The organism is Paraburkholderia sp. WC7.3g (assembly GCF_050436345.1).
In the GTDB taxonomy this organism is placed as follows: Bacteria; Pseudomonadota; Gammaproteobacteria; order Burkholderiales; family Burkholderiaceae; genus Paraburkholderia; species Paraburkholderia podalyriae.
Window position 1 is genome coordinate 342,518 of sequence record NZ_JBNDMA010000001.1, and the last position, 57,671, is coordinate 400,188.

At 65.0% G+C, this 57,671-nt stretch carries 43 protein-coding genes and 3 pseudogenes (2 of these 46 running past the window's edge); 27 read left to right on the top strand and 19 right to left on the bottom strand.

Annotation, left to right across the window (positions count from 1 at the left end; genetic code table 11):
* On the bottom strand, positions 1–151 hold the start of the coding sequence (locus OKW43_RS01655) for a S53 family peptidase (RefSeq protein WP_187638277.1). It extends 1,409 nt beyond the left edge of the window; 151 of the gene's 1,560 nt are visible here — the first part of the coding sequence; it begins with the start codon at positions 149–151; its stop codon lies beyond the left edge, outside the window.
* A 307-nt stretch (positions 152–458) separates the two neighbouring features.
* Here OKW43_RS01655 and OKW43_RS01660 point away from each other — a divergent pair, with 307 nt between their 5' ends.
* Positions 459–971, top strand: coding sequence for a DUF1993 domain-containing protein (locus OKW43_RS01660; RefSeq protein ID WP_187638276.1), 513 nt, complete (start codon positions 459–461; stop codon positions 969–971).
* Positions 972–1,008: 37 nt separating this feature from the next.
* Here the strand turns inward: OKW43_RS01660 and OKW43_RS01665 are convergent, their stop codons facing one another.
* Positions 1,009–1,335, bottom strand: a complete 327-nt coding sequence (locus OKW43_RS01665; protein WP_187638275.1) for a YnfA family protein — start codon at positions 1,333–1,335, stop codon at positions 1,009–1,011.
* Between the two features lie 198 nt (positions 1,336–1,533).
* Complete coding sequence (locus tag OKW43_RS01670; RefSeq protein ID WP_187638274.1) at positions 1,534–2,172, bottom strand: LysE family translocator; 639 nt, start codon at positions 2,170–2,172, stop codon at positions 1,534–1,536.
* Between the two features lie 156 nt (positions 2,173–2,328).
* Between OKW43_RS01670 and OKW43_RS01675 the strand changes: the two genes are divergently transcribed.
* Both OKW43_RS01675 and OKW43_RS01680 read left to right on the top strand, forming a co-directional pair.
* Entirely contained in the window at positions 2,329–2,799 is a 471-nt protein-coding gene (locus tag OKW43_RS01675; RefSeq protein WP_187638273.1) for an Lrp/AsnC family transcriptional regulator, read from the top strand.
* A gap of 85 nt (positions 2,800–2,884) precedes the next feature.
* Positions 2,885–3,118: a hypothetical protein gene (locus OKW43_RS01680; RefSeq protein WP_187638272.1), complete on the top strand. Its 234-nt coding sequence runs from the start codon at positions 2,885–2,887 to the stop codon at positions 3,116–3,118.
* 65 nt (positions 3,119–3,183) lie between these two features.
* Here the strand turns inward: OKW43_RS01680 and OKW43_RS01685 are convergent, their stop codons facing one another.
* A complete protein-coding gene (locus OKW43_RS01685) occupies positions 3,184–3,660 on the bottom strand; it encodes an OsmC family protein (RefSeq protein ID WP_187638271.1) in 477 nt (158 codons plus the stop codon).
* Positions 3,661–3,708: 48 nt separating this feature from the next.
* A complete protein-coding gene (locus tag OKW43_RS01690; RefSeq protein WP_429444782.1) occupies positions 3,709–4,086 on the bottom strand; it encodes a hypothetical protein in 378 nt (125 codons plus the stop codon).
* 151 nt (positions 4,087–4,237) lie between these two features.
* Here OKW43_RS01690 and OKW43_RS01695 point away from each other — a divergent pair, with 151 nt between their 5' ends.
* Positions 4,238–6,241, top strand: a complete 2,004-nt coding sequence (locus OKW43_RS01695; RefSeq protein WP_187638269.1) for a bifunctional DedA family/phosphatase PAP2 family protein — start codon at positions 4,238–4,240, stop codon at positions 6,239–6,241.
* A 208-nt stretch (positions 6,242–6,449) separates the two neighbouring features.
* Here the strand turns inward: OKW43_RS01695 and OKW43_RS01700 are convergent, their stop codons facing one another.
* Entirely contained in the window at positions 6,450–7,025 is a 576-nt protein-coding gene (locus OKW43_RS01700) for a hypothetical protein (protein WP_246530337.1), read from the bottom strand.
* Between the two features lie 10 nt (positions 7,026–7,035).
* Between OKW43_RS01700 and OKW43_RS01705 the strand changes: the two genes are divergently transcribed.
* The 3 genes from OKW43_RS01705 to OKW43_RS01715 all read left to right on the top strand — a co-directional run bounded on the left by OKW43_RS01705 (position 7,036) and on the right by OKW43_RS01715 (position 12,472).
* Positions 7,036–8,265, top strand: coding sequence for a phospholipase A (locus tag OKW43_RS01705; RefSeq protein WP_429444785.1), 1,230 nt, complete (start codon positions 7,036–7,038; stop codon positions 8,263–8,265).
* 360 nt (positions 8,266–8,625) lie between these two features.
* Positions 8,626–9,798 carry a hypothetical protein gene (locus OKW43_RS01710; protein ID WP_429444787.1) on the top strand — a complete coding sequence of 391 codons (1,173 nt, stop codon included), beginning with the start codon at positions 8,626–8,628 and terminating at the stop codon, positions 9,796–9,798.
* Between the two features lie 16 nt (positions 9,799–9,814).
* The gene (locus OKW43_RS01715; RefSeq protein WP_429444789.1) at positions 9,815–12,472 is read left to right on the top strand and encodes an ATP-binding response regulator; all 2,658 of its coding nucleotides are present in this window, start codon (positions 9,815–9,817) and stop codon (positions 12,470–12,472) included.
* Between the two features lie 41 nt (positions 12,473–12,513).
* On the opposite strand, the gene OKW43_RS01720 is transcribed toward OKW43_RS01715, so the two are convergent.
* The 5 genes from OKW43_RS01720 to OKW43_RS01740 all read right to left on the bottom strand — a co-directional run bounded on the left by OKW43_RS01720 (position 12,514) and on the right by OKW43_RS01740 (position 18,182).
* A complete protein-coding gene (locus tag OKW43_RS01720; RefSeq protein WP_429444791.1) occupies positions 12,514–13,614 on the bottom strand; it encodes a porin in 1,101 nt (366 codons plus the stop codon).
* 75 nt (positions 13,615–13,689) lie between these two features.
* Entirely contained in the window at positions 13,690–14,949 is a 1,260-nt protein-coding gene (locus OKW43_RS01725; protein WP_429444793.1) for an MFS transporter, read from the bottom strand.
* 96 nt (positions 14,950–15,045) lie between these two features.
* Positions 15,046–16,008: a PDR/VanB family oxidoreductase gene (locus tag OKW43_RS01730; protein ID WP_429444795.1), complete on the bottom strand. Its 963-nt coding sequence runs from the start codon at positions 16,006–16,008 to the stop codon at positions 15,046–15,048.
* A gap of 14 nt (positions 16,009–16,022) precedes the next feature.
* Positions 16,023–16,805 (bottom strand): SDR family NAD(P)-dependent oxidoreductase, encoded by a 783-nt coding sequence (locus OKW43_RS01735; protein ID WP_429444797.1) that lies wholly within the window; start codon positions 16,803–16,805, stop codon positions 16,023–16,025.
* Positions 16,806–16,910: 105 nt separating this feature from the next.
* Positions 16,911–18,182, bottom strand: coding sequence for a Rieske 2Fe-2S domain-containing protein (locus tag OKW43_RS01740; RefSeq protein WP_429444799.1), 1,272 nt, complete (start codon positions 18,180–18,182; stop codon positions 16,911–16,913).
* Between the two features lie 141 nt (positions 18,183–18,323).
* Between OKW43_RS01740 and OKW43_RS01745 the strand changes: the two genes are divergently transcribed.
* Positions 18,324–19,112 (top strand): IclR family transcriptional regulator, encoded by a 789-nt coding sequence (locus OKW43_RS01745; RefSeq protein WP_429444801.1) that lies wholly within the window; start codon positions 18,324–18,326, stop codon positions 19,110–19,112.
* 95 nt (positions 19,113–19,207) lie between these two features.
* On the opposite strand, the gene OKW43_RS01750 is transcribed toward OKW43_RS01745, so the two are convergent.
* Positions 19,208–21,433, bottom strand: a complete 2,226-nt coding sequence (locus tag OKW43_RS01750; RefSeq protein WP_429447297.1) for an ATP-binding protein — start codon at positions 21,431–21,433, stop codon at positions 19,208–19,210.
* 58 nt (positions 21,434–21,491) lie between these two features.
* Complete coding sequence (locus OKW43_RS01755) at positions 21,492–22,226, bottom strand: hypothetical protein (protein WP_429444803.1); 735 nt, start codon at positions 22,224–22,226, stop codon at positions 21,492–21,494.
* Positions 22,227–22,920: 694 nt separating this feature from the next.
* On the opposite strand from OKW43_RS01755, the gene OKW43_RS01760 reads away from it, so the two are divergent.
* A complete protein-coding gene (locus OKW43_RS01760) occupies positions 22,921–23,172 on the top strand; it encodes an ESPR domain-containing protein (RefSeq protein ID WP_429444805.1) in 252 nt (83 codons plus the stop codon).
* Here the strand turns inward: OKW43_RS01760 and OKW43_RS01765 are convergent.
* Positions 23,151–24,416: an IS256 family transposase gene (locus tag OKW43_RS01765; RefSeq protein ID WP_429444807.1), complete on the bottom strand. Its 1,266-nt coding sequence runs from the start codon at positions 24,414–24,416 to the stop codon at positions 23,151–23,153. The genes OKW43_RS01760 and OKW43_RS01765 overlap by 22 nt on opposite strands.
* Before the next feature lie 139 nt (positions 24,417–24,555).
* On the opposite strand from OKW43_RS01765, the pseudogene OKW43_RS01770 reads away from it, so the two are divergent.
* Both OKW43_RS01770 and OKW43_RS01775 read left to right on the top strand, forming a co-directional pair.
* Positions 24,556–24,972 (top strand): annotated as a pseudogene (locus tag OKW43_RS01770) (hypothetical protein); the annotation flags it as partial.
* Complete coding sequence (locus OKW43_RS01775) at positions 24,973–28,182, top strand: YadA-like family protein (protein ID WP_429447299.1); 3,210 nt, start codon at positions 24,973–24,975, stop codon at positions 28,180–28,182. It abuts the pseudogene before it with no gap.
* Positions 28,183–28,640: 458 nt separating this feature from the next.
* Here the strand turns inward: OKW43_RS01775 and OKW43_RS01780 are convergent, their stop codons facing one another.
* Positions 28,641–29,360 (bottom strand): response regulator transcription factor, encoded by a 720-nt coding sequence (locus tag OKW43_RS01780; protein WP_187636132.1) that lies wholly within the window; start codon positions 29,358–29,360, stop codon positions 28,641–28,643.
* Between the two features lie 304 nt (positions 29,361–29,664).
* Here OKW43_RS01780 and OKW43_RS01785 point away from each other — a divergent pair, with 304 nt between their 5' ends.
* Together OKW43_RS01785 and OKW43_RS01790 are read left to right on the top strand one after the other, a co-directional pair.
* Positions 29,665–29,967 (top strand): ArsR/SmtB family transcription factor, encoded by a 303-nt coding sequence (locus OKW43_RS01785; protein ID WP_187636133.1) that lies wholly within the window; start codon positions 29,665–29,667, stop codon positions 29,965–29,967.
* Positions 29,968–30,051: 84 nt separating this feature from the next.
* Positions 30,052–31,110, top strand: a complete 1,059-nt coding sequence (locus tag OKW43_RS01790) for an alkene reductase (protein WP_187636134.1) — start codon at positions 30,052–30,054, stop codon at positions 31,108–31,110.
* Positions 31,111–31,206: 96 nt separating this feature from the next.
* On the opposite strand, the gene OKW43_RS01795 is transcribed toward OKW43_RS01790, so the two are convergent.
* Complete coding sequence (locus tag OKW43_RS01795; RefSeq protein WP_429444810.1) at positions 31,207–31,734, bottom strand: GNAT family N-acetyltransferase; 528 nt, start codon at positions 31,732–31,734, stop codon at positions 31,207–31,209.
* 150 nt (positions 31,735–31,884) lie between these two features.
* Here OKW43_RS01795 and OKW43_RS01800 point away from each other — a divergent pair, with 150 nt between their 5' ends.
* The 3 genes and pseudogenes from OKW43_RS01800 to OKW43_RS01810 all read left to right on the top strand — a co-directional run bounded on the left by OKW43_RS01800 (position 31,885) and on the right by OKW43_RS01810 (position 34,783).
* Positions 31,885–32,532, top strand: a complete 648-nt coding sequence (locus tag OKW43_RS01800; RefSeq protein ID WP_187636136.1) for a VTT domain-containing protein — start codon at positions 31,885–31,887, stop codon at positions 32,530–32,532.
* A 70-nt stretch (positions 32,533–32,602) separates the two neighbouring features.
* A pseudogene (locus tag OKW43_RS01805) lies at positions 32,603–33,143 on the top strand (MFS transporter); the annotation flags it as partial.
* Between the two features lie 236 nt (positions 33,144–33,379).
* Positions 33,380–34,783 carry an MFS transporter gene (locus tag OKW43_RS01810; protein WP_429444813.1) on the top strand — a complete coding sequence of 468 codons (1,404 nt, stop codon included), beginning with the start codon at positions 33,380–33,382 and terminating at the stop codon, positions 34,781–34,783.
* A 71-nt stretch (positions 34,784–34,854) separates the two neighbouring features.
* Here OKW43_RS01810 and OKW43_RS01815 read toward each other — a convergent pair whose 3' ends face one another.
* Entirely contained in the window at positions 34,855–35,934 is a 1,080-nt protein-coding gene (locus tag OKW43_RS01815) for a hypothetical protein (RefSeq protein WP_429444815.1), read from the bottom strand.
* A 119-nt stretch (positions 35,935–36,053) separates the two neighbouring features.
* Between OKW43_RS01815 and OKW43_RS01820 the strand changes: the two genes are divergently transcribed.
* The 3 genes from OKW43_RS01820 (at position 36,054) to OKW43_RS01830 (ending at position 38,917) form a co-directional block, all read left to right on the top strand.
* Entirely contained in the window at positions 36,054–36,959 is a 906-nt protein-coding gene (locus OKW43_RS01820) for a LysR substrate-binding domain-containing protein (protein WP_429444817.1), read from the top strand.
* A gap of 99 nt (positions 36,960–37,058) precedes the next feature.
* Positions 37,059–37,733: an HAD family hydrolase gene (locus OKW43_RS01825; protein ID WP_429444819.1), complete on the top strand. Its 675-nt coding sequence runs from the start codon at positions 37,059–37,061 to the stop codon at positions 37,731–37,733.
* Positions 37,734–37,768: 35 nt separating this feature from the next.
* Entirely contained in the window at positions 37,769–38,917 is a 1,149-nt protein-coding gene (locus OKW43_RS01830; RefSeq protein WP_429444822.1) for a DSD1 family PLP-dependent enzyme, read from the top strand.
* 9 nt (positions 38,918–38,926) lie between these two features.
* Here the strand turns inward: OKW43_RS01830 and OKW43_RS01835 are convergent.
* Together OKW43_RS01835 and OKW43_RS01840 are read right to left on the bottom strand one after the other, a co-directional pair.
* Positions 38,927–39,034 (bottom strand): annotated as a pseudogene (locus OKW43_RS01835) (homoprotocatechuate degradation operon regulator HpaR); the annotation flags it as partial.
* A gap of 67 nt (positions 39,035–39,101) precedes the next feature.
* Positions 39,102–41,453, bottom strand: a complete 2,352-nt coding sequence (locus OKW43_RS01840) for an EAL domain-containing protein (RefSeq protein ID WP_429444824.1) — start codon at positions 41,451–41,453, stop codon at positions 39,102–39,104.
* Between the two features lie 354 nt (positions 41,454–41,807).
* Between OKW43_RS01840 and bcsD the strand changes: the two genes are divergently transcribed.
* The 8 genes from bcsD to OKW43_RS01880 all read left to right on the top strand — a co-directional run.
* Positions 41,808–42,263 carry a cellulose biosynthesis protein BcsD gene (gene bcsD / locus OKW43_RS01845; protein WP_187636143.1) on the top strand — a complete coding sequence of 152 codons (456 nt, stop codon included), beginning with the start codon at positions 41,808–41,810 and terminating at the stop codon, positions 42,261–42,263.
* Between the two features lie 188 nt (positions 42,264–42,451).
* Positions 42,452–43,282: a cellulose biosynthesis protein BcsP gene (gene bcsP, locus OKW43_RS01850; protein WP_429444826.1), complete on the top strand. Its 831-nt coding sequence runs from the start codon at positions 42,452–42,454 to the stop codon at positions 43,280–43,282.
* Positions 43,282–44,070, top strand: a complete 789-nt coding sequence (gene bcsQ / locus OKW43_RS01855) for a cellulose biosynthesis protein BcsQ (RefSeq protein ID WP_429444828.1) — start codon at positions 43,282–43,284, stop codon at positions 44,068–44,070. The genes bcsP and bcsQ overlap by 1 nt, the downstream gene beginning before the upstream one ends.
* Positions 44,067–46,274 carry a UDP-forming cellulose synthase catalytic subunit gene (gene bcsA / locus OKW43_RS01860; RefSeq protein WP_429444830.1) on the top strand — a complete coding sequence of 736 codons (2,208 nt, stop codon included), beginning with the start codon at positions 44,067–44,069 and terminating at the stop codon, positions 46,272–46,274. Before bcsQ ends, bcsA begins: the two co-directional genes overlap by 4 nt.
* Before the next feature lie 3 nt (positions 46,275–46,277).
* A complete protein-coding gene (bcsB, locus tag OKW43_RS01865; RefSeq protein WP_187636147.1) occupies positions 46,278–48,821 on the top strand; it encodes a cellulose biosynthesis cyclic di-GMP-binding regulatory protein BcsB in 2,544 nt (847 codons plus the stop codon).
* 19 nt (positions 48,822–48,840) lie between these two features.
* On the top strand, positions 48,841–50,028 hold the full coding sequence (bcsZ, locus tag OKW43_RS01870) for a cellulose synthase complex periplasmic endoglucanase BcsZ (RefSeq protein WP_429447301.1): 1,188 nt from the start codon (positions 48,841–48,843) through the stop codon (positions 50,026–50,028).
* Positions 50,019–54,671, top strand: coding sequence for a cellulose synthase subunit BcsC-related outer membrane protein (locus OKW43_RS01875; protein WP_429444832.1), 4,653 nt, complete (start codon positions 50,019–50,021; stop codon positions 54,669–54,671). The genes bcsZ and OKW43_RS01875 overlap by 10 nt, the downstream gene beginning before the upstream one ends.
* A 346-nt stretch (positions 54,672–55,017) precedes the next feature.
* Positions 55,018–57,671: the 5' portion of a response regulator gene (locus OKW43_RS01880; protein ID WP_429444834.1), read on the top strand. 19 nt of this gene lie beyond the right edge of the window; 2,654 of the gene's 2,673 nt are visible here — the first part of the coding sequence; the start codon lies at positions 55,018–55,020; its stop codon lies beyond the right edge, outside the window.

The following is a 57,671-nucleotide window of genomic DNA, read 5'->3' on the forward strand; positions in this document are numbered from 1 at the left end:
TGCGTTTCATCAATGCGTCGAACTGCGCCTGCTGCTGGCGGCGCAGTATCACGAAGACCTCGATCCGCTCGGCGGGATCGCATTGCCCGATGACCTTCGTGCCCTGCTCGACCTTCCGCTCGCTGCCCGGCAATGCATGCTTGGTGACCATGGTGTCAATTCTCCTGTTTGCGTGGCGGCGCACACGATCTCACACGACCGCGTGGCCCGGCGACGGGCAAGCACGCCACGCGCCTGCATGGGCGCATCGTTTCGCGATACGCCAGCAGGGGTTGATCAAGAACTTCTTCCAAGCGTCCGACCAAGGCATTCGAACACAGTTCCGGCGCGCGCGGCAGTCGTCCGAATGGCTAACGCGCGGCTGTGGATGCGGCACGCTATGATGCTGAAGCGGCATTCCCGCCGTTTCATTGCCGCGCGCGCCGTCTGCGCGCACGATCGAGAAATCAGAGGAACCCATGTCAATTTCGATGTATCAAGCATCACTGCCTGTGCTGATTCGCGGCCTCACGAATCTGCAGGCGATCCTGGGCAAAGCCGAGGCGCACGCCGCCGCGAAGCAGATCGAGCCGGCGGTGTTCACGAATGCCCGGCTCGCGCCGGACATGCTGCCGCTCGTACGCCAGGTGTATATCGCGAGCGATACCGCGAAGGGTTGCGCGGCGCGCCTCGCCGGCGTGGAGCCGCCGAAGTTCGAGGACGTCGAGCAGACTTTCGACGAACTGCGTGCCCGTATCCAGAAGACGATCGATTACCTGAAGGAATTCAACGCGGCGCAGATAGACGGCTCGGAAAGCCGCACGGTCACGCTGAAAATGCGGCCGGGCCCGATCGAGTTCACGGGATCGTCATATCTGTTCGGTTTCGTGCTGCCGAACTTCTTTTTCCACGTGACGACCGCGTACGACATCCTGCGTCATAACGGTGTCGAGCTCGGCAAGCTCGACTATCTGGGCGGATTGCCGCAGTAAAGGAAGCGGGCGGGTCGTCGATCGCGCGGCGCCGCGCTCACGCGTGCAGGCGCGGCTGGAATGCGATCACCGCCATGCCGGCCAGCGTCAGCGCGGCGCCAGCCGCGTCCCACAGCGTGGGTCGCACCTCGTCCACGACCCACAGCCACGCAATCGCGACCGCTACGTACACGCCGCCGTAGGCCGCATACACGCGGCCCGCGGCGGTGCCATGCAGCGTCAGCAGCCAGGCGAACAGCGCAAGGCTTGCCGCACCTGGCAGCAACAGCCATGCGGAGCCGTCCTCCTTTAGCCAGCGCCATGGCAGGTAGCAGCCGAGAATCTCGGCAACAGCGGTCACGACATACAGCAGGAAGGTTTTCATCGACGGACGTGAGAAGGTGGGTTTTCATCGACGGACGTGAGAAGGTGGTTGTGTCGCAGCGGGTGGGCGCGCCCGCCTGTTCTGCAGCGCACCGGTCTCGCGGCCCGCTGCGCTATCGGCTTTATTAACACAATCACCTGGCACTGAAAAAGTAAGCGGTCGGCGACGCCCGTCGCCCGCTGACCGCAACGCCGAGCCTCAATCCAGCGAAAGCCGCAGCGCAAAGCCGATCAACGCAGCCGAAAACGTCCACCGCTGCACCGTCTGCGCCAAAGGATGGGCGCGCAGCCAGTTGGCGATGCGCGCTGCCCCGATCGCATACAACGCGTCGAAGCATACGCCGATCGCGAGCAGCACGACGCCGAGTTCGATCATCTGCCACACCACAGGCCCCGCTTCCGGCCGCACGAATTGCGGCAACAGCACCGAGCAGAACAATAGCGCCTTCGGGTTCAGCAGATTGGTCAGCAGACCTTTGACGAACGCGCTCCGCAACGGCCGCGACGCGTCGGCCGCTTGCGTGTCGCGTGAACCGGCGGGCAACGCGAACCCGGGCGAGAGGAAGATCTGAATGCCGACCCACGCGAGATAGATCGCGCCGGCATAGCGCACCGCGTCGTACAGCCACGGCGCGTTGCGCAGCAGCGCCGCCATGCCGCAGGCCGACAGCGTCACGTGGGTCGCGCGCGACACGCCGAGCCCCGCGGCCGCCGCGAAGCCGCTGCGCACGCCGCGCGCGATGCTGGTTTGCAGGATCAGCGCCATGTCCGGCCCAGGCACCGCATAAACGACGATCAATGCCGCCACATAGACGGCCAGCAGGTGAGCGGAAATCATCGGAGCCTCCTTGTTCTTCGAGGCTCCATGTTGCTATCGGATGTGGAGGGTTTGCTGGCGATTTTCTGTTCCGCACATCTCCGCAATGGTGGAATGCGCTAATATTTCGTCATCCTATGGCGTCTTCCACCCGCCCTCAACAACCACCTCCGGACCATGCCCGCCGACGACCTCGACAAAACCGATCGCGCGATTCTCGCCGCGCTGCAAAACGACGGCCGCATGTCGAATGCGCGTCTCGCCGAGATGGTCGGCCTCAGCGAGACACCGTGCGCGCGGCGTCTGAAGCGCCTGGAGAAGGATGGTTATATCGACCGCTACCGCGCGGTGCTGTCGCGCGCCGCGCTGGGTCTGGGCGTGGTCGCATTCGTGCATGTGCGCTTCGCGGTGCACGACCGCGTGGTGGCGACGCGCTTCGAGCGCGAGGTGCAGGCGATCCCGCGTATCCTGTCGTGCCACAACGTATCGGGCAGCGCCGACTACATCCTGCAGATCGTCGCGCGCGACCTCGACGACTACGGCACGTTCATGCGCGACGAACTGCGCGGCCTGCCGGGCGTGACGTCGGTCGAATCGGCCTTATCGTTGCGCGAAGTGAAAGCGTATGGCGGTCTGCCGCTCTCCTGAGCGCGAACGTGGCATAGTCACCCGTTAGTCCCTTTTTGAGGCGGCGCGAGCCGTTCCGACGCAATCCGACGACCCCGGAGTTCTCATGGATCACGACAAGGCGCGAGCCGAAGAAACGGCCGCAATGGATCGCGTGTTGACCGCGACCACGCGCGTGCAGACGGCGTTCGCGTCGTTGCAATCGCAATTCCCGCCGGCCGGCAGCGGCAAACCCTCGCAATTTGCGCTGCAGACATTCGACGCCGCGCTGCAGGAACTCGAAGACGCGCAGGCCGCGTTCGACGAACTGCTCGGCGATCTGCTCGACGGCAATCGTTGAGCGCTAGCGGGCGTTAGGCCGGCGTGTAGCCGGCTTCCCGCACGCTTCGCGCCGCCGCAGGCGCATCAACGCGCGTCCGTCTCCACCACCGGCTCGCAGAGAATCGGAAAGTTGATCGAATTCGCGACGTAGCACTTCTGATGCGCGACGTGATGCAGATGCGCGGCCCGTTCGACGTCACCGCCCGCGCGGATCGTCACGCGCGGGCGCAGCACGATCTGCGAGAAGCGACCTTCCTGCGCGGTGTCGAGCATCGTGCCTTCCGCGTCGTCGCGATAGTCGAGCACGACGATGCCCGCGTCAGAGCACAGATGCAGATACCACAGCTTATGACACGCGCTCGCCGACGCGACCAGCAGCTCCTCGGGATTCCAGCGCGTCGCGTCGCCGAGAAACGCCGGGTCCGACGAGCCCGGAATGTCGGGCTTGCCGCCAGAAGCAATCACGTGATCGCGGCCGTAGTCGCGGTAGCCGGACGTGCCGCTGCCACGGTTGCCGGTCCATTGCACCGATACGTGGTATTTGTGTTCGCCGTGCGCCATTCGCTTCCCCCGGTGGTCGGATCGGACCTGCATTCTATATGCGCTGCGCTAGCGCGGCGGCGCCGCGCGGCCGCTCACGTTCGGCGCGCGCGGGTCCGGATTCATGTACAGCGCCGTGCCGTTCGCGCGCATGTTGTTGGGTGCGGCACCCGAGCCGGTCGCGCCACCGGAGCCGAGGCCATACGAGCCGCCCGCCGACATGCCGGGCCCCGGCACGGCACTCGGGCTGACGCCAGTACCGATGCCCATCGCGACAGCCGCATTGCCGGTGCCCGCGCTAGTGCCGGCATTGGTGCCCGCACGGGTTCCGTTTTGACTACCGCCAGAATTGCCCAGTTGCTGGGCCTCTACCGCCCGCACGGCTCCAACCGCCAACAGAGCCGCAAGCAACACCAACCGCACGATCCCACCTGTTGCTGTCTTCATAGCTACCTCCGAGTGCATCGATCCGCCGAGCCACGACATCCATTCTGAGCCGATCGCCCGAGCGATGCAGCGGCGCCGCTCCCGCCCGCGCCCACGGCAATTCTGTGCGCGTTATGATCGGTCGTTACGCTCGAACGGCCGACCGCGCACGATGGAGCACGCCTACATCCACCTTTTGCATCTGCTCGCCGGCCACTCGACGTGGATGCTCGCGGTCGTGTTCCTCGCCGCTTTTCTCGAAGCGATCGCGGTGATCGGCACCTTCATTCCCGGCAGCACCGCGATGTTCCTCGCCGGCGCGCTGACGGGCACCGGCACACTGAGTCTTGCGTGGGTCTTCGCGTGGGCGATCGTCGGCGCGGTCGCCGGCGACGGCATCAGCTTCTGGCTCGGCGATCGCTACAAGGAACGCATCGTCATTCTGTGGCCGTTGCGCACGCATCCCGGCGTGCTCGACGCGGGTCAACGCTTCTTTCTGAAGCATGGCGCGAAGAGCGTCGCGCTCGCCCGCTTCATCGGCCCGTTGCGGGCGATCGTGCCGGTCGTCGCGGGCATGATGGGCATGCGGCCGCTGCGCTTCTTCGCGATCAACGTGCTGTCCGCGTTGCTGTGGGCGCCCGCGCACATCCTGCCCGGCGTCGTATTCGGCGCGTCGGTGCTGCTCGCGGGCGCGGTGTCGTTCCGGCTCGTCGTGATCATCGCGATGCTGGTGTGCATCGTTTGGCTCAGCTTTCGCGGCGCAGGGTTTCTGATGTCGCACGCGAACGCGTGGTCGAGCGCGGCGGGCCGTCGTCTCGGCAGTTGGGCATGCCGCCATCCGGGTCCGCTCGGGCGGGTCGCGCGGCGCATGCTCGACCCCGACACGCCCGATGCGACCCACCTCCTCGTGACGTCGCTAATCGTGCTGATGGCCGGCGCGCTTTTTTTCGGGGTCCTCGAGGATGTCGTCAGCGGCGATCCGCTGACCACCGTCGACCTGTCCGTCTATCATTTCCTGCAATCGGTGCGCACGCCGTGGGGCGACTCGGTGCTCGCGGCGCTCGGGACGCTCGGCAGCGGCATCACGCTGATCGCGCTGATCGTCACGGTTGCCCTATGGATGGTATGGGAGCGGCGCTGGCGCACGATCACCTACTGGCTCGCGGCGGTCGCGTTTTCGCAGCTGCTGATTCTCGGGCTGCAACTCGCGATGCGCCGCGCTCCGCCCAATGAGCTGGTGACGAGCCACTTCGTGTTTCCGAGCAATCACGTCGCCGCGACGGTGATCGTCTATGGCTTTCTCGCGTTCCTGCTCGCGCGCCGGGTCGGCAAGCTCGAAGGCGTGCTGGTTGCGGGGGCGAGCATCATCGTCGTGATCGTGGTCGCGCTGGCGGGGGTCTACTTCGGCCGCTACTGGGTGTCCGACGCGATCGGCGGGGCGGCGCTCGCGTATGTGTGGGTCGCGCTGATCGCGCTGACGGCGATCTGGCGGCATCCGCAGCCGCCGCCGCAGCGCCGTTTGATGCCGCTCGTGGTGCTCGCGGTCGTGGCGCTCAGCGTTGGCCTGCAGCTCGGCGTCGCGATGCCGACGCCGCCGGACAGCGCGCCGCAACCGCCGCCCGTGCAGCTCACGCAGGCTCAGTGGCAGCACTCCGAGTGGAAGCGTCTGCCGTGCTTTCGCTCCGATATGGGCGGTGATCGCAAGGAGCCGCTGACGCTGCAATGGGTATCGGAGCCTGCTTCGATACGCGAGCAGTTGCGCGCGCAGGGCTGGGTCGAGGGCACCGACGTGTCTGCGCACAGCCTGCTGTCACTCGCCTCGCCCGACGTCGCGGCCGTGTCGCTGCCGGTGCTGCCGAAGCTGAACAACGGCGTGCCATCGTCGCTGGTCTTCATGCGGCCCGGCGAATCGCGCGAGGAGCGCTACGTGCTTCGCTTGTGGCCGAGCGGCTACACGGTCGACGACGGCACGTCCGCGGCGCCGCTGTGGGTCGGCGCGCTTGCTCACGAGCGGCTGACGCGGCCGTCCTGGCCGCTGAACATTCTGCACATCGAGCGCGACGCGAGCCCGTCCGAAGCGCGCACCAGGTCGGGCGCCGGGCTCGGCGCGACGGTCCTCGCGGAGGTCGATTGTCGAGGCGTGCCGGTGTCGCTGCTCGTCTCGCCGACGGAGTGAGCGGCATGTCCAGGCATCCGGGGAAGCCCAAGGCACCCCCAACTCAACGATTCGATAAAGGAGACAACCGTGGGCCGCTTTGCGACCGAACGACTCGATGACGCGTCTATGGGCAATTGGCGTCACGCGCGAAGCGCCTGTTGCGCCATATGCCGCGGGTGAGCGAACTCGAAAATGCGTCCGCGCCGGAGCGATACCGGCAATTCGCCTATTGAAGAAAGCATTCAGCCGTCCCATTCGCCGCGCAACGAATTGCCGAAAAAGCGACTCGCCGATTGACGCGCAATTGCCATAACGAAAATGACTGATCCGGCGACGGGAAATACCAGCTCGCGATTGACACGCGATTTGACATTAAACCTTCGTTGCGCAAATGCAACGACACGTCCGCATTACCCGCATTTCCGCCCGCTATTTGCTCCGATAGCGCTGCTGATTCTTTTTTCCACTCACGCAATAGGTAATGGCACTGGCAGAATGGGCAAAAATCCGGATTGCGGGAACCGGCATGCGTCGGCGTTTCCGAAAGAAACACGCCGGCCCTGATTCTGTACCCAATTGCGCGCTTCAACCCTATCGTCTGATTGCGACCCGAACTCGTAGACCAATAGGAGCTCCCTGTGCGGAATCGATTGATGTCTCGCGTGAAGAAGGACCGCCAGTTCGCCGTGCGCAGCCACCGCTCGCGAGTTCCCGGATTATCCTCAAGTCCATTTTCCAGCTCGTTTTCCAGCTCGTTTTCCAGCTCATTCTCCAGGCTACTGCCCCGCTTATCGCTTTGCATCGGCGCGCTGGTGCTCGGCAGCTACTCTGTGTATAGCGTCGCTGGCGTTTCCGTCTTGCGTCCGCCGCGCGAAGCGCTATCGAGCAGTCCGCTCGAAGTGACGGTCGTCTATGCCGGCGATCAGCCCGGCGGCACCGAAGTCGACGTGCCGGCGCAATTGACCATCGCGATCAGCAATGCCGACACGATGCCGCACCGGTTGACGCTCACGCGCGAAAGCGGCGCGCCCGATCATCTGAAGCTCGCCGCCGGCGAAATGAAGGCGGTCCGCTATACCGGCAGCTGGCCCGAATGGGCGCGCGGCGCAATGCAGATCGACGTGCCGGAACTCGACGTGTCGCCATCGTATGTGCTGCTGACGCGTCCGCGGCACTCCGGCAACGACGCGGCGCTCGCGTCGGCCGGCAATGCACATGGAACAATGGCGGCAAGCACGGCGAGCGGCGAACCGTCGTCGACCAGCTTGATCGCGTCGTCGCCCGCACCGTCGCGACCCGATGCGCCGGTACCGCAAATCAACACTTTCCTGAGCCGCTTTTCCGCGTACGAACCGACCTATTTCGCCGATGGCTCGAACGGCGACAACCTCGCGAAATTCCAGCTGAGCTTCAAGTTCCGTCTGGTCATTCCGGACGATCCGCGCTCGCGTGGGTTGGTGGACAACCTGTACTTCGCTTATACGCAAACCTCGTTGTGGGATATCCGCGAGTACTCGGCGCCGTTCCGCGACACCAGCTATAAGCCGGCACTCTTCTACTATCTCGAAGACACCGGCTGGAAGAGCAAGTGGTGGAGCAGGATGGGCATGATGGCCGGCTACGAACACGAATCGAACGGCCGTGACGGTCCCGAATCGCGCGGCATCGACATTCTCTTCGTGAAGCCGATCTGGGATTTCGGCGATCTCAACGGCTACCATCTGACGGTCGCGCCGAAGATTTATTACTATGCGCACATCGCCGGCGAGAACCACGACATCGCCGACTATCGCGGCTATGTGGACCTGCGGCTCATCTACGGCAGTCACGACGGCTGGCAACTGGACACGACACTGCGCAAAGGAACGCGGGGCGGCAAAGGCAGCATCGATACGCAGTTCACCTATCCATTGGCGAAGCTGATCAATAGCCGCTGGGGCGGGTACCTGTGGCTTGGCTTCTTTTCCGGTTATGGCGAGGACCTTCTCGACTACAACCAGCATCGCTGGATGGCGCGAATCGGCTATAGCATCACCCGCTAATCCGGAGTTCGCCTGAGATGCAAGCAAAGGACCGTCGAGCGGTCCTTTTTGACATTCAATTACGGCGCGCGACGCGCCGTAATACATCGAAAGTTTTACCGACATTCTTTCAGAAGTTCGCCCAAAGCCGATTCCCAGCCGGCGGGCAGCTCTTCTCAGAGCGCTCTTGAATGCCTGTGTGCACGAACAGACGGGCGCATTCGCGCGGATTTCTCTAGAGTTGATGGGTCGCCGGTCCGACCGGCTGGCCACGCCGCGCGCTGACTTTTCCAGCGTCTATTCAAAACCAAGGAAAAACCAATGAAAACCGCTCTCCTTCGAGACGTGTCAATTGTTTCAAACGAGCCAACCGGACTTCTTTTGCATCGGAATAGTGCACCGATCGAGCTCAAACACGAAATTCGCCCGGAACAGATCCGCGATAGCTTGCCGACCCGTCAGGGGGGTGTCGGTTTTCTGTTTCACGCGACCGACTGGGAAACTCTTTCATTTTCTTTTCATAACGTTCGCGAACGAAGCGAATCGTTCGAAGAGGAATTGTGGAAAACCAGGCCTTTCATCGCGTCGCCGATCTATTCAGGCTCGCAGGTGATCGGGGCGAATATCGCGTGCCCGGTGCCGCTGGAAATGTGGCTCGGCAGCCCGCGCGGCATCAAGCGTTTTCGCGAGACGCAATTCTTTCCGGCGCTCGAACTCGCCAGAAAGGCGGGCTTGAACATGGTCGCGATGGGCGCGTCGACGCCGTACGCGTGCAATTACGGCGCGCTGCCGCGGCCGATCAAGCCGCCGCACATTACCACCGGGCACGCGGCGACCGCGGCGATGCTGAAGGACTGGGCGATGCATTGCTGCGAGCAGCTCGACCTCGAACTCGGCAACACGAAGCTCGCGCTGTTCGGCGCGGCCGGCCGGCTCGGCACGACGGTCGCGAAGTATCTGCTGTACAAGGATGCGCCCAAGGAGCTGGTGTTGATCGATCTGCCGGACAAGATCAACCTGCTGATCGATCAGGCGAAGGAACTGCTCGCGTCGGACCTGCTCGGCAAATCGAAGGTGTCGGTCCATACCTTCAGCCCCGACACGCCGCTGCCGGACTTCGACGGCGCGATTCTCGCGAGCAGTACGAGCGTGCCTTACCTTACCGCGGCCGATCTCAAACGCGCGCAATTCTGGATCGACGACTCGCATCCGCGCGCCGCAAGCGTCGAAGCGGAACTCGCTTCTCGCGGTCACACGCTCTATATTGAATGCTTCGCGCGTGGCCCCGCCGGACTCGACACCGCGTTCCCGTTCAGGCTGCCGTCCACGCGCGACTGCTACACCTGTTTCGCCGAAGGTTATTCGGCGTGGCAGGAAGGGATCGCATCGGATTTCATCATCGGCAGCCCGCCCGTGTGGTCGGTCTCTTATACTCATGGTCTTCTGAAGAAGTACGGCTTTTCGGTCGGTCCGTTCCACGGCAAGAACGGCGATTCGCTCGCCGAAGTCGTCGCAGCAGAACAATGCAATACGCATGAAATGATGGGGTCCTGATGAACTTGGAGGCCTGATGGCGATACCGCGCGAAAGCATGCGGGATATGCTGGAAAGAAGCAGGTTCGCAATCCGATGGGGAGGCGCACTCGGCCTCCTGTGTCACCCCATCTATTACGTCGTCTGGACCTACATCCTGCCGCAGCCCTACGATAACCTGCTGCTGCGGCTCAGCGCGGCGGCCGTCTGCGTTCCGCTGCTGTTCCATGCACGCTGGCCGAGGCGCTACAACCCCGCGCTGCTGATCTACTGGCATTGCTGCCTGATCTACGTGCTGCCGTTCGTCTGCACGTTCCTGACCGTCAGAAACGGTTTCTCCACAATGTGGATGATGACCGAGGTCATGATGATCTTCATTCTGGCGCTGTGTATCGACAACCCGCTGCTGCTGATGACCTGCATCGGAATCGGTGTGTTTTCCGGCGGGCTCGCAGGCGTGCTGAGCGCGCCGACGCCGGTCGTTCTCAGCGCGCAGGACAAGTCCAATCTCGCGCTGCTGCCGGTGGTCGTGCTGTGCAGCATGGCGTTCAGTCACGCGATCAGCAAGGGACGCATCTTCGTCGAAAAGAACCGTGCGTTGCAGGCGCTCGCGGGTTCCATCGCGCACGAGATGCGCAATCCGCTGAGCCAGTTGCGGCACGTGCTCGACCGGGTCGAAGAAGCGCTGCCGGCGGCGAGCGAAGCGGGCGCGGCGCCCACGCTGACGGACGGCACGGCCTCGCTGATGTACAACCATCTCGCGCAGGGGCAATTGTCGATCGAGCGCGGCCTGCGCATCATCGCGATGACGCTCGACGAAGTCAGCGCGAAATCGATCCGCCCGGACAGCCTCAGCTACCTGCATGCGGCCGCGACGACCCGCAAGGCGCTCGCCGAATACGGCTTCGACAACGACAGGGAACGCGCGAAGGTAAGCCTCGTCGTCAGGCGCGACTTCGTGTTCAAGATCGACGAGACGGTCTATCTGTTCACGCTCTTTAACCTGATCAAGAACGCGCTGCATCACGTCGTCGCATATCCGCAGGCGACGCTGACCTTGACCGTCGACCACGACTCGGTAATCGTGCGCGACACCGGCCCCGGCATCGCGCCGGAGATCCTGCAGCATCTGTTCGAGCCGTTTCGCACGGCCGGCAACTCGGGCGGCACCGGGCTCGGGCTCGCATACTGCCAGCGCGCGATGCGCGCGTTCGGCGGCAGCATCGACTGCGAATCGGAACCCGGCAAGTTCACCGCGTTCACGCTGCGCTTTCCGCCGGTGGCAGCCGACGAGGTCGCGGAGCACGAGCGGCGCCTGTTCGAACGCGCGATGCCGGCGTTCAAGGCCAGGCGCGTGCTCGTCGTCGACGACGACGACACGCTGCGCGCCCGCACCCGCCGCGTGCTGACGAAGGCCGGCGCCTATGTCAGCGAGGCGTCGAACGGCGAACTCGCGCTCGCCGCCTTGCAACGCGTACCGCTGTATGACCTCGTGCTGATGGACATCAGCATGCCCGAGATGGACGGCTACGCGGCCACCGAGCGCATCCGTGCCGCGCGCGATTGCCCGAACCGCAACGTGCTGATCGCCGCCTATACCGCCGAGCCGGGCAACGCGGTGCGGCTGCGCGCGAGGCGCGCCGGCATGGACGAGATCATCAGCAAGACGTCGAATGTGCAGGAGCTGATCACCGCGGTGCAGGCCCTCTTCGACAACGGCGCACGGCATCAGCAGGGCGAGCCCCCTGACGGCTTCGCCGGCAGGACGTTCGTGATCGCCGACGACGACACCTACAGCCGGCTCGTCGCGAAGGCGTATCTGGAACGCTGCGGCGCGAGCGTCATCGAAGCCGACCACGGTCAGGCGGTGCTGACCAGGCTGCACGAAGACGGTTTTATCGATGCGATCCTGATGGACATGAACATGCCGGGTATGAGCGGCATCGACACGACGAAGTCGATCCGCGCGCGCACCGATGCCTATGCGACGGTGCCGATCATCGCGCTGACCAGTCATTCCGATAGCGAAGCGGTGCAGGCGTGCTTTGCCGCCGGGATGAACGAGGTGTTGATCAAGCCCGTACAGGCCGGCTCGCTGTATGCCTGTCTCGCGCGGCAGTGCGGCACGCGCGGCGCGCTGGTTACGGACGCGCCACAACGAATCGTGGAAACCGCGGGCGCCACGGGGCAAACGGATTTTGCGGCGACGCCGGTGGCGCCAATCGTGGAAACCGCGGGCGCCACGGGGCAAACGGATTTTGCGGCGACGCCGGTGGCGTTGACTCCAGCTGTCGGCGCGCCCGCGTCCGCGATCATCGCCGAAGAAAACCTGCTCGACGAACCGCACCTCGAGGAACTGGTCTCGCTCGATCTGCTCGACGAATCGTTCCTGGGCGGCATCGAACAGATTCGCTTGCTCATCGAGCGGCTCGCGGCAAACAGCACGGCCGTGGACATCAAGGCGACGCACGTAAGCTTGCACGCGCTGCTTGGTGTCAGCGGCAACATCGGCGCGAAGGCGCTGCATCGCTACGCGCGGCAGATCTATCCACGCGTGATCGCCGGTGAGTGGCCGGTTGAAACCGACTGGCTCGCGCGGATCCGCACGTTGGGCGCGCGCTCGACCGATGCATTGGAGCGGTATTACGCGTCGACGAAAGGCCAGCGCGCTCATCGCGACGCGCTGAGCGATTGAGCAATCTCGCAGCGCGCACCGCCAAGGGCGCGCCGTCGCCGTTAGAACTTGTGCAGCACGCCGATCGCCACCGCCAGCTGGTTCGCACCGGTCTTCACGGTCGTCGTCGCCACCGAGGTCGCCCAACCCGTCGCGCTCAGCGCGGCCTTCGAGCTGTTGATCACATACGTGATGTCGGTGTACAGCGCCGTGCGCTTCGACAGCCAGTAGTCCGCGTTGACGCCGGTGCTCAATGCGTGCGCGTCGACCCGGCGATACGCGTGGTAGTAAGTCGCGGCCGCGAGGTCCAGCGCCGGCGTCACTCGATAGCGCACGCCCGCGAACGCCATCGACTGCGGCGGCGATGCGGCGAGCGTCGACTGCACATTGTTCAGCAGCAGTTCATAGCCGCCGTACAGCGTCGCCTTGCCGAGCTGATACGACCCGCCGGCCAGGTAGCGCCGCTCGCTGTCGCCCGAAGACGCGATCGCCGAGCCTTGCCGCTGCTCGTACACGAACGTCAGGTTCAGCGGCCCCTGTACATAGCGTCCACCGATGTCGTACTGCTTGCCGACGCGGAACGAACCGGCCACCGGCACGCTGTAGGTGACGGCGTCGTAGCCGAAGCTGTAGAGCGCATTCAGCTCGAACGGTCCGACGTGGCCGAGATACGAAACCGAGTTATCCGCGCGACCGACGAACTGCGCGTCCTGCGCGGAAAGGCCGTAACTCGAATAACCGAGCGGATCGAGCGCGAGGGAGTAGCGATACATCGGCGTCATCTGCCGGCCGAGCATCATCGCGCCGTAGCGGTTCGATTCGATCCCGACGAACGCCTGGCGGCCGAACAGCCGCCCCCCTTGCTGCAGCGCGCCGGTGTTCATCGCCATGCCCGATTCGAGCGTGAAAATCGCTCGCAAGCCGTTGCCGAGATCTTCGTTACCCGTGAAACCCCAACGCGAGTTCAGCCGATTGCCGCTGCCAAGGGCGACCTGCGTGCCCGACGATCCCTGCGACGTGGCAGCGTGGGTCACGTAGGTCACGCCCGAGTCGACGATGCCATACAGCGTGACCGACGACTGCGCGTGCGCCGCGCCGCTGATGCCGATACCGCACGCGAAAAGGACCGTCGACGGCCCGGCGAGAGGCTTGTGCTTCACCATGTGTCTCCTGCTGGAAATTAAATTGTTGTGTAGAGCGAGATAGCAATCGTTCGACCGCTGTCGTCAGGGAAGCGATCATTCGCGTGCAATGTGCGGGTTGACGAAGAACATCGCGACGACCGCGATGGCGGGTCCGATCGCGAGCGTGAAGAGCGCGAGCATGAACGAATGGCTCGCGCCATACAGCGAGCCGACCACCATCGGCGACACCGCGCTGCCGGACTGCCAGATCGCATTGGTCCAGCCTGCGCTCGCGCCTGCGAGACGCTTGCCGGACGCATCGCTGATCTGTGCCATCAGCACCGGCAGATAGCCGAACGAGAACGCACCGAGAATCGGCGCGACCAGGTAGAACTGATGCACCGTCGAGCAGTAGCCGAACACCAGCAGCGCGATCGCGAACGCGGTCAGGCAGCCGATCGACATCATCCGCCGCGACACGCCGGGCAGGTCGGATATCCATCCGAGCGTCGGCTTCGCGATCACCGCGCCGATGCCGAACGACGCGACGATCGATCCGGCGACGACCGGCGCGATTCCGTATTGCCGGGTCATCAGCGCGTTGCCCCATGCACCGAAGCCGACGGTCGCCCACAACCCGCCGCAGCCCGCGATCGAAAGCGCGACCAGGTTACGGTTGCGCAACAGGCCGAGCATTTCCTGCATGGTGTTGCGCGCGGGTTTCGGTTCGTTCGACGGGCGGTTCTTCAGCAGCAGCAACGTGACGATGCCCCACGCGAACGTGACGATGCCGAGCATATGGAATGCATTCGACCAGCCGTGGCGCGCGGAGAACGACGGCACGACCGCATTCGCGATCACGACGGCGAGCGACGTCGCGGTCGTATAGAGGCCCATGGCGCGACCACGGTCGCGCGTGAACCATGCGGGAATGATCTTCATGCCGGCCGAGTAGTCGGCGCCCGCCGCGAAACCCATCGCAGCCTGAATCATGATGCCGAATCCGAGCGAATGCGCATAGCCGAACGTGAACGTGAGCACGCCGAGCGGCAGCAGCGCGAGCGTCAGCATCGCGCGGCCGCCGAGCAGGTCGGTCAGCATGCCGCCGACCACGTTCGCAATCACATAGCCCGCGTAGAAAGCGGTCACGAACGCGCCGAGCATCGACACGCTGATGCCGAGCGACGCGCCGACCGGCGCGGCCACCGTACTCCACGCAACGCGGACCACATAGCTGAGCAGAAACGCGGCCCAGACGATGAACAGCGCGACCCAGCGATACGGACTCGCGTCGGCGCTACTCGCATCCCGCGCACCGTTCGCCGTCCAGACGCTCGCGGGCACACCCTCCGACGAGGCCAGATTTTTCTCCATGACTCCTCCAATGCCGGGCGTGCCAGCGGCCGCCCGTTCTCTTTCTTTCCGATGGATGGCGCCGGCCGCCTGATGCGGCCGGGCCGGCGATTGCCGTTACAGGTCGAGCACGAGCACCCTCGACTTCGCACGTGAGCAGCACGGCAGGAACTGGTCGTTGAGGGCCTGCTCCTCTGGCGACAGAAACAGGTCGCGGTGATCGGGCTCGCCTTCGAGCACCCGCGTGATGCAGGTGCCGCAGATGCCCTGCCCGCACGACACCGGCACGTCGACGCCCGCCGCCGCGAGTGCCTGCGTGACCGTGCAATCGGCCGCAATCGACACGATGCGACCGGAGCGCGCAAGCCGCACGTCGAACGACGCGCCATCGCCCGACGGCTGCGTCGCCGCGAAGTATTCGTAGTGCAGACGCTCATCGTTCCAGCCGAGCGAGCGCGCCGTGTCGAGCACCGCGTTCATGAAACCCTGTGGGCCGCATACGTATAGATGCCGGTTCGCACCGGCGCTTGCCAGCAGCGCGTTCAGATCGAGCATGCCGTGCGCGTCGTCGAAGTGGTATTGCACGTTATCCGCCCACGACGACGCGGCGATCCGCTCGACGAACGCCGCACGGCTCTTCGAGCGCGCACAGTAATGCATGTCGAACGCCGCGCCCATCGCTGCCAGATGCTCAGCCATGCAGAGAATCGGCGTCACGCCAATGCCGCCCGCGAGCAACAGTGGCTTCGCGTCCTGCTGCGCGAGCGGGAAGTGATTGCGCGGCACGCCGATGCGAATCGCGGCGCCTTCGTTCACTGCGTCGTGCATGCGCCGCGATCCGCCGCGCGACTCGGCATCGCGCAACACCGCGATCTGATACCGGTGACGTTCGGCTGGCGCATTGCACAGCGAGTACTGCCGCACCGGCCCACCCGGCACGTAGACGTCGATATGCGCGCCCGCCTCGAACGGCGGCAACTCGCGGCCGTCTACGTCGACGAACTCGAAGCCGACGATGCCGTCGGCTTCGTCGCGCCGCGCGGCGACACGCACCATCAGTGTGGAATCGGTCATGTTCATGCGGGCACCTCCGCTCACATTGCCGACAGGCCGCCGTCGACCATCAGCGTCGTGCCGGTGATGTACGACGCCTCGTCGCTCGCGAACCACAGGACCGGCCATGCGATCTCTTCGGGCGACGCCCAGCGGCCGATCAGCGACGTGTCCTGGCGCTGCGTCTTCAGCACTTCGACGCTCTTGCCCGATGCAATGGCCCGCTTCACGTGGAATTCGGTCAGCGTCGAACCGGGGCACACCGCGTTCACGCGCACGCCGTTCGCGGTCTCCTCGAACGCGAGCGTGCGGGTCATCGCGAGCATGCCGGCCTTGGTCGCGTCGTACAGGCCCATGCCCTTGCGGCCCGTCACCGCGTAGCACGACGATACGTTGACGATACTCGCGCGGCCCGCGCGACGAAGGAACGGCAGCGCCGCGCTGCAATAGTTCGACGTGCCAACCAGGTTGACCGACACCATCGCCTGCCACTCGGCCGGCGTCGCATCGGCGAGCGCGCTGTAGTTGCGCATCGCCGCGTTGTTCACCAGCACGTCGAGCCGGCCGAACGAATCGGCGGCGAGTTGCACCGCGCGCACCGCATCGGCGTCGTGCGACACGTCGGCCGCGAATGTCTCGATACGCGCGGACGGATCGGCCGCCTTCAGTTCGTCGGCAACGCGCGCAAGCGCCTCCGGGTTCGCATCGACGAGCACTACGGCGGCGCCTTCCGCGCAGAACACGCGCGCGGTCGCGGCGCCGATGCCACCCCCGCCGCCGGTGATCAGCGCGACCTTGCCCTCGAGTCTTTTACGTTGCTGCATTACATGCCGGCGCGAAGCCGGCCTCCTTTTGCGGAATAGGCGGGATGTCCAGTCGGACCGGACAAAACCACGCGGGGCCGGACCGACGTCCGGCGCGGCGATGCATCAGATCGAGTAGATCGGCAGGTCCTTGCCGTCGTGAAGATGGATCACTGCCCATTCCTGCGGCTTCTGATCGCGCGGCAGCAGCACGCCGGCCGCACGCACGCGCTGCTGGTCGGCGTCGATCGCGGGCGGATCGGTGTCGGGTACCAGCGCCGTTGCTGCCTCGTACATCATGCGGCGCGCCATCACGATCGCGCGGTCGGTCGGCAGCAGCTTTTCCTTGCTGTGGTCCTGGATCGGACCCATGCTTTCCTGCAGCGACGCGTCCTGCATCGCGAAGCCGAACACGCCCGAGTACGCGCGCTTTTCCTTCTGTGCCTGGCGGTCGATCAGGTAGTCGTTGTCCTTGTTCGCTTTCGGACGGAACGTGCCCGGCTCGTACTCGCAGTGAATGCCCTTGCCGGCGTTCAGGTCGGCCAGTTCCTGCTCGTCGAGCGGACGGTCCGGGCGGAAGTTGATGCTCCACGCCCAGCAGGTGTGATCGTCGATCGGCACCCACACGTGGCCCGCGAGCGAGTGATCGCCGAACGGCGGGATCAGCGTGTACCACGGGAACAGCCACTGCGTAACGCGCCAGTAGTACGAATCCGGCTCGCCGTTGCGGCGGCCGAACAGTGTGAGGCCGAACGGCTGTTTCTCGATCTCGAAGATCACGTTGCCGTCCGCCTTGATGTAGTCGAGCGCCTTCGTGCCCTGGTGCATCGGGTCTTCGTCGACCTCGTAGCGGTGCACGTAGGACACGTGGCTCGTGTCGATCCCGCCTTCCATCGCCTGCAGATAGTTCGATTCCTGCAGGCGCTTCGACACGAACACGTGGCTCTCGGGCAGGTTGCACCACTCGAGATCCGGCGGCGCCGGCTGGCGGTCCTTCGGACCCATGTACGCCCATACGATGCCCGCGCGTTCGATGCATGGATACGCGGTGATGCCCATGTGCTTGCACGCCTGCGGTGCGGACGGCACTTCCACGCAGTTGCCGTCGCGGTCGAATTTCAGGCCGTGATACGCGCAGCGGATGCCGTTCTCTTCATTGCGGCCGAAGTAGAGCGACACGCCGCGATGCGAGCAGAATTCGCCGATCAGCGCCGGCTGGCCTTCGGAATCGCGAAACGCAAGCAGCTTTTCGCCGAGGATCTGCACGCGTACCGGCGGGCAATCGGGCTCCGCGATTTCGCTCGCGAGCAGCACCGGCACCCAGTAGCGGCGCATCAGATTGCCCATCGCCGTGCCTGGGCCCGTGCAAACCAGGGTGTCCGACATGTTCTTGTCCATATTTCCTCCGAATCCGGTTGTCCGTAGTATGAGAATGTCGTCTCATTGTACGGACAGAACAGTCGACGTCAAGTTCTTGCCGTTAGGGAGTTTCACTACAATGAGCAATCGATGCGGCCAGACGCAGAAAGGAAATTTCAAATGGAAGAAAAAAAGCCGCACGAAAACGTGCGAGCAGTCGAACGGGCGCTAGAAATTCTTCTGGCTTTCCGTCCGGGGGACAAGGAATTGACCGTCGCGGAGTTGCTGACCCGCGTGGATCTGAGTCGTCCAACGCTGTACCGGCTGCTGAACACGCTCGAACAGAATGGCTTTCTCGCGTCGTCCGGCGAGCCGCAGCGCTTCAGGCTTGGCAGTTCGGTCGCGCAACTCGCGCACGCGTGGATGGCGAACAATACGATCGCGCAACTCGCTCAGCCGATGCTGCGCGAGCTTTGGGAGGCGACATCGGAGACGGTCGCGCTGTTCGTGCCGGAGGACACGTACCGGATTTGCGTAGCCGAACTGGAGAGTCCGCAGCCGCTCAGTTTCCGCCGCGGGGTCGGATATCGCGAAAAGCTCGTGCTCGGCGCGAGCGGCCGCACGATTCTTTCACAGATGCCGCTGTCGGCGGACGATCTGCGGCGCTATCTGACCGATTCGAATCAGGACGTCGCGGCGCTCGCCGCCGACCTCGACGCGGTCCGCGCACAAGGCTTCGGCACCAGCCATCACGAGCTGATCGCCGGCGCAGTCGCGGTGGCCGCGCCGTTCTTCAACGGCGCGAACCAGGTGGCGGGTTCAGTGTGCATCTTCGGGCCGAGCGTGCGCGTAACCGATGAGCGGGTCGCGCAGTTCGCCGAGTTGCTCAAGCGAGAGGTGGGAAATCTGTCACGTGCGCTTGGCCAGCAAGGGGAAACCGGACGCGGGTTGGGCGGGACGCGCCGCTGAACTCGGCATCGGTGATGCCGGCCAACGACGGGAGTGTCGTCGGGAAATCGACGCTCTGTTCCCGCTCGCGCTGATTCAGGGCTGAAGCAAAAAACTCACGCGTCTGACTGTGCGTTCATCACGCGCCGCGCGAGCGTCGCATAAGCGAGTGGTTCGAAACGATCGAGCCCATCCTTGACGCCAGCAACGTCGTGATTCCTGGCTTGCTCTTCCATCTGAGCGCACGCATTGGCCACTTCGGCCTCCCGAATCATCGCGAAGGAGCCGCGTACCGAATGAAGATGAGCAAGCACCGTTTTCATATCGCCACGTTCGATGGCGACATACAGCGCCTGCAGCGATTCCTTCAGCCCCTCGACGATCGCGGCATGGATGGGCTCGGGCAATGGCCCGTGCGAGATGTCGCGCCTGTCCGCGGTGTCAGTGGCGGGGCGCTTGCCGGCCTCGTTGACCAGCCGCCGCACCGTCGCATCCATGGTGCCAAGCAGGACGGGCTTGAGCAGGATCTCGTCAATCCCGGCGTTCGTGCATCGCGCACGCACTTCCGCCGCCACGTGCGCAGTGATCGCGATGATCGGCACCGTCGCGCCTTGGTCGCGCAGGCACCGCGCGAGCGCGTATCCGTCCATTCCCGGCATATTGATGTCGGTCATCACGAGATCATAGTGGCGCTCGTTAAAGCGCCGCAATGCCGTGCCGCCACTATCGGCCATATCGGCTTCATAACCTAGCGTGGCAAGTTGCGCGACGATCAACTCACGGTTCGCAAGCTGATCGTCGACCACGAGGATGTGAATCGCCTGGGCGTCGATCCCGGCGGACTCAAATTCAGCTTTACTGTCTAGTGGGGCGCTGACCGGGGCGCCTGTACTCACCGGAAGCGGCAACGTCACGACAAAGGTACTGCCGGCATTCAACTCACTCTTCACCAGGATCGTGCCCTGCATCAATTCGGTCAGGCGCAGACAGAGCGCGAGTCCGAGTCCTGTTCCGCCATAGCGCCTGGCAATCGACGAATCAGCCTGTGTGAATGCATGAAACAGCGTCTCCTGCTGCTGGGGCGTCATGCCGATGCCGGTGTCGCTCACGCCAATGACGACCGGGGAATCGTCGGCCGTGTCGTCCTTAAGGTAAACCTCGAGCAGTACGTCGCCCGTGGCGGTGAATTTAATCGCGTTACTGACGAGATTGACCGCAATCTGCCGGATTCTCGTTGGGTCACCCAGATAGTGCGGGGCGAGCGCTTCGTCAACCATGCAGTCGAATTCGAGTCCCTTCGCATGCGCAACGGGTTCGAACATCGCAGCGACTTGTCGAATGACTTGACCGAGATCGAAGCTGATCGACTCGAGCGTCATCTGCCCGGACTCGACCTTCGAAAAATCGAGAATGTCGTTGATGATGCCGAGCAGCGCAGTGGACGACGATGTCACAACCCCTACCCGCTCCTCCTGCGACGGTGACAACGGCGTGCGTCCCAGCAACTCGAGGTTGCCGAGAATGGCATTGAGTGGCGTACGTATTTCGTGGCTCATCATCGCGAGGAACGCCGATTTCGCATGGTTGGCAGCGTCCGCCGCCGCACGCGCCTCGTCTAACTTGCGCTCGGTGTTCTTCAAAGTCGTGACGTCGGAAAAACTGCAAAGCAGCACGTCTTTTCCGCGATACTTGGTGCGCACCATGCTCACTAGCAGATCGTCCACGCGGCCGTCGGCAAGTCTGAGCGGCATCTCCAGATCGGACTGCCACGCGGGCGTGCCGGGGCTGCGGTCATACAGACTGAGCAAGCGCGCGTGCAACCTCGGTTCATCCGGATGCGTATTCGATTCGTAGGTCCGCATCAGGTTGCTCTGCAACAGAATCTCGCCCTGCTCTAGAGACAGCAGCGCGAATCCGGACGGTGCCGCAGCAACCATCGTGCGATTCAACGCTTCACTTTCGAATATTCGCTGCGAACGTTCGTAGTCTGGCTTGAACAGCTTTTGATCGAGCATCAACAGAAGCACCCACATGAAACCCACTACCAGTAGCATCGCAGCAAAGTAAACCGCGAGGCGTGCACCTATGTCACGCCAAATAGTGCGCCACGTGAATGCGTGAACGAGCGTCCAGCCGGAGTCCGTTACCTGCGCGCTGGCCATGAACAGTCCATTCCGGGAGCGATGGACTCCTCCCGCGGGTTGCATTGCTTGCGCACGGGAATTGAGAATCCGTTGTGTCAGCGCGGCGCCGGTACCCGGCTTGGCTGTGCTGAGGATCACATTGCCGGCGGAATCGAGCAGCAGCGATTGTTCATCGTAGCGCCCCTCCCCGGTAAGCATTTCGATCAGGGGGCCCACGTAAATCTTGCGGACAGCCACGAGGAATATCTTGCCCTCGCTAAATGCCCGGCATGACCAGACGGATGGCGGGCTGTTCGCTAAACGGATCGGTGGCTGGCGGGAACCAGGTCGAACTCCTGTCCTCGCGTAACCGCTTGACCACCGTTGGGTCCGCCAGGTCACCGATGTCCGGTGCGATGCGATCGAGGAGCTCATGGACGTCTTTCACGCCGCTCTGCTTGAGCACATCGTCGGACGCCGGGGCAGGAACAATGCCGAAGAAGCGCCGGTCAGGTGAATAGAAATAGCCCGCTACTGGATTGGTCTGCACCTTGGCCCAAGGTCCCAGACGATAGTCAAAGTCAACACCGAGCGCCAGATACGGCGCGAAACCGGATGCGGGCTGCGACGGAGTGACATCGCCGAGCATCATCACGGGGTCGAAATTCGCGTGCCTCTGCAGGATGACTCGTCCATGCTGCGCGGCAAATTCGTCGATGAGGGCCGGGGGTGGAGGTGCTCGCGTGCCCCACGTCGATTCTTCATGCAGGATGGCGGCTCTCAGCGTTCTTTCCCGCTCCAGAAACTCTAGTTGCAGGCGAGTCTGCCGTAGAGCGAAATCAGTATAGCGATCCTCGATGTAGTCCGTGACCGCCGATCTCAGCACGACGCCGGTCAATAGCACCAGGACCAACGAGACAGCAACGCCCGCCCCCATGACTAGTGTCCGCTGATAGCGGTTCAGTCTGCTCGGCTCATCGACGCGTGAATCGCCGTTGGGCGTGTGAACCACGCGTTCATGCCTGCTTGAATCTGTGCTCTGTGATGGCATGGCGGACCTGAATCAGGGACGCAAGGAATGATTTCCGCATCATACGGCGATTCCGACTCGTTGCGTGTTTGATGTCGATTGAGCCGCCTGTGGCGGGTGGTGTTTGCGGTTTGCGCCTGTCCTCGCCTTCACTTCTGGTGGTCGCCTGTTACGTGAAGCTCGACTAAACCCCGTTCGGCGCGCCGTTGCACTCGTCAGCGCAAGCATTGGAGACGGGCATTGCTGAACTGCTGATAGTTGATGGAAGACATGGGGCACCCCTTTCCATGATCTGCCGTCCCTTCAAGATTTCTGACCTTTCCATGATCTGCCGTCCCTTCAAGATTTCTGACCTTGCCACGCTCTCCGCGTTAGCAGGCAGTACCGCCATCTCAAGCGCTGCAGCGCTCAAATACAGGCGCGCGCCGATTCGGACCTGACCTATTTTTGCCTAATCTCAAAAATATAGACTGAACCCAGTTACAGAAATTTAGCAAAAGCCGGCCCTGGATTGACTCAGCAGAAATCTGGCCGATTCGTACTGCGGCCATGAGCTTTCTGGATCGTCATCACTCCCGTTTTTGCAGCTGATATTGAACAGCAAGAAATGGCAACGGCGATTTTGCATTAGTTCGCATAACTCAATTCTTTTTCAAACTTTAAAAGGAATCATGTCATGAACAAATCCTATGTCAGCATCTGGAGTGAAGCCCTTGGGTCGTGGGTGGCAGCCTCGGAGAATACGGTTACGCGCGGCAAGCTTAACAAGGCAAGGGTTTGTGCAGTTGTGGCGACTGCGGTTGTGGCCGCGGCATCCTGGGCACCGGTAGCGCACGCTCAGTACAACGCGGGCGGTGGTGAGCTAACGTCAAGAGTGGTGTATGGGCAACTTGAAGGCAGGCGCTTTCAGGCGGCGAGTTTCTGCTGAACCCGTTGATCGTCTTTCACCTGTTCGCCGTCCTTGAAGGCAATGCCCTCCAGCAGCAGCTTGATCTGTGCAGGGCCGTTGATACGGCGCCAGGTTTTCTCGGCTTCCTCGATCAGCTTGAATGCCAGGCCCAGGAAGGTCGCTCGCGACACGCAGTTGCGCGTACGCGTGGTGCGGTGGCGCACGGTCGCGAACGTCGACTCGATCGCATTTGTCGTGCGCAGATGCTGCCAGTGTTCCGCCGGGTAATCGTAAAAGGCCAACAGGCTTTCCCGGTCCTTCTTCAACGTTTCGGTGGCTTTCGGATACTTCGCCGCGTAGACCGTCACGAAACGATCGAAGGCGGCGTATGCGTCAGCGCGCGTCGCGGCCATCCAGATCGCCTGCAGGTCTGCTTTGGCTTTGCCTTGCTGCGACTTCGGCAGCGCATTGAGCACGTTGCCCATCTTATGGAACCAGCAGCGCTGGCCTCGCGTCGCAGGAAACACTTCTTCCAGCGCGGCCCAGAAGCCCATCGCGCCGTCGCCGATCGCCAGCAGCGGACCAGCCTGCAGGCCTCTCGATTTCAGGTCGAGCAGCAGTTCCTGCCAGGACGCCTTTGACTCCCGGTACCCATCGCCGATCGCCACGCGCTCCTTGCGCCCATCCGGCCTCACGCCGATGATCACCAGCAGGCACTGGCCGTCCGAATTCTCGCTTCGCAGCCCCGTGTGGATCCCGTCGACCCACCAATACACGTAGTGCGATTTCGACAGATCACGTTGGCTCCAGCTGGCATGTTCGTCGGCCCACTGCGCCTTCAGGCGGCTCACCACATTGGCCGACAGACCCTTGGCATCTTCGCCTAGCAGGACGCTCAGAGCCTCGCTCATGTCGCCTGTCGAGATGCCTTTCAGATACAGCCACGGCAGCGCAGCACTCACGCGTGGCGACTTCCTCACATACGGCGGCACAATCGACGAATTGAACTTCACACCAGATCCTGATCGATCGCGAACCTTCGGGACCTTCACGGCAATTGGCCCAGCCGCTGTCAACACTTCGCGCTCAGGCAGATAGCCGTTGCGCACCACGGCGCGCTGGCCGTGCAAGGTCTTGACGTTCTCGAACCGCTCCAGCAGCGCCGCGAGCTCGGCTTCGATCGCCTGCTGGATCACCTGCCGGGCTCCGTGCCGCACCAGTTCGTCCAGACCCAGACCGGCTCCCGATAGACCAACGACTTCTTTTTCCGTAAACTTGTTCATGGTGGATGGTTTGTTGTTTGCTGGTTTCCGACTTCGACAATCAGATTCTCAGCTGAAACCTCCACCGCCTACAATCTCCCGCCTCAACTCCCCCGTACACCACTTCCGACTTTAGCTCGGCGGTGGTGTTGCCAAGGGATTGCATTCGATTGCAATCGGCTCAGGGGCCAAGACTGATGGTACGAATGTCAACAGCATAGCCATGGGTTATAACGCTTTCGCAACTTCTGGTACGACGGCAGGTGCATATAGTGCTACTGCTATCGGCACCAATGCGAACGCAGACGGTGATGGTGCTGCCGCGCTTGGTGATAACGCCAGGGCCATTGCGGACAAGGCGACTGCAATTGGCCGCAGTGCAATAGCCGACGCGACCAATTCGAGCGCAATCGGCGCAGGCGCCGCAGCTCGCGGGAACGGCTCGACAGCAATCGGCGGAGATTCCGTGGCGAGCGGGGACGGAGCTACAGCAGTCGGCCTTCAGTCGACCGCATCGGCTCAGAACTCAGTCGCTTTGGGGTTTGGTGCGGTCAGCACAGGTGACGCTGGCATTGCGATTGGGCAGCTAGCTACTGCGAAAGGGAATGGCTCTATGGCGATGGGTGTATACGCTTCTTCGACAGGGGACTACTCAACTGCAATTGGTCTGCTCGCTGATTCAGCAGGGGACAGCTCGGTGGCACTGGGTCGTGGTGCCTCTGCATTCGCGGCGAATTCGGTCGCTTTGGGTGCGGACTCGACGACCGCCGCCGACCTGAGCGCAGCGGCCTACACTCCAGCGGCGTCGACTCTGTCCGGCACTGCGCCGGCAGGCGAAGTATCGATAGGGTCGTCTGGCCAGGAGCGGCGCTTGACGAATGTGGCGGCCGGTTCGTCACCGACGGATGCGGTGAACGTCAGCCAGTTGCAGTCAGAAACAACGAAGTCGAACGCGATTGGGGCGAGCACGGCGGCGGCGCTGGGTGGCGGATCGAGCTATAACCCGACTACCGGTGCGATCAGCGCGCCGAGCTACAGCGTGGGCGGTACGACGGTCGGCAGCGTGGGTGATGCAATTACCAACATCGACGGCCATATGACGCAGAACACGACGAACATCGTCAGCAACGCGACGGCAATCACCAACCTGGACAGCCGCGTGACCACGGTGGACGACCGCGTCACCAGCATCGACGGCCGCGTGACCAGCGTGGAAGGCTCGGTCACGAACCTGACGCAGCAACTGGACGGCGGCAGCGTCGGTCTGGTGCAGCAGGACGCGACCAGCAAGGCCATCACGGTGGCCAGGGGCCTGGACGGCACGACGGTGGACTTCGGTGGTACCGATGGCGTGCGCACGCTGAGCGGCGTGAAGGCCGGCGCGCTGGGCGACACCAGCACCGAAGCGGTGAACGGTTCGCAGCTGCACGCGACCAACCAGAACGTGACGACCAACACGGCCGGCATTGCGACCAACCAGACGGCGATCACCAGCATCGACGGCCGCGTGACCAGCGTGGAAGGCTCGGTCACGAACCTGACGCAGCAACTGGACGGCGGCAGCGTCGGCCTGGTGCAGCAGGACGCGACCAGCAAGGTCATCACGGTGGCCAGGGGCCTGGACGGCACGACGGTGGACTTCAGTGGCACCGATGGCGCGCGCACGCTGAGCGGCGTGAAGGCTGGTGCGCTGGGCGACACCAGCACCGAAGCGGTAAACGGTTCGCAGCTGCACGCGACCAACCAGAACGTGACGACCAACACGGCCGGCATCGCGGCCAACACGACGAACGTTGCGGCCAACAAGACGGCGATCACCAGCATCGACGGCCGCGTGACCAGCGTGGAAGGCTCGGTCACGAACCTGACGCAGCAACTGGACGGCGGCAGCGTCGGCCTGGTGCAGCAGGACGCGACCAGCAAGGTCATCACGGTGGCCAGGGGCCTGGACGGCACGACGGTGGACTTCAGTGGCACCGATGGCGCGCGCACGCTGAGCGGCGTGAAGGCCGGCGCGCTGGGCGACACCAGCACCGAAGCGGTGAACGGTTCGCAGCTGCACGCGACCAACCAGAACGTGACGACCAACGCGGCCGGCATTGCGACCAACCAGACGGCGATCACCAGCATCGACGGCCGCGTGACCAGCGTGGAAGGCTCGGTCACGAACCTGACGCAGCAACTGGACGGCGGCAGCGTCGGCCTGGTACAGCAGGACGCGACCAGCAAAGCCATCACGGTGGCCAGGGGCCTGGACGGCACGACGGTGGACTTCAGTGGCACCGATGGCGCGCGCACGCTGAGCGGCGTGAAGGCTGGTGCGCTGGGCGACACCAGCACCGAAGCGGTAAACGGTTCGCAGCTGCACGCGACCAACCAGAACGTGACGACCAACACGGCCGGCATCGCGGCCAACACGACGAACGTTGCGGCCAACAAGACGGCGATCACCAGCATCGACGGCCGCGTGACCAACGTGGAAGGCTCGGTCACGAACCTGACGCAGCAACTGGACGGCGGCAGCGTCGGCCTGGTGCAGCAGGACGCGACCAGCAAGGCCATCACAGTGGCCAGGGGCCTGGACGGCACGACGGTGGACTTCAGTGGCACCGATGGCGCGCGCACGCTGGGCGGCGTGGCCGAAGGTGCGATTGCTGCGGGCAGCAAGGAAGCCGTCAACGGCGGCCAGCTGTATGCGAACTCGGCGAGCGTCGCCGCGGGTCTGGGTGGCGGCTCGGCCGTGAACGCGGATGGCACGATCAGCGCACCGAGCTACAGCGTGGGTGGTACGACGGTGCATAGCGTAGGCGATGCCGTCACCAACCTGGATGACCGGGTCACGGAGAACACCACGGACATCACGAAGCTGCAGACGCAGGTGGGCGATGTCGGCACGCAACTGTCGGGCGCGGTGCAGTACGACCGTCACGCTGACGGCTCGGTGAACTTCGGTTCCGTGACGCTCGGCGGAAGCCTGAGCGCAGGCCCGGTGATCCTGAGCAATGTGGCGAACGGCACGAGCCAGTATGACGCGGTGAACTTCGGCCAGCTGTCGGCGTTGCAGGACCAGGTGACGGGTCTCGACGGGCAGGTGAAGGATCTCGGTTCCCAGCTGTCGAACATTCAGCCGGTCACCCCGGATGTTTCGTCGCCGGACCGCAACAATGACGCAGTGGCCAATGCGGCGACGCCGGGTACCGGTGTGGGCAGCACCGTGGCCGGGGCAAACGCCAGTGCAACAGCAGACAACGCGGTGGCAGTGGGCTCCAATGCGGCGGCAACCGGCGTCAACTCGACGGCCATCGGCACCGGCTCGCAGGCTGGCAATGCGAACTCGGTGGCGTTGGGTCAGGGTTCGGTGACGGATCGCGATAACTCGGTATCGGTGGGTTCGGCGGGTAACGAACGCCAGATCACCAACGTCGCAGCGGGTACGGCGGACACGGACGCAGTCAATGTCGGTCAGATGAACAGCTCGGTCGCACAGGGCGTTCAGCAGGCCAACAACTACACCGATCAACGCATCAACGCGACCAACCAGGCGGTCAACAATCTGGCCAGGAACGCCTACTCGGGAATCGCCGCAGCCACCGCGCTGACGATGATTCCGGAAGTCGATCAAGGCAAGAAAGTGTCGTTCGGTATCGGGGCAGCGACCTACAACGGTTATCAAGCTATCGCACTGGGCGGTACGGCTCGCATCAAGAACAACATCAAGGTGAAAGCGGGTGTCGGCATGTCCGCCGGTGGCACGACTGCCGGGATCGGTGCCTCGTATCAATGGTAAGCAGTTGGCGGGAAGGGGCATGATGCCCTCTCCCGCTTCTTCACGAGCCCAGACTTCTCTCGTGGGCACAAAGTGGTAATTGAAATGCCCTTCTACAATCTGCCGTGGCGACTTGCCGTGCCTCGGGATAGAGTTGCAGCGATCGGGCTCCAGCGGTCGAGTTGATTCGGACAGGGGAAGTGAGTTGCACGCGGCAACTCAATTGTTCTCAGCCTGGAGTTGCCGGATGCGCTGCTGATCCGCTCTCAGCGGTTTGCCCTCTCCGGGACCGCCAGCATGCTCAGCGTCGTACCGAGCCGCGCAGCGCGGCACGGCTGCCTTAGCAAAGTCTAACGAGCCGAGGTCTTCTGCTGACTGTCAAGGCTGGCCTGGCAGTCAACGCGGTTCAGAAATATTTGACATCAAGACCGCCGCGACGCAAGGCAGGCATGCGTTCAGCGCAGGATCGCTTCCTGTGTTCATTCGGTGGAGGGAGGACTGTCCGATGTTTTCTGCGACGAAGTCACCATTCCATTTTCCAACGCATATCGAAACAGATCGATTTCTCGTTCGATACCGAGTTTTTCCATCGCCTTCGACTTCTGGGTACTGATGGTCTTCTTGCTGCGACTCAAGCGTTCGGCAATCTCGTTCACTGTCAGGCCAGACGCAAGGAGGCGTACAACTTCGGATTCGCGCTGGCTCAAGACGTCCGAGGAGCCCCTGCCACGCCGGTTCCAGTCGATCGACTGGACGATCTCGTTGATTGTCGGCGAATAGTACTTGCCGCCGTGATGCACGGCATGAACGGCGGGGATAAGGTGGGTGGCAGCATCGGACTTGCTCACGACGCACGTTACACCTTGCATCACGAGCGCACGTACTACCGCCGGATTGTCCAGCATCGTTAGAACGACGATCTTGAGGTCAGGGTACCGGCGCTTGATCAGCGAAAACAGAGCAATTCCATCGCCGTATTCGCCTGCAGGCATCGCGTAATCGGATACGAGAACGTCGCATGGCTTGCTGTTGAGAAGCGCGATCAGTTCAGTCGAGTTTCTCGCTGTCCCGACCAGCTGGATCGTGCTCACCTCCGCAAACTCGTGTTCGATACCAATCAGCATCATGGGGTGGTCATCAGCGAGTATGACCCGAATCTCGGAAGCGGCCATATTGTCAACTTGATTGAAATAGGACATCACTATGATAGTCACCTGAAGGTGCGAATGCTCAACGGGTATACCTTCACGTTATGCGATCCCTCGCTTATTGCAGCCAAATATGTAAGGCTTTTAACTCATTACGTCGCCGTATGGACTTTAAATTTTCCTGCAACACGCGCGACGCGACCGCTCCCACCTTTTTGTGTCGCCAGCTATCGCCCCATTCGTAGTAGTGCCTTCACCCGTATCGTTAAATACCGATATATGATTCGTCCTGTAGCGATGCAATTGCGCGCACGCCGCCCGGCGTGCCGGTTGTCGAATCACCTGAACCCATCCCATGACCCCTGATTTCGACGCGATCCACAAAGCACTGGCCAACCCGGTTCGCCGGGAGATTCTCGGTTGGCTGCGCGAGCCGCACGCGCATTTCGCCGATCAGGAGCTGCCGCTCGATCACGGCGTGTGCGCGGGTAAGATCGACGCGCGCTGCGGCCTGTCGCAGTCGACCGTGTCGGCGCACCTGGCCGCGTTACAGCGCGCGGGGCTCGTCACGTCGAAACGGGTCGGTCAATGGGTGTTTTTCAAACGCAACGAGCCCGTCATTCAGGCGTTCCTCGAATACATGAACACGAAGCTCTGAGCGCCGCATTCGCATCGCCGCGTTTCCTTTTTCACGCAGTTTTTTTGAGGCTCGGGTCCTGCCCGCCGCCAAAGGTGAACTCTCATGCCCACTCTTTTCGATCCGCTGCAAATTGGCGATATCACGCTACCCAACCGCATCATCATGGCGCCGCTCACGCGCCAGCGCGCCGAGGAAATCCGCGTGCCGAACACGCTGATGGCACGCTATTACGCCGAGCGCGCGAGCGCCGGCCTGATCCTCAGCGAAGCGACGTCGGTCACGCCGCAAGGCGTCGGCTACGCGGAAACACCGGGCATCTGGTCGCAGGAGCAGGTCGAGGGCTGGAAGCTCGTCACGCAAGCCGTGCACGACGCGGGTGGCAAGATCTTCCTGCAGCTGTGGCACGTCGGCCGCATTTCGGACCCGGTGTTCCTGAACGGTGAGCTGCCGGTCGCGCCAAGCGCGATCGCGGCGGGCGGTCATGTGAGCCTCGTGCGTCCTGAGCGTCCGTTCGTGACGCCGCGCGCGCTCGAGCCCGATGAAATCGCCAGTGTGGTCGAAGCGTTCCGCAAGGGCGCGGAAAACGCGAAGGCCGCGGGCTTCGACGGCGTCGAAGTGCACGGCGCGAACGGCTATCTGCTCGACCAGTTCCTGCAGGACAGCACCAACAGGCGTACCGATGCTTACGGCGGCCCGATCGAAAACCGCGCGCGTCTGCTGCTCGAAGTCACCGACGCGTGCATCAGCGTGTGGGGCGCGAACCGCGTCGGCGTGCATCTCGCGCCTCGCCGCGACGCGCACACGATGGGCGACTCCGACCCGGCCGCAACGTTCGGCTATGTCGCGCGCGAACTCGGCAAGCGCAAGATCGCATTTATCGCGGCACGTGAAGCGCTCGGCGACGACCGCCTCGGCCCGCAGTTGAAGCAAGCGTTCGGCGGCCCGTACATCGCGAACGAGAAATTCACGAAGGAAACCGCGCAACATGTGCTCGACGCCGGCGAAGCGGATGCGGTGGCCTGGGGCCAGCTGTACATCGCGAATCCGGATCTGGTGCGCCGCTTCGCTGAAGATGCGCCGCTAAACAAGCCGGTTCCGGCGACGTACTATGCGCGCGGCGAACTCGGCTACACCGATTACCCGGCGCTGGAAACGGTGTAATCGGCAGTGACAGCGGACTCATGTCCGCTGTATGGAATTGCAACGCAGAGCGGCGGGCGTGACTGAATTTGAGTCACGCCCGCCGCTTTTTGTGCGCTAGACAAGATCGCGTCGCATGAACACCCGTTTCGATTCATCGAGCCCGCGCGCGATATGCGCGTCGCGCCGCGCGAGCAACGCCGCGTCGAGTTCCGACATGTCGAGGTCGCGAAATCCGAGCCGCCGATAGTACGGCGCGTTCCACGGCACGTCGCGATACGTCGACAGCACGAGTTGCGTCAGTTGCCGCATGCGCGCGATTCGCGCGACCTCGTCGATCAATGCCGCGCCGATGCGTCTGCCCGCGTGCGAGGTCAGCACGTCGATCTCCTGAACGTAAATGCGCGCAGGCTGCGGCTCGAACATCACGAAGCCTGCGCAGGCCGCGTGTTCGTCGAGCGCAATGATGATCTCGCGCGCCTGGATCTTGCGCTCGACGATCTCGCGTGCCATAGGCGGCGCATCGGCAATGCCGGTCATGCCGACGCTGACGAAACGCAGACCCGCTTCGAATTCGATCGCGCGAATCGTTTCGGCATCGTGCGGCGCGGCAAAACGGAAGGTGATCGCGCAGTCGTGCAGCATGGCGTTGCATCTGATGAGGACCGTCCGAGTTTGACATCGGCGCCGCGACCTCGACAAGCGGCAAACGACATAAACTCGCGCAAGCGCCTCCCCGCACGCTCGCGGGACTACACTCATCACATCCGAACGCCACCCGAGCCCCACACCGACATGAATTTAATGAATGTGCTGCAGATCGCGCTGCACCTCGACCAGCATCTGAGCGCGCTGATCGTGCAATTCGGCACGGCAATCTACGCGCTGCTGTTCGTCGTCGTGTTCGTCGAATACGGCTTTCTGCCGCTGTTCTTCCTGCCCGGCGATCCGCTGATTTTCATCTGCGGCGCGCTCGCGGCCACCGGCGCATTGAACGTGTGGATCATCGCGCCCGTGCTGTTCGTCGCGACGGTGGCCGGCAGCATCGTCGGGTATGCGATCGGCCACGTGGTCGGCGACAAGGTCTACACCCGCAACTACTACTGGCTCAATCGCGATGCGCTGCGCCGCGCGCACGTCTTCAGCGAGACGCGCGGCCGCCTGACCTTCCTGTTGTCGCCGTACATCGCCGTGGTGCGCACGTTCGCGCCGTTCGCCGCGGGCGTGTCGCGCATGACGTTCTCGCGCTTCGTCGCGTTCGTCACCGCGGGTGCGGCGCTGTGGGTCGTCTCGCTGATCGCGGCCGGCTATCTGTTCGGCAACGTGCCGGTGGTGCGCGAGCATCTGAGTTCGCTCGTACTGCTGGGCCTCGCACTAGGCGGCGCGATGCTGGTCGGCGGCGCGGTATGGCGCTTTTTCACCCGGCGGATGCGGGCGCGTTGAGGCCACCGCGTCGGCGCCCGGACGTACGGCCCCCCGACGCTTTAAAACTTGACCCGGGCGAGATATAAAGGCCATCGGCTCCGTCACCGGCGCCTTGCGCGCCGCGCGCGTCCCACGATGGGGCTGCTGCTCGGCGCCGGCGCGATGTTCGGCATCGGCTGCACGGCGGCCGCGCTGATCCGAACTACGTGCTGTTCGGGATCGTGCTGATCGCGATCGGCGTGTCGACGCAGACCTTCACCACCTCGACCAATAGCCTCGTGCAACTGACGACCGAGCCCGCGATGCGCGGCCGCGTAATCGCGATTCTGCTCGCGATCGCGCTCGGCGGCACACCGCTCGGCGCGCCGGTAGTCGGCTGGGTCGCCGACCGTTTCGGCCCGCGCTGGGCGCTCGGCGTCGGCGCGGCATCGGGCTTCGGCGCGGCGCTCGTCGGTCTTGTCTATCTGATGCGATACCGGCAACTGCGCTTCTATCGCGAAGGCTGGCGCCTGCGCTACAGCATCGAAGACCCGCGTCCCGTTACGGCCACGGTCATTCCCGACTCCGTCACGACGGTTCAGCGCAGCGAGCTGGACGAGGCGGAAGAGGATACGGCTTCGAGCGTGTGAGCGCCGCGGCACGGCAACCAGCGCATACCGCCCACACGTCAACCCCTTGCTGGGAAACCCGATGCGGATCGTTTCGGCAATGGCCGCTGGTTTGCAGCCCGATTGAATCCAATGCCCGGGACACCGTGGCCGTGGCTCACCCATTCAGGAAAATCCTGGCTTGCGCGACGCCCGTTTAAAGACGCCAATGATCCAGCCATAGACGCTGACAAAAACATTTCCCATCAGGAGACGTCATGCAAACGAACGCATCGGCAAGTAGCGGGCATCGCTCACAGACGCGCAAGGCAACCGCCAGCGGCTGGATCGGCTCCGCACTCGAGTACTACGATTTCTTCATCTACGCGCAGGCCGCCGCGCTGATCTTTCCCCAGCTGTTCTTTCCTTCCGGCAACCCCAGGATCGCGATCGTCGCATCGCTTGCCACCTACGGCGTCGGCTACGTCGCGCGGCCGATCGGTGCACTCGTACTCGGTCACTGGGGCGATACGCACGGGCGCAAGAACGTCCTCCTCGTCTGCATGTTCCTGATGGGTGTGTCGACGATGGCAGTCGGTCTGCTGCCGACCTATCAGCAGATCGGCTTTCTCGCGCCGGTGCTGCTCGTCGTGCTGCGGCTGATCCAGGGCTTCGCGGTCGCCGGGGAAATCTCGGGCGCCAGCTCGATGATCCTCGAACACGCGCCCTTCGGGCGACGCGGCTATTACGCGAGCTTTACGCTGCAAGGCGTGCAGGCCGGTCAGATTCTCGCCGCCGCGATATTCCTGCCGCTCGCCTATTTCATGGACGACAACTCGTTCAACTCGTGGGGCTGGCGCATTCCGTTCCTGCTCAGTTCGGTCGTGCTGATCGCCGGCTACATCATCCGCCGCGAAGTCGAGGAAACGCCCGCGTTCGCCAAGGAAGACGCGAGCGGCGCCGTGCCGCGCTCGCCGATCATCGAAGCGTTCAAGTACAACTGGGACGACATGCTGCGCGTCGTGCTGTGCTCGCTGATGAACGTGATCCCGGTCGTCGCGACGATTTTCGGCGCGGCCTACGCGGTGCAGCCGTCATACGGCATCGGTTTTTCGAAGAGCCTGTATCTGTGGATCCCGGTGATCGGCAACATCGTCGCGGTGCTCGTGATTCCGTACGTGGGCAATCTGTCCGACCGGATCGGGCGGCGTCTGCCGATCATCGTCGGCTCGCTCGGTGCGGGGCTGCTTTCTTTCGCGTATCTGTACGCGATCAGCATCCGCAACGTGCCGCTCGCGATGGTGATGTCGATCCTGATGTGGGGCGTCATCTATCAAGGCTACAACGCGATCTTCCCGAGCTTCTACCCGGAACTGTTCCCGACGCGTTCGCGCGTGTCCGCGATGGCAATCGGCCAGAACATCGGCACGACGATCACCGCGCTGCTGCCTGCCCTGTTCGCCTACGTCGCGCCGCCGGGATCGCACAACGTGCCGTTGACGATCGGCGCGATCACGTTCGCGATCACGATCGTCTGCGCGATCGCCGCATGGAGCGCGCGTGAGAACTTCCGTGTGCGGCTCAGCGACCTCGGCGAAAAGAACGTCGTGCCGATCGACAAGCTCAGCTACGACGCAATGCGCGCGCAGAGCATGGCCGAAGCGAAAAAGGCAGCTGCCTGAGCCCGCTGCGCGCGTACAGCCCGATCATGGTGTGCGCGACAACCTGATCGCGCGGCGGTGTCGGCGCACGGCTAGCGCCACGTTTCGGTCAGCTCGTTCGCCAGCACCATCTTCTGGCGGACCACCTCGGTGAAGGCCGCGTCGATGCCCGCCTGCGCCTTCAGAAATTTCAGCGCGGCGGAGTGCACGGCGCGCAGCGCTCCGCCGTCGATGCCCGTCATGCGCGCCGCGCTGCGTCGCGTTTCAACGACCAGATCGCGCGCACTCGTGAAGTCGGGCGACAAGTCGCATTGCGCGTCGAACGCGGCGCGCAAACCGGTGGCGTAATCGCGCGACTCGCCGAGCCGGTCCATATCGATCAGCAGATCCACGCCCTCGCCCATGCGCAGCGCGCAGAGGATCCACAAAACGATGAACGCGCGATACGCGTTATCGCTGTCCACCGTGCGCGCGAATTGCTCGCACGCGACTGCATACGCGTCATCCGGCATCGACGGCAGCGGCGGCAAACGCACGCCGCACACGCCGATCGCTTCGCGCACCAACGGGTCCATCTGATTCAAACCGAGCACGCGAAACGGCGCGGCGACAAAAAACGCATTGCTCCATTGCTGCCGCAGCAGCCATCCCGACGCGAACTGCGACGCGGGATTGCGCAGCACGCCCACGTGCAACGCCTGCCCGAACGCGCGCTTCAGCCACGGCAGACGGCCGCCCGTGCGGCAAAACTTGAAGACCGGAACGCGGCCTTGCTCGATCGTGGGTTCGCTCAACGCGCGCAGATACGCCTGCAATGAGGAGAATGTCGCATCGGGCTCGCGCGTAAAGCGATCGATGCTGAAGCGCCTGTCGTAACCCGCCACGCCGCGCGCCTCTTCACGCAGAAACGGCCGGTATTCGTCGAAGTACGGCGCGGCGAGCGGCGGGTGTCCCGAGGTCAAGCTTGGACGCGAGGCGGGCACGTCGGCGGGTTTGAGATCCGCGAGCACGTTGCTAAGCGGTTCGTAGAAACCGGCCGCGCGCTCGAGTTCGCGCAGCCGCGACCACACCCACGTGCCCGCGCTGCGCCAGCCCGTGTGCAGAAACACCGCCTGTTTCAGCGGACTGTTGGGCGCGGAGTCGCTCGCGGACGAGTCATGGGGCAACGGCATGGGACTTCTCTTCCAAGGTTCGAATCAATAGACCGGAAGCGCCACTCTACCCTGTGATCGATCCGGACGCATTATGCTGCGAGATTCCACGCTCCCCGTGTTGCACCCACCTTGCACTCATGAACGATTCGGCCGATATCCGCTTCCTCCTCACGCTGCGCGCAAGCGGCAGCCTGATCGCCGCCGCGCGACGACTCGCGCTGTCACCGTCGGCGGTCACGCAGCGCCTGCAGCAACTTGAAAAGAAGCTCGGCGCGCAGCTCGTGAACCGCAGCGCGCGCCGCCTGCAATTTACCGACGAAGGCCTGCTGCTGTGCGAGCGCGGCGCCGAGCTGATCGAGCGGTTCGACGCGTTGTTCGACGATCTGCAGACTCGCCGCGGCGGCCTCGTCGGCACGCTGAAGATCAATGCGCCACTCGGTTTCGGGCGACGTCATCTGGCGCCGCTGATCGGCGAGTTTCAGCAGCAGAACCCCGATATCGACGTCGCGCTGACGCTATCCGACAGGCCGTTGACCGAAACGCTCGAGCGCTTCGATATCGTCGTGCATATCGGTGAGCTGCCGCTGTCGAACCTGGTCGGCTATACGATCGCGCCGAACGCGCGCTTCGTCTGCGCGGCGCCCGCGCTCGTCAAGCGAATCGGCGAACCCGAATCGCCGGATGCGTTGAGCCGGCTGCCGTGCATCGTACTGCGCGAAAACAACGAGGACGTGTCGCTGTGGCAGTTCAGCAAGGGCCGCACGCGCCGCAGCGTGCGCGTGTCCGCGCATCTGAGCTGCAACGACGGCGACGTGATCCGCCAATGGGCCTGCGAGGGGCGCGGCGTGATTCTGCGCTCCGAATGGGACGTCGCCGACGACCTCGCGAAGGGCAAACTCGTGCGCCTGCTGCCGGGCTGGAAAGCGCCGGACGCGAACGTGATCGCGCTCACGCACCAGCGCGCAGGGCTGCCCGCGCGCACTCGCCATTTCATGCAGTATTTGCAAGGCCGCTTCAGGCCGTCGCCACCGTGGCGGCGATGATTCAGTTGGCCTGAATCCAAGAATCAACCTGCGTGAATGCTGACGCATCATCGCGGACCTATAATCGATTCATCGTCAACAGCCGGCTCACAGGCAATCATGACTGCAGCCGCTCATTCCACCGACACCCCAGCCTACCCCGACGCGGTCCTATTCGATCTGCTAACCGCCCTGCTCGATTCGTGGGCCTCATGGAACCGCGCGGCCGGCTCCGACGAAGCAGGCCGCGCATGGCGTGCCGCGTATCTGCGTCTGACGTACGGCTGCGGCCGCTATGTTCGCTACGAACAACTGGTGCGCGAGGCCGCCGCGCAAGTCGGGTTACCCGAATCGGCCGCGAGCGCGCTCGAAGCGAACTGGCTAGACCTGACGCCGTGGCCCGGCGCGCTCGACGCGCTGCGCGCGCTCGCACCGCACTGCAAGCTCGCGGTCGTCACCAACTGCTCGACACGGCTCGGCTCGCAGGCCGCCGCGTTGTTGCCGGTGCGCTGGGACGTGATCGTGACCGCCGAGGAAGCGGGCGTCTACAAACCGGACCCGCAACCGTACCGCCTCGCGCTCAACAAGCTCGGCGTCGCGCCGCAGCGCGCCGCGTTCGTCGCCGGATCGAGCTATGACATGTTCGGCACCGCGGCCGTCGGTTTGCGGACCTACTGGCACAACCACGTCGGCCTGCCGCTCGTCGCGGGAGCGCAGCCGCCCGAGGTCGAAGCGGCATCGCTCGACCAGTTAGTGCCGTGGCTCGCAGGTTTCGGCCGCGATCGCCAGCACTGAATCTCCCAACCTCACCTCGCTCCTCAGGTGCAAGCATGAAACTCGAACAGATCGAAACCCCGGCCGCGTTGATCGATGTCGCGCGGATGCAGAAGAACATCGCGCGGATGCAGGCGAAGATGAATACGCTCGGCGTCGCGTTCCGGCCGCATGTGAAGACCACCAAGTGCCTCGACGTCGTGCGCGCGCAGATCGCCGCCGGCGCGCGCGGCATCACGGTGTCGACGCTGAAGGAAGCCGAAGCGTTCTTCGCGGCCGGCATCGGCGACATCCTGTACGCCGTCAGCATGGTCCCGGCGAAGCTGCCGCGCGCGCTCGCGCTGCGCCGCCAGGGCTGCGATCTGAAGCTCGTGGTCGACAATCCGACTGCCGCCGCGGCGATTGCCGCGTTCGGCGATCAGCACGGCGAATCGTTCGAGGTCTGGATCGAAGTCGATACCGACAGACATCGCTCGGGTATCCAGCCCGAGCAGCAGACGCTGCTCGACGTCGGGCGGATTCTGCACGAGAACGGCGTGAAGGTCGGCGGCGTGATGACCCATGCGGGTTCGAGCTACGAGTTGAATACGCCCGAAGCGCTCGCCGCGCTCGCGGAGCAGGAACGCGCGGGCTGCGTGCGCGCCGCCGAACGGTTGCGCGAGGCGGGCATCGCGTGCCCGGCCGTTAGCGTCGGCTCGACGCCAACGGCGCTCGCCGCGCGGTATCTCGAAGGCGTCACCGAGGTGCGGGCCGGCGTCTACGTGCTGTTCGATCTGGTCATGCGCAACGTGGGCGTCTGCACGCTCGACGACATCGCGCTCAGCGTACTGACAACCGTGATCGGTCATCAGGAAGACAAGGGCTGGGCGATTCTCGACGCGGGCTGGATGGCGCTAAGCCGCGATCGCGGCACGTCGCGGCAGTCGCATGATTTCGGCTATGGGCAGCCGTGTCTGCTCAACGGCACGTTGCTGCCCGGTTATGTCGTCAGCGGCGCCAACCAGGAGCATGGGATTCTTGCGGCGGCTCCGGGCGATCCGCAAGCCGACGCACCGATCGAGGACATCACACAGCACTTTCCCATCGGTATGAAACTGCGCATCCTGCCGAACCACGCGTGCGCGACCGGCGCGCAGTTCCCCGAGTATCACGCGGTGGCGCCGGACGGCAGCAGCGTCGAGTGGCAGCGGTTTTACGGCTGGTAAGTCAGCGCGTCACGCATCCTCTTCCGACAACCCCGCCAGCAGATCGTCGAGCTCGCGATAGTGCGCGTCGAGACCCTTCGAAATCACGCGCACCAGTTCGACGCTCGTGTCCGTCAGCGGCCGTGGTCGTGCCGGATGAGACACTCGGCGTCGAGGCCGGCGAAGGCGCCGCCTTCTACTTCCCCTACTCCCCTGCCGGCCAAGGCAACCCACGCGCCGACCAATCCAGCTCGACCCCCATCACACAGCGCCCGCTCGCCAGCTGCACGGCCAGTGTCACCGCGATGCACGGCCGGCCGCTCGCGAGCGAAAGATACGGATTGCCGGTGATCGCCTCGCCGGGCAGCAGCACCGCATTGCGGAAGTACGGCCGATGATCCCAGCGCGCATCGCGCGGATTCGCGACCGGCTGCAGCGACGCGGCGTCCTTGACCCAGGCCGGCCCGCGCAGCTCGTGACCGAGCTGCCGGCCGGTGTCGTCGAGAATGAAGCAACTGATGCAGCGCCCAAACGTGGCGAGCACTGCGAACGCGTCGTCCATCACGACACCGGTGCGCAAGCGGTCGGCCGCGCGCAGCAGTTCGAGCCGATACGGCTCCACTTCGGATTCGAACAGCGCATGCTGATGCGCGCGGCCTTGCGCGATCACGTCGAACGCTTCGTCGATCTGGCGATGCACCGACTCGGGCGGCGCGATCTCGACAGCAGGCCGGCCGAGCAGATAGCCCTGCGCGAAATCGACGTTCGATTCGACGGCGAGAATCAGCTCCTCTGTCGTCTCGACACCTTCGACGACCACCAGCATCCCCGCCTGATGCAGCAGCGACACGAGCTTCGGCAGGATCGGCTGCTGCGTGCCGTGCGTGGTCGAGCGAATCAGCTCGCCGTCGAGCTTCACGATGTCCGGCCGGATCCGCAGCAGCCGGTCGAGATTCGACTGGCCCGCGCCGAAGTCGTCGACTGCGATCAGGAAGCCGTGCTGGCGATAGCCCGCCGCCGCACGCGACATGTCGTCGACGCTGCCGCCATGCGATTCGAGGATCTCCAGAATCACGCGTTCGGGTTCGAGCCCCGCGGCGCGCACGATCTTCGTCAACTGGTCGGCGTAGCCGTCAGCGATGAAGGTGGCCGGCAGGATGTTCAGGAACAGCCACGCATCGCCGGGCAGCGCGCGATGCGCGTTGCCGAGATGCACCGCGTGGCTCGCGCGGTCGAGCGCGCCTTCGTCGCTCGACGGCTTCGGCGCGAACATCACGACCGGCGGCACCAGCGTGCCGTCGTCCTGCTCGCCGCGCAGCAGCGCCTCGAAACCGACCTGCTTCTGATGCGACAGGCTGTAGAGCGGCTGGAAGTGCGAGATCAGATAGAAGTCTTCCCAGCGATAACGCGCCGCGCCCGCGCTCGGGTCGTGGTCCGCGGCGCGTGGCGCGAACATATCGTCGAACGGTGGCTGCAGCGCGTCGAACGGTGGCGCGCGCTCCGCGCAGACACGGTTGCGGCCCGTCAGCTTCGCGCGCAGCAACGCTTCGTCCGCGCGATCGAGCAGCACCATGAAGGTTTCGCCGGGCCGGTGCTCGGCGACTCCGAAGCTCGCGGTCAGACAGCCGTCCGGCCGTTCGATCGCGGCGATATCGACGCGCAGCCGCTCGGCGAGTTGCAGCGCGCCGGCGAGATCGTCCTCGAGCAGCAACGCGAACTCCTCGCCGCCGATGCGGCTCACGCTATCGTAAAGCGCGGCCGCGTCTTTCAACACCTGCGCGACCTGGAACAGCGCCTGGTCGCCGACCGCATGGCCGAAGCGGTCATTGAGCGACTTGAAGCTGTCGATGTCGACAAAGATCGCGCTGATCCGCGCGCCCGGCGCTAGCGTCGCGAGGCGCCCCTCCGCGTGCTTGACGAAGGCGCGGCGGTTTTGCAGGCCGGTCAGCGGATCGGTCGCGGCGAGCTGCGCGAGCTGGGTCTCGAGCAGAAAGTGATTGCGCCGGAAACGGTAGAAGCCGAAATGGAACACCACCGCAGTCGGCGCGCCGATCGCGATGACCCACGTCCATACAGCCGCGTCGACCTCGGGCGAATGCGTTTTGCCGAGCAGCAGCGCGATGGCCACCGCGTAGAACAATGCGCTCCCGGTGAAGAAATGCATGGGCGTGAGCCACAGCGGCGCCGCGCAGATCGGTATCACGACGAGCGCGGGCAATAGCCACGTCAGCGGATCGGCGAGGCCGCGCGCATTCAACACGAGCCCGCCGACGAGCACCAGCATGTATGCGACGCCGATCGCGCCGAACCACGCCGTCGACTTCGTGCGCGGGATCGCCAGCACCAGCAGCGCGAGCACGAGCGCGCACAGCAGCCGGTAGCCGAGCGGCGCGGGCGGGGCGCCGACCAGCTCGCGCGCCGTGACCATGCACAGGAACGCGATCACCGTGAAGCCCATCGTCACGAGGGAAAGCGGCCGCTGAAGGTCGAGCGAGCGCCGGTGAAAGCGCTCGCGCATGGTCGGCCGAGGCAGGGGCTGCGTCGGGATGGCTGACATAGAAGGCTGATCGATCACGCTGGGTTTCCGGTCACTCCGCCAATGGTTATCGGCCTAGGTTCGACAAACATTTAGGTCTAACGTAAGACGACGTATGACGCCGATGTTTCAATTTATTTGATGCAGCGCAAATTTCGCATTGACGTGTCTCCAATGCGCATCACTAAACGTAAAGCTTGCCACCGCAAAGTGGCTAAAAGTTAATGTCTTAAGTAGACTTCCGACGATGTGTGCCCCACACACTAGACAAATCGGTAGAAATGACGTAAACGGCGCGCGATTGCCGAACTACTCCGATATCGAATGGCTGTCACGTTCGCGCCTGAGCGGCGGCAGCGACCACTTCCGGAAAACATGGTCCCTATTCTCAACTATCTGCTCGATCGCCAAATTTCACCGCAATGGCGCGGCATGCTGAGCGCACTGGCGAGCGAGTTTGAAGCGCAAATCGGACGCGACGAGCTGCGTCAGCTCATGCATCGCGTCGGCAGCCGTTTCGCGCTCGCGCATCCGCTGCCCGCCTGCGCGTCGACGGCCGAACTCGAGCAGGCGTTGAATTCCTACTGGCATCAGATGGATTGGGGTTACGTCGCACTCGCCGATGAGGTCGAGTCGCTGCGCATCATTCACTATTGCGCGCCGCTGCCCGCGTTCGGCGAATCGGCGCTCGCGTGGACGCCGGCGTTTCTCGAAGGCGCCTACCAGACGTGGTTGAGCGCGTTGGGCGCGCAGGGCTTGTCGGTGGTGCAGACGCGCGCGTTCGGCGAGGACAGCTCGCTCGAATTCCGCCTCGGCCGCCATCCCGCCTGACCGACGGCGGCTCCGCACGCATCGGTGCGTGCGACTCATCGGCACGACTCCAGATGCACGACGCGCGAACGACATACCAGCTTCAAGGTAGTGCGCTGTAACGCAAGAAACGTGCGACGGTCATACGGCCGCCACACGGAATCAGGGACGGCAGTCCAAATACACGGTATGCAACAGACGACGGCATCATGAGTTCATCGAGCGACATCGAAAAACTATTCGAGCAATTCGGCGGCGACGCCAACGCGTACCAGGAGATCGGCCGCGAAAACGACGCGCGCAGCGCGCGCACTCGTTGGCCGCTGCTCGTGACGCTCGATCTGACACAACCGGCCATTCCGGCAATCGGCCAGCTTCGCGAAGCGACAGCACAGCCGCCGGTGAGCGTGGCGTCACGGCTCGGCGTCCAGCAGGACACGACACCGAAAGACATCGCATCGGTGACGCGCGCGAAGGCGCCGCTGTTCGCGCGCCCGCACCGGCGTGACATTCCACCGGTGCCGGTGGCTGCCGCCCAGCCGGCGACGCCGAGCGGCGCGTCGCGCTTCAGTACGGCCGATGCACTCGACGAGGCCGCCCCGCGCGCGGCGGCAGGCGTCGCGGCGTCGGGCATGGCTGCCGCGTCGGATGTTCGGGTTGCGCCGGTTGCGCCGGTTGCGCCGGTTGCCGCGGCGCCGCTGGCACCGGTGACCCCGCCTGCGGTGCCGCCCGCAAGCTTCCCGGCCGCGTTCCAGTTCCGCGCGCCGGCCCCATCGATGCAAGCGCTGCAGGCCACGCAACCCTATACGGCCCAGCCCGCGAAACCGGCCCAACTGCCGTCGATCCTCGGCAAGATGTTTGCCGTGCAGACTCCGATTGCGCCGCCGCAAGCGACCGCGACCGCGCCCGCGCCCCAGACCGCGTCGCTGAACTCGGTGTTCGATCGTCTGCGCGGCACGCCCGCCCAACGCACGCAGGCACCCGCCGGCGCCGTGCGCGACGGCTTCGCCTCGTGGCTCACCAACGGTCCGCGTCGCTGATGAAAGTCATTGCCGTGGTGTCCGCCAAAGGCGGGGTCGGCAAGACCACCCTCGCCGCCAATCTCGCCTCCGTGCTCGCCAGCAGCGGCCGGCGCGTAATCGCACTCGATCTCGATCCGCAGAACGCCCTGCGTCTGCACTTCGGCGTGCCGCTCGACAGCATCGACGGCCTGTCGCGCGCGACACTCTCTGGCAACCCGTGGCAAACAGTGATGTTCGACGGCCTCGACGGCGTGACCGTGCTGCCTTACGGTGCGCTGCTGGAGGACGACCGCCGCCGCTTCGAGGCACATGTCGACCAGCATCCGCAATGGCTCGCGCAGTCGCTGCAGCACCTGCGGCTCGACGCGTCCGACATCGTGATCGTCGATACGCCGCCCGGCTCGTCGGCCTACGTGCGAACCGCGCTGAGCGCGGCCACCTTCGCGCTGAACGTCGTGCTCGCCGACGCCGCGTCGTACGCGGCGATCCCGCAGATGGAGCGGCTGATCGAAACCTACGCCGCGCCGCGCGCGGACTTCGGCGGCGTCGGCTATGTGGTCAACCAGATCGACCAGTCGCGCCAACTGACCAAGGACGTGCTAAAGGTGCTGCGCCAGATGCTCGCCGGCAAGGTGTTCCCCGGCGTGATCCATCTCGACGAAGGCGTCAGCGAGGCGCTTGCCTGCGACGCCACGTTGATCCATTACGATCCACTGAGCCAGGCCGCCGCCGATTTCCGCGCATGCGGCGCATGGCTGATGGCGGCGCTCGACGCGATCGCCGCCCAGCCAAGGAACGTCGCATGAGCAGTCCAGCCTCCTCGCGCGAGCCCGAGGGCGGCGAGCCGTCGCGGTTCCAACGCTTCATCGACGCCAGCTTCTGGAACAGCCGCATCGTCACCGGCCTCGTCACGCTGATCGCGCTGTACATGCTGTATTTCGTGTTCTCGGTGCCGCTCCAGTTCTATCAACAGCTGAGCTTCGCGACCTTGTGCTTCGTGCTCGCGCTGCTGTTTCGCCGGCTGCCCGGCCGCTACGCGACGATGGTGATGATCATGCTGTCGATCGTCGCGTCGGGCCGCTACATGTACTGGCGCCTGACCGAAACGACGTACTGGGAGCATCCGCTCGACGCCGCCTGGGGTCTGCTGCTGGTGTCCGCCGAACTCTACTCGACGATCGTGCTGCTGCTCGGCTACTTCCAGACCGCGTGGCCGCTCAAGCGCAAGCCGCTGCCGCTGCCCGCCAATCGCGACGAATGGCCTAGCGTCGACGTGTTCATCCCGACCTACAACGAGCCGCTCGCCGTCGTGAAGCCGACCGTCTACGCGGCGCTCGCGCTCGACTACCCGGCCGACAAAATATCGATCCACGTGCTCGACGACGGCCGCCGCCCCGAGTTCAAGGCGTTCTGCAAAGAAGTCGGCGTGAACTGGACGATCCGCACGCACAATCGCCACGCGAAGGCCGGCAACATCAACGAGGCGCTGAAGATCACGAGCGGCGAGTACCTCGCAATCTTCGACTGCGATCACATTCCGACCCGCTCGTTCCTGCAGATCGGCCTCGGCTGGTTCCTGCGCGACAAGCTGCTGTCGATGCTGCAGACGCCGCACCACTTCTTCTCCGCCGACCCGTTCGAGCGCAACCTCGGCACCTTCCGCAAGGTGCCGAACGAAGGCGAGCTGTTCTACGGCCTCGTGCAGGACGGCAACGATCTGTGGAACGCGACGTTTTTCTGCGGCTCGTGCGCGCTGCTGCGCCGGAGCATGGTCGAAGAGATCGGCGGCATTGCGGTGGAGACCGTGACCGAGGACGCGCACACCGCGTTGAAGCTGCACCGCCTCGGCTATACCACCGCGTATCTGGCGATTCCGCAGGCCGCCGGCCTCGCGACCGAAAGCCTGTCGGGCCACATCGGCCAGCGCATTCGCTGGGCGCGCGGCATGACGCAGATTTTCCGCATCGACAATCCGCTCACCGGCAAGGGGCTGAAGATCGGCCAGCGCCTGTGCTATCTGAACGCGATGATGCATTTCTTCTACGGCGTGCCGCGTCTCGTGTTCCTGACCGCGCCGCTGTCGTATCTGTTCTTCGGCGCGCATGTGATCGAAGCGGCCGCCAGCATGATCGCGATTTACGCGCTGCCGCACATGATGCACGCAAGCATCACGAACTCTCGGATGCAGCGCCTGTTCCGCCATTCGTTCTGGGCCGAGGTCTATGAGTCGGTGCTCGCGTCGTACATCACCGCGCCGACGCTGCTCGCGATGATCAACCCGAAGCTCGGCAAGTTCAACGTGACGGCCAAGGGCGGCGTGATCGAGAAGAGTTACTTCGACTGGTCGATCTCGCGGCCGTATCTGTTCCTGCTGCTGCTGAACCTGCTCGGTTTCCTCGCGGGTCTCGTGCATATCTACATGAACTGGCACGTGCGCAGCATCGTCGAGACCACGCTGCTCAATCTCGCGTGGACCGGCTACAACATGCTGATCCTTGGCGCGAGCGTGGCTGCCGCGAGCGAGCGCCGTCAGATCCGCGCGGTGCCGCGCGTCGCGATGAAGATGCCCGTGATGCTGAAGTTCTCGACCGGCCGCACGCTCGCGTGCGAAACGATCGACTACTCGGAAGGCGGCGTCGGTGTCGCGCTGCCCAGCACCATCGAAGTGCCGATGCACGAGCGCGTGAGCGTGTCGCTGTTCCGCGGCGACGAGGAGTACGCGTTCCCCGCCACCGTCAGCTTTACCGAGCCGGGACGCGTGGGGCTGCGCTTTTCGTCGATGTCGCGCGAACAGGAGTACGAGTTCGTGAAGACCACCTTCGCGCGCGCGGACGCGTGGACCGGCTGGGCCGAGGGGCGCGAGCACGACACCCCGCTGCGCGGTCTGTCGCACGTACTGAAGGTCGGCGCGCGCGGCATCGCGGGTCTGTTCGAGCATCTGTACGACGACTTGCGCGGTTCGGCCAGGAGCCGTCCAGCGAACCTCAAGAAGCTGAAAACGAAAGACTGATCTATGGGCGACAGGATGGCGAAGGACAATATCGAACGCCCGGCTCACGGGCGCAACAGCACTGGACCCCAATCGCGCTGGTTTGCCCGCCACGGCTCGTGGCGCTCGCGGCGAATCATGCGCGGCGTCGCCTGCTGGCTCGCGCTGCAGACCGCGCTGGCGTCGTTCGCGCCGCTGGCCGGAGCAGCCACCCCGGCAGCCACCCCGGCGGCCACCGCCGGCGCGCCGCAAACCGCGCAAGTCGCGACCGGTGTCGGCAACGTGCCCGCGCCGAGCGCGGCGGTGCCGTTCGATCCGAACGCGATCTCCCAAGGCCCGCTCGCCACGCCGACGCCCGCGCTGGCGACCTCGTCGGTGAAGGCGCTCGGCATGCGCACGCCGACCACCGCCGAGCCTGGCACGCTGGTGCCGGGCCGCCGCCGTCAGATGCTGACGTTCGCCGACTTCGGCGCGCTCGATCCGCTGCAATTGCGCGGTGTCGACGGCCAGAACGGCATCGCGTTCTCGGTGCGCGGCGACGAGGTCGTGACCGGCGCGACGCTGCATCTGATCTACAGCTACTCGCCCGCACTGCTGGCGAATCTGTCGCAACTGAAGGTGCTGGTCAACGGCGAAGTCGCGGCGACGCTGCCGCTGCCGCACGAGCAGGCAGGCATGCTGGTCGCGCGCGACATCACGATCGATCCGCGCTTCATCACCGACTTCAACCACCTGAACCTGCAGCTGATCGGCCATTACACGACGGCCTGCGAAGACCCCGCGCACTCGTCGCTGTGGGCAACCATCAGCAATGCAAGTTCGCTCGACCTGACCTACTCTTCGCTCGCGACGAAGGCGGAGCTGGCCGCGCTGCCGCAGCCGTTCTTCGACCGCCGCGACGTGCGCCGGCTCGAACTGCCGTTCGTGTTCGCGCAGAAGCCGGGCAACGGCACGCTCGAAGCGGCCGGCATCGTCGCGTCGTGGTTCGGCTCGCTCGCCGGCTATCGCGGCGCGGTGTTTCCCGCCCAGTTCGACGACGCGCCGCTGTCGGGCAACGCGGTCGTGTTCGCGACGAGCGACCAGCACCCGGCCGGCGTGACGATTCCCGAGATCACCGGGCCGACCATCGCGGTGGTCGCGCGCGACGCGAACGCGCGCGGCAAGCTGCTGCTCGTGCTCGGCCGCAACGAGGCCGAGCTGAAGACCGCCGCGAAGTCGCTCGGTCTCGGCCATAGCGCGCTGTCCGGCGCGAGCGCGACGATCACGTCGCTGAACGAGATCACGCCGCGCGTGCCGTACGACGCGCCGAACTGGCTGCCGACCAACCGCGCCGTGCGCTTCGGCGAGCTCGCCGATCCGAAAGACCTGACCGTGTTCGGCTACGACGCCGACGCGGTGCGCATCAACATGCGGGTGCCGCCCGATCTGTTCATGTGGCACACGCTCGGCGCGCCGATCGATCTGCGCTACCGCTACACGGTGCGGCCGGCGCGCGATCGCTCGTCGCTGAACATCAGCGTGAACAACGGCTTCGTGCAGGCGCTGCCGATTCCGGCGCGGGTTGCGTCGGTGTTCGAGCTGAGCCGCTACTTCAACCTCATCATGCCCGACGGCACCGCCGACGCGCGCCGCAACATCCGCATCCCGCCGCTGCTGATGACGCCGCGCACGCAGCTGCGCCTGCACTTCTATTACGACATCCCGAACACCGGCGAATGCGCGGGCCGCCTGCCGCAGAACGTGGTCGGCGCGATCGATCCGAACTCGACGATCGACCTGTCGTCGTTCCCGCACTACATGGCGCTGCCCGATCTGGCCGCGTTCGCCAATAGCGGCTTCCCGTTCACGCGGATGGCGGACCTCTCCGAGACCGCCGTCGTGCTGCCGGACGACGCCAATGCGAGCGACTACAGCCTGTATCTACTGACGATGGGCCGCATGGGCGAATCGACCGGCTACCCGGTCGCGGGCGTCAGCGTCACTCATGCGGCGGACATCGATCGCTTCGCGGAGAAGGACCTGCTGATGTTCGGCGCGCCCGGCAAGCAGCCGCTGCTGCAGCGCTGGTCGAAGTCGATGCCGTTCTCCAGCGACGGCGCCGCGCACATGTTCCAGCTCACCGACCTCGTGTTCAAGCTGCAAGACTGGTGGCACGGCGAGCGCGGCGTCGAGCGCACGCCCGCGCGCGCCGATCTGACGATGGTCAGCTCGAACGGCGCGGCCCTGCTGACCGGCTTCGAGTCGCCGCTGCACATAGGCCGCAGCGCGGTTGCGCTGATCAGCGCGGCCGGCCCGTCGGACGCCGATCTGTCCGCCGCGCTGCTCGACGCCGACGTGCTGCCGAAGATTCAAGGCGCGATGGCCGTGATCCACGGCCGCGACGTCACCATCACGTCGAACGGCACCGCCTACTATGTCGGCCGCCTGTCGCCGCAGGAGTATCTGCGCTGGGCGCTGTCGTCGCATCCGCTGCTGCTGTTGCTCGGCGGCGTGCTCGCCGCGCTGATCCTCGCGGGCTTGTGCTACCGGACGCTGCGCGCGATCGCCGCGCGTCGACTGAAGGACTGATGGAACGGATATGACTCGTATGCGGTTTCGGATCAACAGAAGAACCTCTTTTGCGCTGGCGCTCGGTATCGGCATGGTGGCGTCGGCGAGTCTTGCGGGTTTGAGCGGCGCCGCTCAGGCCGCGCAGAACGGCCCCGCATGCGGCGACTGGAGCGCCTGGCGCAGTTTCGTCGAGCGCTTCGTGCAGGCCGACGGCCGCGTGATCGATGATTCGACGCCGGCCCAGCAGACCACCTCGGAAGGCCAGTCCTACGCGCTCTTTTTCGCCCTGGTCGCCAACGACCGCGCGAGCTTCGACAAGCTGCTCGGCTGGACCCGCGCGAATCTCGCGGGCAACCAGTTCGACGCGCAGAACGTGCGGCTGCCGGCATGGCAATGGGGCAGGAAGCCGGACGGTTCGTACGGCGTGCTCGATCCGAATTCGGCGTCGGATTCCGATCTGTGGATTGCCTACGATCTGCTGCAGGCCGGCCGCCTGTGGCGCAACCCCGCCTACACGCGGCTCGGTCAGGCGCTCGCCGAGCGCATCGCGCACGACGAAGTCGTCAGCCTGCCCGGCCTCGGGCCGACGCTGTTGCCGGGCGCGCAGGGTTTCAGGAACGGCAACGTCACGCGTCTGAATCCGAGCTATCTGCCGCTGCCGGTGCTGCGCGCGCTCGCGCACGAGGTGCCGGACGGCCCATGGGCCAAGCTCGCCGACAACGCCTTGCAGTTCGTCAAGACCGTCTCGCCGCATGGCTTCGCGCCCGACTGGGCGGCGTGGCAGAACGGCCAGTTCGTCGTCGATCCGAACAACGGCGACGTCGGCAGCTACGACGCGATCCGCGTCTATCTGTGGGCCGGCCTTGCGTCGCCCGCCGATCCGCTCGCGAAGCCGTGGCTCGGCGCGCTCGGCGGCATGCGCGCGAAGGTCGCGCAAAACGGCTTCCCGCCGGAGAAGGTGTCGTCAACCACTGGCGCGTCGAGCGGCGAAGGCCCGCTCAGCTACTGGGGCGCGCTCGCGCCATACTTCAAGGCGCTCGGCGACGAGCATGGCCTCGGCCTCGCGCGCACGCGGCTCGCCGCGCTCGACGCGAGCGTGCCGGGCCGCGAACCGGTTTACTACGATCGTGTGCTGGGTCTGTTCGGCTCGGGGTTCATCGATGGCCGCTACCGCTTCGATGAAGCCGGCCGTCTCGTGCCCGCCTGGAGGACTGCATGCGATTGAACGCGCTCGCCGTGTCGCTGCGCATCGCGCTGGCCGTCGGCGCGGTCTTCTGCGTGGCCGCGGCCGCGCCCGATGCGCTTGCCCAGGCGACCAAAGATCCGCTGAGCGTGCTGATCGACCAGGGCAAGTACTGGCAGTCGCATCAGCGTGGCGACCTCGCCGAGCAAGCCTGGCGGAAGGTGCTCAGCATCGATCCGAAGCAGCCCGACGCCCTCTTCGGCATGGGCATGGTGCTCGCCGATCGCAAGGACGGCGCGGGCGCGCAGCAGTACCTCGCGCGGTTGAAGGCGGCCGCGCCGAACTATCCGAATCTCGATGAGCTCGGCCGCCGCCTCGGCCAATCGAGTCCGCGCGACCAGACGATCAACGACGCGCGCCGGCTCGCGCAAGCCGGCCAGAGCGCGAGCGCTGTGCAGGAGTATCAGCGCGCGCTGACCGGCAAGCCCGCCACGCCCGAGTTGCAGCTCGAGTACTACCAGGCGCTATCAGCGACGCCGCAAGGCTGGGACGAAGCGCGCCGCGGCCTCGAACAGCTCGCGCACGACAATCCGAACGACCCGCGTTACGCGCTCGCGTCCGCGCAGCATCTGACCTATCGCGACGTGACGCGGCGCGACGGTATCGCGCGGCTGCAAAAGCTCGCGGGCGACAGTTCGGTCGGCGCGGCGGCGAAAAAGAGCTGGCGCCAGGCGCTGCTATGGCTCGACGCGCGGCCCTCCGACGCCGCGCTGTACGAGTCGTACTTCCAAACCGCCGGTGACGATGCCGCCGTGAAGGCGCGCTTCGAATCGATGGTGCAGCAAGACAGCGCGGCGCGCGCCCGCGCGCAGCAAAACGCCGCGGCCGACACGCGCGGCCGCGTGATCGCCGACGGCTTCGCCGCGCTCGACCGCGCCGACATCGTGACCGCGCGCGCGAAATTCTCATCGGTGCTCGCAAACAGTCCTAACGATACCGACGCGCTCGGCGGCATGGGCATCGCCGCGCTGAAGCAGGAGCATTTCGCCGAGGCGCGCACTTACCTCGACCGAGCCTCGCGCGGTTCCAATCCGGCACGCTGGAAAACCGCGCTCGACAGCGCGACCTACTGGACCTACACGAGCGATGCGATCGGCGCGCGCAGCAACGGCGAGTTCGCGAAGGCGAAGTCGCTGTTCGAGCGCGCGATCGCGCTGAATCCGTCCGACGTGACTGCGCAGGTGCTGCTCGGCGAAATGCTGCTCGCCAACGGCGACCCGGCCGGCGCCGAGCAGGCGTACCGGATGGCGCTGCGCCGCCAGGCCGACAACCCCGACGCGATTCGCGGGCTCGTCGGCGCGCTCGCCGCGCAGGGACGCGCCGACGAGGCGCTGCAGTTCGCCAATCAGCTGAACGCGGAGCAGCGGGCGAAGGTCGGCGGCATCGACCGTTTGCGCGGCGACGCGCAGGCGGCGCAGGCGCGCGCCGCCGAAGCGCGCGGTGATCTCGGCACCGCGCGCAGCCTGTTCGAGGACGCGCTGCTCAACAAGCCCGACGATCCGTGGCTGCGGCTCGACCTCGCGCGCATCTACGTGCGCCAGGGCGCGCTCGCGAACGCGCGCAGCATGATGGACGGCCTGCTCGCCTCGCACCCGGACATGACCGATGCGCTCTACGCGAGCGCGCTGCTGTCGGCGGAAACGCAGGACTGGTCGACCGGTCTCGCGCAGCTCGACCGCGTTGCGCCCGCGCAGCGCACCGACGCGATGACGGCGTTGCAGCATCGTCTGTGGGTGCATCAGCAGGCCGACCTCGCGACGCGCATGGCGAAGAACGGTCAGACGCAGCAGGCCATCGCGGCGTTGCGCGCCGCCGAACAAGTGGCCGGCAACAACCCCGAACTGATCGGCGTGATCGCCGGCGCGTACCAGCAGGCCGGCGACCCGACCCGCGCGCTCGGCCTCGTGCGCGGCGCGATGAGCGCGGCGCCCGGCAACCCCGATCTGCTGCTGCAATACGCGGGCATTCTGTCCGCGGCCAACCAGCAGGCCGAGCTCGGCACCGTGATGCGACAGTTGCAGGGCATGCAACTGACGCCGCAGCAGCGCGCCGACTTCAACGACCTGAATCTCGGCATCGTGATCCGACAGGCCGATGCGGTACGCCAGCGCGGCGATCTCGCGAGCGCCTACGACGTGATCGCCCCGTGGCTCGCCGCGATGCCCGACAACCCCGACCTGCAGGCCGCGCTCGGCCGTCTGTATGCGAGCGCGGGCGACGATCGCAGCGCGCTCACGAGCTACCGCGTCGCGCTGCAGCGCCGCCCCGACGATCGGAACCTGCTGCAGGCGGCGATCTCGGCCGCCGCCGGCGCGAAGCAGTACAGCTATGCCGAAACGCTCGCGACCCAGGCGCTCGCACTCGCGCCCAACGATCCGGGCGTGCTCGCCACCGTGGGCCGCATGTATCGCGCCGAGGGCAAGCTGTCGCTCGCGTCGACCTATCTACAACGCTCGCTGGTCGCGGCCAATACGCCGCTGGCAGCGAACGCGCCCCGCAACGCGGGCACCAACGTGCCGCGCGGCTGGGAAACGGCGATGAGCCAGATCGGCGCGACGCCGCTGCCGGGCACCAATCCCTTCGAAGGCAAAACGGCGATCGTCCGTTCGGGCGACGCCGACAATGCCGCGCGTCCCGCGCTTCCGTTCCTGAATACGCAGTCTTCCTCGACGACGCAGACCGTGCCGAACTATCCGCCGCCTCCTCAGCCCGCGCCGTATGTCGCGCCGTATGTTGCGCCTTCTAGCGCGCCTGCCGCGCAGCCCGCGCCCGTCGCCGCACCGTACGGAGCGCCCCGCTCCGCCGCCGGGCTCGGCGGCTACGGACAGGAATCCTATGGGTCGAGCCAGTCGGGCGCGACATTGCAGCCTTATCCGGGGCAAGGCCAGGCGCCAGTGCAGCCGATGCCTCAGCAGCAGTACAACGCGGGTTACGCGCAGCCGCAGCCGTACGGGCAGCAACCGGCATACGGGCAACCGGCGTACGGGCAGCCGGCGTACGAACAGCAGCCCTATGGCGCACAGGACGGCTATGCGGCGACGCCGTGGCCGATGTCGCCGGCCGCACGCGAAGCGCAGGCCAACGCCGCGTCGACGCCGTCGCTGCCGTACGGATCGACACGCGCGAGCACGAAAAAGAGCACTAAGAAAAACCCGGCCAAAACCAGCCAACCCGCGCCAGTCTACGGCCAGCAGCCGCCGCCCTATCCGCAGCAGCAGGGCTATGCGCAGCCGTATCAGCCGTACTCCCCGCAGCAGCCGTATCAACAGCAGCCCTACCCGAACCAGGGCTACTACGCGCAACAGCCGTACATTCCGCAGCCGCCGGCCGGCTACGCTCAGCCGTACTACCCACCCGGCAGCAACGCGCAACACAACCCGCAATCGAACGTCGCGAACGCGCAGACGCTCGGCGTCGCCGAAGAGCTTGCGCAGGTCAATCGCGAGCAGTCGAGCACCGTGTCGGGCGGCCTGATTTTTCGCAATCGCGTGGGCGAGGACGGCCTGTCGTCGCTGACCGACATCGAGGCGCCGATCCAGGGGCGCATCAAGGCGGGCAACGGTCACGTGGTCGTGACCGCGACCCCGGTCACGCTCGATGCAGGCACCGCTTCGAACAGCACGTCGACGCTCGCGCGCTTCGGCGCGGGGCTTTCGACCGCGTCGTCGGAATCGGCTGCGGTTGCCGGCAACAACAACTACGGTAGCCAGACCGCGAGTGGCGTGGGCCTGTCGGTCGGCTACGACAGCCGCAGCATCAGCGGCGATATCGGCGTGACGCCGATCGGCTTCCGCGAGACCAACATCGTCGGCGGCGCGCAATACAACGGTGGCATCACCGACAAGGTCTCGTACTCGATCGCGGTCGCCCGCCGCGCGGTGACGGACAGCCTGCTGTCCTATGCGGGCGCGCGCGATGCGGCCTCTGGCCTCGAATGGGGCGGCGTTACGTCGAACGGCGCGCTCGCCAGCCTCACGTGGGACGACGGCACGAGCGGCCTGTACGTGAACGCGTCGTATCAGCACTACATGGGCACCAACGTGCCGAGCAACAACGCGGTCAAGGGTGGCGGCGGCGTCTACACGCGTCTGCTGAAAGACGCCGACCAGATGCTGACGGTTGGCGTGAACACGACGATCATGGGCTACAACCGCAATCTGTCGTACTTCACGTACGGCCAAGGCGGCTACTTCAGTCCGCAACAGTACGTGATCCTGAATCTGCCGGTCGAATGGTCGGGCCGCGCGGGCCTCTTTACGTATGACGTGAAGGGTTCGATCGGCGTGCAGCACTATCGCGAGGATGCGTCGAACTACTTCCCGCTGAGCGACGGCTCGACGCGGCAAGGCGACGCGGCGGCCGCCGCGCAAACCCTCGGCAACGGTCTGATCGCGGTCTACCCGGGCCAGAGCAAGACCGGCGTGTCGTATTCGATCAGCGGGGTCGGCGAATATCAGCTCGCGCCGCAACTCGCGGTCGGGGCGACCGCATCGCTCGGCAACGCTTATCAATATCGCGAGTGGCTCGCGGCGGTCTACGTGCGCTACAGCTTCAACAAGCAGACCGGCTTGCAGCCGTTCCCGCCGGTGCCGGTGACGTCGCAGTATCTGTCGTTGTCCAACTGACGGATGCGCTCAATGGGTCAGCCCGAGGCTTGCGCTTCAGAAGCCGCAAGCCTCGGGCTTTCGCGTTCCTCACTTCGGAAATGCGGGCGCTTCTTCCGCTTTCGCCGCGCAGCAAACGCGCGTCGCGGTAAATGTTGCGCTTGCATTCAAGCACTTCGCAAACCGGTCCGTTTTCGGACAGGCTTATTGGCCAATCCCCGTCCCGAATAGCCCCTACGAGGGATCAACGAGACAACGTTGTGCCCTACAATAATTGCAGTTTCGCAAGGCCGCGCGACGCGCGCGAAGCCCTCGAAACCCGGTCAAGAGCCAACCACTTTCGACGTAATTTCAGGTGGAGCGCGGCATGCCCTTTCCGGCACAAGACTACGGCTGCGCCGGCTGGCGCGGCGAGATGGCGCGACGCATCAGCGAATTCGACTGGCGCGCGACCAGCCTCGGCCCGATTGAAAACTGGCAGCGCAGTCTGACCTCGACGGTCCAGTTGATGCTCGCCTCGCCGGTGCCGCTCGTGCTGTTGTGGGGCGAGCCCGGCTACATGATCTACAACGACGCGTATGCGGTTTTCGCGGGCGGCCGGCATCCGTATCTGCTCGGCCGTCCGGTCGAAGACGGCTGGCCCGAAGTCGCCGATTTCAACCATCAGGTCATGGTCACCTGCCTCGCGGGCGGCACGCTGTCGTATCGCGACAAGGCGCTGATGCTGCTGCGCGACGGCAAGCCGGAAGACGTGTGGATGGATCTGTACTACAGCCCGGTCGCGGGCGACAGCGGCGCGCCGGCCGGCGTGCTCGCGATGGTTGTCGAGACCACCGGGCGCGTGCTGACCGAGCGCCTGCGCCAGCAAGCCGAAGCCGAGCTGCACGAGACCAACCAACGCTTGCAGCTCGCGCTGAACACTGGCGCCGTGCTCGGCACCTGGGTGCTCGATCTGCGCACGGGCGAGGTCAGCGGCGACGAACGGTTCGCGCGCACCTTCCTGGTTGCGCGCGACAAAGCGTCGAAGGGCGTCGCGCGCGATGCCGCGACGCAGATGATCCATCCCGACGACCAGGCGCTCAACGACCGCCTGACTGCCGAAGCAATCCGCAGCGGCGAGCCGTATCGCGCGGAGTATCGAATCCGGCGGCCGGACGGCAGCTATATGTGGGTGCAGGCGAACGGCCGCTGCCAGTTCGACGAACACGGTGAGCCGACACGCTTTCCGTGCGTGCTGATCGATATTCACGAGCGCAAGATCGCCGAACAGCAACTTCTTCAGCTAACCGAAACACTTGAACAGCGCGTCGCCGATTCGATCGCGGCGCGTGCGCTCGCGGAGGAACAACTGCGCCAGGCGCAGAAGATGGAAGCGATCGGCAGCCTGACGGGCGGCGTCGCGCACGACTTCAACAACGTGCTGCAGGTGATCAACGGCAATCTGCAGATGCTCGCCGCCGACGCCGACGCCGACCCGGTCACGCGGCGGCGTCTATCCGCCGCGACCGATGCGGTCAAACGCGGCGCGAAGCTCGCCGCTCATCTGCTCGCGTTCGCGCGGCGTCAGCCGCTGTCGCCGACCGTGCTGAATCCGCGCCGCCTGCTGACCGGCATGAGCGAGATGCTGCACCGCGCGCTCGGCGAAACGGTGCGGATCGACACGGTGCTCAGCGACGACTTGTGGAACGTGCAGGTCGACCGCAATCAGCTCGAAAACGCGCTGCTCAATCTCGCGATCAATGCGCGCGACGCGATGCGCGCCGACGGCGTGCTCACCGTGCGCGCGACCAACCGCCTGCTCGACGCCGCTTTCTGCCGGGACAAGCCGGAGCTGTCACCGGGCGCATACGTGGAGTTTTCGGTTACCGACACCGGTTCGGGCATGCCGCCCGACGTGCTGCAACGCGTGTTCGAGCCGTTCTTCACGACCAAGCCCGACGGCCACGGCACCGGCCTTGGCCTCTCCATGGTGTTCGGCTTCGCGCGGCAAAGCGGCGGGCATGTGTCGATAGAAAGCGAAGTGGGACACGGCACCGCGGTGTCGCTGTTCTTTCCGCGCTGCTGCGAGGCGGAGACGCCGGAGACCGTCGACGGCACCGCGGCGTCGGTGGGCGGCGGCGAGACGATACTCGTCGTCGAGGACGATGCCGACGTGCGGTTGACCGCGGTCGAAATGCTCGCGCAGCTCGGCTACAAGGTGCTGACCGCGTCGAACGGCGACGCGGCGATCGAGTTCATCGACAGCGACGTACCGATCGATCTGCTGTTCACCGACGTCGTGATGCCCGGCAAGCTGAAGAGCGTCGAACTCGCGCAACGCGCGGCCGCGCGCACGCCGCCGCTGCCTACGCTGTTCACATCGGGCTATACACGCGACGAAATCGTCCACCACGGCAAGCTCGACACGGGTATCACACTACTGTCGAAGCCCTACCGGCGCGACGAGCTTGCCCGTATGGTGCGCAACGTTCTGCGCGCGGGCGCCGCGCGCGCGGACCATGCGGCCGGGATGCGCGAAGCGGGTATCGCCGCGTGCGTGCCGCCCGCCGCGTACGACAGCGCGAACCCGCATGGCGCTACGAACCCGAAGGCGCCGCGGCAAGCGTTGAGAAAAGAGCCGAAGAACAAGCCGCAAAAGCAGAGCCAGCCGCGCGTGGCCCGCGCAGCCGCGCGCGTGCTGTTCGTCGAGGACGACACCGAATCGCGCGAGGCGCTCGGCGAACTGCTCGGCGCGCTAGGCCTCGCGTGCACCGCCGTCGCGAGCGCGGAAACAGCGCTGCCGCTCGCGAACACCGAACACTACGACGTGCTGTTGACGGACCTCACGCTGCCCGGCATGTCTGGCGACGAACTCGCCCGCGCGGTACGGCGCGTCCAGCCGGAAATACGCGTGCTGCTGGTGTCGGGCTACGGTCGCAGCGCGGAGATCGGGGCGCCGATTCCGGGTGCGCGGCTACTCGGCAAGCCACTCGATATCGCCCAGCTACGACTCGAGCTCGCGCAATGGCTCGACCATACGGA

Coding starts and splice junctions, on each gene's coding strand:
- OKW43_RS01750 (WP_429447297.1), bottom strand. CDS start 21,433: ATGCTTACCGGGGAGGGGCGCTACGATGAACAATCGCTGCTGCTCGAT.
- OKW43_RS01810 (WP_429444813.1), top strand. CDS start 33,380: ATGCAAACGAACGCATCGGCAAGTAGCGGGCATCGCTCACAGACGCGC.
- OKW43_RS01730 (WP_429444795.1), bottom strand. CDS start 16,008: ATGAACATGACCGATTCCACACTGATGGTGCGTGTCGCCGCGCGGCGC.
- OKW43_RS01820 (WP_429444817.1), top strand. CDS start 36,054: ATGAACGATTCGGCCGATATCCGCTTCCTCCTCACGCTGCGCGCAAGC.
- OKW43_RS01665 (WP_187638275.1), bottom strand. CDS start 1,335: ATGAAAACCTTCCTGCTGTATGTCGTGACCGCTGTTGCCGAGATTCTC.
- OKW43_RS01830 (WP_429444822.1), top strand. CDS start 37,769: ATGAAACTCGAACAGATCGAAACCCCGGCCGCGTTGATCGATGTCGCG.
- OKW43_RS01840 (WP_429444824.1), bottom strand. CDS start 41,453: ATGTCAGCCATCCCGACGCAGCCCCTGCCTCGGCCGACCATGCGCGAG.
- OKW43_RS01765 (WP_429444807.1), bottom strand. CDS start 24,416: ATGAACAAGTTTACGGAAAAAGAAGTCGTTGGTCTATCGGGAGCCGGT.
- OKW43_RS01695 (WP_187638269.1), top strand. CDS start 4,238: ATGGAGCACGCCTACATCCACCTTTTGCATCTGCTCGCCGGCCACTCG.
- OKW43_RS01760 (WP_429444805.1), top strand. CDS start 22,921: ATGAACAAATCCTATGTCAGCATCTGGAGTGAAGCCCTTGGGTCGTGG.
- OKW43_RS01680 (WP_187638272.1), top strand. CDS start 2,885: ATGGATCACGACAAGGCGCGAGCCGAAGAAACGGCCGCAATGGATCGC.
- bcsZ (WP_429447301.1), top strand. CDS start 48,841: ATGCGGTTTCGGATCAACAGAAGAACCTCTTTTGCGCTGGCGCTCGGT.
- OKW43_RS01875 (WP_429444832.1), top strand. CDS start 50,019: ATGCGATTGAACGCGCTCGCCGTGTCGCTGCGCATCGCGCTGGCCGTC.
- bcsB (WP_187636147.1), top strand. CDS start 46,278: ATGGGCGACAGGATGGCGAAGGACAATATCGAACGCCCGGCTCACGGG.
- OKW43_RS01720 (WP_429444791.1), bottom strand. CDS start 13,614: ATGGTGAAGCACAAGCCTCTCGCCGGGCCGTCGACGGTCCTTTTCGCG.
- OKW43_RS01745 (WP_429444801.1), top strand. CDS start 18,324: ATGGAAGAAAAAAAGCCGCACGAAAACGTGCGAGCAGTCGAACGGGCG.
- OKW43_RS01790 (WP_187636134.1), top strand. CDS start 30,052: ATGCCCACTCTTTTCGATCCGCTGCAAATTGGCGATATCACGCTACCC.
- bcsD (WP_187636143.1), top strand. CDS start 41,808: ATGGTCCCTATTCTCAACTATCTGCTCGATCGCCAAATTTCACCGCAA.
- OKW43_RS01690 (WP_429444782.1), bottom strand. CDS start 4,086: ATGAAGACAGCAACAGGTGGGATCGTGCGGTTGGTGTTGCTTGCGGCT.
- OKW43_RS01660 (WP_187638276.1), top strand. CDS start 459: ATGTCAATTTCGATGTATCAAGCATCACTGCCTGTGCTGATTCGCGGC.
- OKW43_RS01825 (WP_429444819.1), top strand. CDS start 37,059: ATGACTGCAGCCGCTCATTCCACCGACACCCCAGCCTACCCCGACGCG.
- OKW43_RS01780 (WP_187636132.1), bottom strand. CDS start 29,360: ATGTCCTATTTCAATCAAGTTGACAATATGGCCGCTTCCGAGATTCGG.
- OKW43_RS01725 (WP_429444793.1), bottom strand. CDS start 14,949: ATGGAGAAAAATCTGGCCTCGTCGGAGGGTGTGCCCGCGAGCGTCTGG.
- bcsQ (WP_429444828.1), top strand. CDS start 43,282: ATGAAAGTCATTGCCGTGGTGTCCGCCAAAGGCGGGGTCGGCAAGACC.
- OKW43_RS01670 (WP_187638274.1), bottom strand. CDS start 2,172: ATGATTTCCGCTCACCTGCTGGCCGTCTATGTGGCGGCATTGATCGTC.
- bcsP (WP_429444826.1), top strand. CDS start 42,452: ATGAGTTCATCGAGCGACATCGAAAAACTATTCGAGCAATTCGGCGGC.
- OKW43_RS01735 (WP_429444797.1), bottom strand. CDS start 16,805: ATGCAGCAACGTAAAAGACTCGAGGGCAAGGTCGCGCTGATCACCGGC.
- bcsA (WP_429444830.1), top strand. CDS start 44,067: ATGAGCAGTCCAGCCTCCTCGCGCGAGCCCGAGGGCGGCGAGCCGTCG.
- OKW43_RS01715 (WP_429444789.1), top strand. CDS start 9,815: ATGGCGATACCGCGCGAAAGCATGCGGGATATGCTGGAAAGAAGCAGG.
- OKW43_RS01815 (WP_429444815.1), bottom strand. CDS start 35,934: ATGCCGTTGCCCCATGACTCGTCCGCGAGCGACTCCGCGCCCAACAGT.
- OKW43_RS01795 (WP_429444810.1), bottom strand. CDS start 31,734: ATGCTGCACGACTGCGCGATCACCTTCCGTTTTGCCGCGCCGCACGAT.
- OKW43_RS01800 (WP_187636136.1), top strand. CDS start 31,885: ATGAATTTAATGAATGTGCTGCAGATCGCGCTGCACCTCGACCAGCAT.
- OKW43_RS01685 (WP_187638271.1), bottom strand. CDS start 3,660: ATGGCGCACGGCGAACACAAATACCACGTATCGGTGCAATGGACCGGC.
- OKW43_RS01785 (WP_187636133.1), top strand. CDS start 29,665: ATGACCCCTGATTTCGACGCGATCCACAAAGCACTGGCCAACCCGGTT.
- OKW43_RS01700 (WP_246530337.1), bottom strand. CDS start 7,025: ATGCAAAGCGATAAGCGGGGCAGTAGCCTGGAGAATGAGCTGGAAAAC.
- OKW43_RS01740 (WP_429444799.1), bottom strand. CDS start 18,182: ATGGACAAGAACATGTCGGACACCCTGGTTTGCACGGGCCCAGGCACG.
- OKW43_RS01675 (WP_187638273.1), top strand. CDS start 2,329: ATGCCCGCCGACGACCTCGACAAAACCGATCGCGCGATTCTCGCCGCG.